The sequence below is a fragment of the Chryseobacterium pennae genome, assembly GCF_003385515.1.
Lineage (GTDB): Bacteria > Bacteroidota > Bacteroidia > Flavobacteriales > Weeksellaceae > Chryseobacterium > Chryseobacterium pennae.
Genome location: NZ_QNVT01000016.1, coordinates 57,672 through 115,342 on the forward strand (window position 1 = coordinate 57,672; position 57,671 = coordinate 115,342).

A 57,671-nucleotide genomic window follows, 5' to 3' on the forward strand; every position below is an offset into this window, starting at 1 on the left:
GTCCATAGAGTATCGAGCCTTTGCTGAGCTTTTTGTTCCCCACAAAGATGTCTTCCAGTAGCCTAAGCCGAATCCGGCTTCCCAAATACCCCTTGTTATTTTCATCAATGACCGCTTTAATAAAGCTGTTTTCCTTTTCTTTGTAAAAAGCATTGAACTCGCTGTTGATACCTGATTTGCTGACATTGAAGGTTGAATTAAGGAAATCTTCCATTTTTTCTTTGTTAGCCTTCAATTTTTCCTCTGCTGCCAGTTTACTTTGATACTCCGGGTCTCTTGCTTTTTCCAAAGAATCCATTACCAACATCTGCTGTTTCAGGTATTTGATCGGATCAGGGTTTTGCTCTCTATTTTGAGGGTTTACTTTTGGATTCTCAGAGGTATAGTTACTTTCCGGTTTGCCGTAGGATTTATCGTTCAGCATCCGGATAATTTCTGAAGACCTTTTGTAATCCCTATCGTCATTCTGGTCTTTTTTCGGGTTATAGTAAGAAGATAAATTTCCTTTCGGATGATACCCGTTTTGTCTTCCGGATAGAGCCTTGAGTGAATCTATTTTTCTCTTCTGAGCTAATGACAGCTGGTCTTCGTAGCTCAACAAACTGTCCTTTTCTTTGCCCAGCCCTTCGAGCATCGTCCTGTTATCCTCTTTTTTGAAAAATGCATCATACGCATCATTTTTACTCATAATGGAATCATGCGACTCACCGAGGGAAAGCGAGAGTTCTTTGGGCTTCTCTTTAGGTTCTTCTTTTTTGGTGAACTGGGTTCCTACATATATAAAAAGCAGCAGAAACGGCAACGCCAAAAGGGGCAGGATATATTTCTTCTGTTTGAAATTAAGTTTTTTCATTGAGTTTTGATTTTTAGATAAATTGCTTCCGGTGCTAACGGGCATTTTTTAATTGCTGGTATTGGCTAAACAAATATTCAATCCTCAGACTGTCTTCTTTCTGTAATTGTTTCCGGTCTCTTTTCTCTTTTAAAGATTTGAGGTCTTCTACAATCTTTTCCATTTCTTTTTCGTTATTTACCGTAGGGTTTTGAGCCATCTGGCTTTTGGAATAAAGAACAGGTGGTTTAATCGTAAATACTGTTTCTGAGGGGAAGAATATTCCCTGGATCAGAGAACCTATGAATGACACTGACAAAAAAATCATTGAATAGGTGAAAAACTTTTTAGGATGACGAACAATCCATTGTATGCATTTCTGTCCGGTGTTTTTGAATGAAGTATTCATTGCTAGTATGAATTTTTGGTTTGATTGTTAATTTCTTCATTATCAAGAATGCGCCAGTTTTTGAGGATCACTCCATGCGGGTTATTGGGGCTTCGGATAATGTCCTCAAAGAACCCCTCAGTGATAAGCTTTCTGGTAATTACGGATGATTTTCTTGTGATCATTTGTTTCCCGAAAAAGGCGAATTTCTTTTGTTCCATATCAAGCTTAACCGAATCAGTATGAATGCTTACCATAGAACTGGACGCTATAATCTGGTTATAAAAGCCTTTTTCCCTCAGATTGGTGTATTCTTTCTTGCCGCTGTCATCGATGAGGTACAGTGATTTCTGAATATTATCCTTGATATAGGTATCGTCAGGAGCCAAGGTGAAAAATAATCGGTGGAAAAGTTCGATCTGGGCTTTGTATTCAACGGGTCGGTTAAGTAAAACATCGGTCTGTTTAGCCAAAACCGGAACTCCGTTATCCAGAATGTAAATGGATTTCCTGGAATCTTCAATCATTTTATAGGCGAAGAAAAAGCCACTGATAACAATAAAAACGGCAAAAGCAATAGCAGAAAGTGAAACCACCTTATTCACCTTGATTCTTTGTTCTATATTTTTGATAAGCATTTTATGGTACTATTTTTCGAGATTATTTTTTATTTTTCATGCCCTGCTGAACTCTTCCCGATGCAGAACCTGCCGCAGCGGATTTTGCAGCCGTAGCCACTACAGAAGCTCCACCAGTCTTAACCGCCAGAACCGCAATTTTAGCACTGCCCGCCATTTTGCCCACAGCACTTTTCATCTTGGTCATCGCTCCGGCCCCTCCCGCACTTACAATCGTGTCTGCAATCGTAGGGGTCATTAAAACCCCGATTCCGGTAACGATATAGGCAACACAGGTAAAAAGCTGGTTATAAATCATTCCCGAATTAGTTACATAGACCATTAGGGCATCTAAATTGGTCACCGTTCCATTCGTTAAAAGCGTGTCATATCTTTCTATTTCCATCATATAGCCTGAAGCAATGAGCTGCTGACCAATGTTGATAATGGTATACGCCACAAAAGTGTACAGATTGATATTGATGAATTTGGAAACCCAGCTGTAGAAAGAGTTTTCAAACCCGGGAACAAGAGCCATACCCACCGCAATCGGACCTAATATAATAAGGATGTACGCCCAGATCTTCTGAATAAAGAAAATCAGGTAGACACAAATTCTCAGAATGGAAAGGCAGATAAACTCAATGACTTCAGCAACTAATTTTTGCATCTGAAATTGCATCCTGATCTGCCACTCCTTAATGGGCTGGATAAGCTTATCTATCCCCTCGCTGATATCAAACCAGGAATCATCGGCATCTTTACCGGTATTCTCAATAACTTCCTGCTTGGCATCTTCATCCGCTTTCAGCTTGATGATGGCATCGAGCAATTGCTGCTGCTTTTTGAATCTCTCAACACGAAGGTCATTGACCTCAGATTCTATATCACTGAAAATGCTGACTCCCGGCTCTGCAATGGCTTCAAAGGGAGCCTGTATCAGATTGACGAAACCTGTCCAGTATATCAGGGTGAATCCAATCAGAATCGGTTTGAGCATGGGAGTAATTTCCCATTCCCTGTCTCCGGCGGCCATTTGCCATCCCATATACCCGAGGTACATCAAAGCCCCCAATCCGCCAATGGCTTTTCCAACCAATGCGGCATCGTTAGCATTGTCCTGAACACTGGCGTCCAGCTTGGTAAAGACCTCCATGAACCATTTCTCAAAAGCACCATCTCCCTTCAGGAACTGGAGTAAATTGCTGTAATCACCATCGGTCTGGGCAAAGCCCATTACCGGCAATAAAAGAGCCAGAAGACAACAGCGTAAGGTTACTATCTTATTCATCTTAATATCGGTGTTTGTATTGATTCATAATATTTTGAACGACCTGCTCGTCCGACGACGGACTCCAGGCTGTAGGCAATGCATATGGAGAATGATTTTTCAGGATATTTTTATAATCCAGAAGAAGGGTCGTCTTGTTATTATGTTTCCTTAACTCCTGAACAAATTTTCTCCAACGCAAAAGGGTTTCGTGGTACATCAGGAAGCGTTTTCCCCTTGGCATATCCATAGACCGGGACATCGAATATTTTTCTTTGATCATATCCAGTTCCTGCTGAAGCCTTTTTAATGTTCCTATACTATTAAGCATTTCGTAAGTCTCCTGGTCTTTCAGCCTCCATTCCACAAAATTCTGCGGGGTATCAGGAAATTCAGTAATGGGTTTTAACATGCGCTTGTAATACAATAGCCAAAGCGGATCGGCATCAACGGTAGTAGAAGTCCAATGGGCAAAGTCCTGGACACTCCTTTTATAAATGGTATCGGAAGCAGCTTTTATTTTTTTGGCTTCTTCTTCCTCATATTTCAATTGAGCGAATCGCTGATTCTGTACTCCCGTAGGTTTTAAGGGTCTTATGTCGTCTCCATCCTTATAATCCCTGTTGATTTTGGGAGCCCACATCCCCCATACCGTGGCATAGGCAAAATTGGTCTGAACTCCCAGGAAATATTTAGGGTATGGGCGCCAATCTCCCCAGCTTTCAAAAACCATCCGTTTGTGCTGGGCGACAATGGCAGGGTCATTGAGGCGTTTTACACTCAGTTGTGCGGAAACGACAGCAGCTACAAGCAAAAATTGCAGCCTGATTAATTTTATAAATAAATTTTCCATTGTTTTAGTTAAAAATGTATTTGTATTTCTGAATAATGTCTCCCACTATGGCTCTGTCGATATTGATGTAATTCCTAAGGACAGGGACCTGATAGAGATAGGGGATCTTCTTGGCATTCTGTAGCCGTAAAATGATATAGAGAATATTGCCGTTGATATTCCTGACCCTTGTCAGGACCTTTTCAATGAGCATTTCCCGATCCATAGCATCCATCAGAAAATCTTTGTTTTCATTCAGGATATCCTGAGTGACCTCCTGTTGGAGCTTTATGGCCTGCTGTCCTATAGCTGCATAATACTTTGAAACCAGTACGGCATATTCCGGATGTTGCATGGACAAATCCAGCATGGTTTGGGAGTTGCTTACGATTTTTCCTAAATACTGATAGAGGTAGATGAGCTTTTTACTTTGGGTAAGGGCTGAATTGACATTTTTAAGCTGCTGGTAGATATATTCCTGAATGGCAATAACCTGAGCCGTTTTATTTTTGATCTCATTATACAGCTCATTTTGCTTTTCATAAGAATCTAAAAAAGCTTGTTCACTCCCTAATCGAACGCCGTGATTGACGGTAATCTGGGACAGCAGCTTGTCATTGATCACGATCTGCTGGCTTTTTACGGAAACCATAGAAAACACTAGAATTCCGAGGGTTACTATCTTTTTCATTTTTTATTAAAAGGATTTAATGTTCTTCATAATGTTTTCCACCACTTGTTTATCCCTGTTGACGTAATACTGGAAAGCCCTTTTATTGCGCAGTACTTTAGCTTTAATATCCCGTATCTTGAGCAGCATATGGGTGGAATTTCTGCTTAGGGTTTTGACTTCACCCAGTGCATAATCCAATAAAATTTTACGTTCCGATTTTTCCATTTGGTTGATGGCTCCGTAAGAGAGGATAATTCCGGCGATTAAGCGTGTTACCATTTGTAAATCATCTACATACTGTACTCCGGAAGGCAAGACAGCTGCAATAGAGTAAGGTGCGGTACTGATTTCGTCAATAATGGCAGCCTGGTTCTGGGTGATCTTATCCACCTCTCTGCTCATCACTACTCCTGTTGGAATCGCCTGCAGGGCAAATGATACGATACGTAATCGATCCTGAATCTTGGTAACTTTGTCTTTGAAGTCGTTCCACTGGCTTCTGTTGGCGGTCTCAATACCTGCATTCAGCGTCTGGTTTTGCCGCATTTCCTTTTGCCTGTTATGCTCCTTCATCGTGGCATTGATTTCCAAATCCATCATTGGAAAGGAAACATTTTCTTTTTGCCAGGCGGGTGTGGATCCTCCTCCGGAAGAAATTAATACAACATAAACTACCGGAATCAACAAGCCTAGAAACATTTTCTTTTTGCCTCCATTAGGTCGGCAAATCTCGTCCCTCGATTTCATCTTAAAAAAATTTAAAAATTGCGTTTGTACCGGTTCATAATATCTTCAACAATGGCTTTATCCGTATTGATATAGCCCGCAAAGGGATTAATGGAGTTCCAGAATCCCAGTCTGTTGGCTTTTTCCAATCGCAGCTTGATGGCCAACAGCCACAGCTTTAAATTCTTTACGTTTCCGGAAATGTTATGCAGGATCTTATAGCGGTCGCCTGCCGTAGCGAGGTTCAGCTCTCCTGAAGCCAGGATGTCCGATACATCCGTTACGATTTTTAGGCTTTGCTCATAGGTTTTTTGCGAAGCTTTAACCCCGAAAATGGCGTATTGGGGATGTGCTGATGCCAGTTGAACGACGTCAGAAGAATACCCGTAGCATTTATTGAGCTCCGTATAAATTTCCTTTACCTGAATTCCGTTTTGCAGGGTTCCGGAAACTTCTTTTAAGCCTTTGAGTATTTTATTCTGAATATCATTGGCGGCTACCATCTGGGTTCCTACCCAGGTTTGGGCATCTTTTAGCTTGGAAGTTTCTTCTATGACGTCATTCTGTTTGGCTTTCAGGTTTTCTGAATACAGGATCATCGCTGCCGTTACGGTAGGATCTATGTACGTGTTTTGCGCATATAGTACACTTCCAAATCCTAAAAAAAATAAGCTAAACTTTTTCATATTCATGCAGTTGTTTATTGATTAATTCCGAAAGACTGATGTTATGATCTTCTAATTCCTGTGTGATGATTTTGAAGATATTCTTACCAAGATTCGCCTTCCGGTTCTTAAACCCGTGGTAGAGCGCCAGAACTTTTTTATCCAAAGGCTTTTGATAGAGGTTCACTAAGGAGACCATGCTTCCCATATCATCCCCGAAACTTTTCACCTGCTCTACAAAGATTTCTAAGGCTTTATCATAATTCCCGTACTGCTCAACGTAGTATTCAACAGCCGACTTCTCGGGCTTTTCCGTAGTGTAGGTCAAATATTGCTCAAGGGCCACTTCGTTGCCGTATACTTCTCCTTTAGAACCTCTTTTGAGATAAAATTCCTTGAAGCGGCTTCGTCCGAACTTATTATTTAAGTTGTTGATCGTGAAAATCTTGTTCTGCTCTACTTTATTCAGAGATAATAGAGACGCTATTCGGTCAAAATTGTCTTTGAATTTAGTCTGATCCAAAAGAATAAACGTATCGGAGTTGTTGATGATGCTGTCTTTTACGACAGCATTTCCGATGATATCATCCAGTTCCTGGGTAACTACCACCGTCTCGCCCCAGAATTTCCTTACGGTTTTGTAGAGGTAGAGGATGTACCCACCCATTAATTTTGAGGCAATAGCCTTCCACGCTTCTTCGATGATCAGGGCTTTGCGACGATCTTTCCTCAGTCTCATCTTCTGAATGAAAGTGTCCATAATGATGAGCGTTACAATGGGGAAAAGTTTGGGATTATCCTTGACATTATCGATTTCGAATACGATGAAAGGCTCATTAAAGAGACTATTGTCTCCTTCATTATTTAGGGTCGTCCCGTAACGTCCGCCTTTGTAAAAATCCTTCAACACGAACAGGAATGTTCTTAGGTTAAATTCCCTTTCCGTGATTTTATGTTTTTTATTATTAAGGTAAAGGGGCAGGAATTTGTCGCAGTACTCATAGAACCCGTTGAAGGAAAGTTCCTTTATAATGAGCTTTTCTTCCAGCTCTTTAATTTTTTTAATAAGGGCTTTTCTAAAGGATTCATTCCAATCTTCAGTATCCTTGGGCTGTTGTATGATTTCATTTGCCTGAATGAGTATCAGCTGGGTTTCATTATAGGCTTTACGTTTTTCCCGATCGCTCAAAGTTTCATAGGCCTCATAGATTGTATAGAATTTCTCGCTGTCATAATCAGGATTATTCAGATTTTTATCGGGATGGTATTCAATGGCGAGTTTTCTAAAGGCTTCCTTCACTTCATCAAAGCCGGCATCAAAGGCAATTCCCAGAATATCATAATACGTATGCTGTCCCCTGAACTGCTCTTCATATACTGCATAAACATCTTCTTCATGAATATTATATTTACTTAAATACAGAATGAGCTCTTCCGTAGTTTTATTTTCGTACCACTTCGTTCCCGAATGAAAAAAACTGTGATAGTATGACATCAGGACATTATCCAATATGGATTTCTGTGCGGATGACATTGTCGCATCAGGCCCCTGCCAGATCAAAAAGATCAGGTTAGTCAAAAACTCTATTTTTTCAATATTAAATTCTTTTTGATCCATCAGGAAAGGATTCATCGTAATGGGTTTTTCTTCCGTGTACTGGATATATCTTCCACCTTTATATCGGCAGGTTCCCGAATAGGAATCTCCGGTATCCACGATCACGACATCGTAATTGTAGGTAAGGTATTGCTCCACAATGTTATTCATTAAAAAGCTCTTGCCTGAACCACTGGGTCCCAATACAAATTTGTTACGGTTGTTGATTCTTCCGATTTTCATCGGCAAGTCCGAAGGATCTACTTTTAGGGGAACGCCCTGCCGGTCGGTAAATCTGAGGTAGAAGCCACTTTCTTCGTTCACAGGATAGCTTTCTTTAAAAAAAAAACAAAGCGCTGCTTCGCTCGTCGTCATAAACAGATCATACTCCCTGATTTCTGTGGCGTTACCCGGTATGGCTGCCCGGAAAAGCTCCAACTGGTTATAGGCATTTCTTGAAACTATGATCCCTTTGGTAAACAGCTTATTTTCAATCAGGGACTGTGTCCCTTCCATTTCTTCCAGAGTGTTTGTTGAAAATAGTAGGGAAAAATGAGCATTCACGATGAGTTGGCCGTCTATGGCTATATGATGAAGAAGACTCTGGATTTCTTCGGCAATAATGGCATTGGAAGGGGAATTATTCGCTGCTCCTTCGTGCTTTTTCTTCTTCTTGTCCAATTCCCTTTGCTGCTGTGCCTGCGGCGGAATGGTAATGACCTGATTGTAGATAATCGTTTCGTAATCTTCCAGCTCATTAATGAAGGTAAAATTGTCCACTGCCGTTTCGGCGGCAACTCCGTTTCCTCCCAGTGTGGAATAAGGTTCTATTTCAGAAGGCAGATCAATATTTTCAACATCGACATAAGAGATGTTTTTAACAAAGCGGTTGCCTATTTGCAAATATTCATTAGTACTTCTGATATTGTCAAAAACCGGGGTACCCGAAAACTGCATTGATAAAGTTCCGGAAATATAATACTCAAAATCTTTCTCGAATAAGAACTCCGCTTCACAGTCACTTTGTTTCAAAAGCATAAACACCTTCTGACATTTGTCCCTAAGTTCTTTATAGGTCTTTGCAGAGAAATTGTAGGATTTATTTTTCTTTTTCAGCTTATCATCAATAATATCTGTAAACAGTAATACCGTTTCAATGGTTTTAAAAAGCCTTCCGTCAAAATGCTCAGAATATTTCTGTTGTAGGAATTCCTTGGAAAGCTCGGCTGAGTATTTCTTTTTTGAGAAAATATCAAGCTTCTGAACAATTCTCCCCTCCCCGATGATGGACACGACCTGATTCAAAACCGTATGAAAATGGAGATAATAATCCGGGTCTGCTGAATACTGTTCCACGATATTTCTGATTCTGATACCAATGATGGGATTTCCATACTGCCCGAAAAGGACATCAAAATCCCAATGCTGATCTTTTCCATAATCATAGCCGATGAAAGGAATACTAAATGCTTGTTTTTTTGTTGTTGCCATGCTTTAAAAATCTTTTGCTATTCAACCTTTTAGGGAAAATGAAAATCTGATCGAAATTCTTAGTCTTGTCATACAGACCATGGGTGTCCTGTTTTTTGAAAATGAGATATACACCGCATCCGGTGACTGCAAGCCCTAGTAAAGAACCTAATAATCCGAACCTGGATAATATGAGTGCTGCAATGACTCCGCCTCCGATAACACCCACGGCATAAAAAATATATTTTCCCTTGAGTCCGAAGAATACAAGGGGTTTTTTGAGCCCCTTGTAGAGATAGAATCCCATAACTTAAGCAAAGAAAGCCGTTACGAATTCCGGAACGACAATCAGAAAGATCATGGCTCCCCCATAACCAAGGATTTCTTTGTTGACATCCTGATCACCATTAGTCCATTTGTTATACACTCTAAGACCTCCGATGAAACCGACCAGTCCACCCACTGCTTTCAAAATCAGTTTGATGGGATCCCAATAGTCCTTAATGTCACTTGCCGCATTGGAGATGGCTGTTGCTCCGCCCTGGGCAAATGCGGGGGTGATAGCGAGGAGAATCATACAAGCGGTCAATATCTTTTTTACAGCCTGACGGCTTTTAAAATTGTGGTTCATAATGATTAATATTTATGGTTAGAATTAAATTTTTGTGCTTAGAAATTGGCATAAGGGGTATGCTATCCGTATCAATTGATAGGATGAGATGGGGTAATTTTGAAGTGTTTATTACTGTTTAAATGATGGAATGGTAAACCTTTTGCCCATCGTAGTTAGCGACCATTTGAACGGTGGTCTCCGATAAATTCAGGAGCTCCTTCCAATGGGATTTTTTAGGCTCAGTCTTTTCACTTTTGGAATGCTCTTCTGCTTTGCCGGGCATATCCTGAAGATGACTTGTGTTATCGGACTGGCTCTCTTCTATTGTTGCTGATTTGGTATCATTCACTGGTGCTGACATATCATCAATATCCTGCTCAGCTTCAAATCGTTTTCTTAGCTCTTCCAAATCCGGCTTTTCGTCGGTAGCTGATTGTTTTTGGGAATCAAGTTCTTTTTTCAAGAAGGATTTGGGAGTATTGACGTTTTCAACGTCTTCAATACCGATGGTAGAAGGAGGTTTACCCTCTCTTTGAGCAAAATCGCCTAGTGAAAATTCTTCGGTCAAATCGACGTGAATGATCTTTTCTTTTTTTAAGAAAAGGTCGTACAGGATATTTCCGGCATAATACAGGAAATAAGCTGCTAACAGGATGAGTGAATACTTTATCATATTTCATTTTTATTTTGTTTTTCTTTGGAATAAGCCTTACAAGGCAATTTGTAATGCTTCACTTATTTGTTCAATAATTTCATTGAATGACTTTTTTATCGCATATCGCTGTTCGTAGGTAAGCTTCCTCGTATTAATGCTCTGCAAGCAATTTCTTTTGTATACAGGGCTTTCAATCAGGGTTCCGTATTTTGAGATCTCGATATCCATCTCCTTTTGGTTAAGATATTTATAACCTTTGTCATATTTGGATCGGATAAAGATCCGCTCTGCCTCACTTTCGAGTAAACCCAGCAGGTTTTTGAATACCAGGGTTGATTTTACCGATACATCGGAGTATTCAAAAGGAATGATGATAAAATCACTGTAAATCAATAGATCACTGTATTTCTGGTCGAGTGTACCCGCCAAATCAAACAGGTATATTGCTTCACTTTCCTTAAGACCTATAATTTTTTCCAAATCTGCAAAAGGCTGTTCTTCTTCATCGTCTCCGACGAGTTCCACTTCATAAAGCTTTGGCAGCTCTGAATATTCGTCCTCTTTCCATTTGTTGAAAAAAGACTTCTGAAAGTCAAAGTCATACGCCTTAATTTTCCTTTGGGAAACCTCGCAAAGGTAATTGGCAAAGGCAATGGCAAGAGTGGTTTTCCCCGCTCCGCCCTTTTGGGTGGCAAAGGTGATAATCATATTTTTATATCGCTAATTTTTAATGGGAAGCAGAACTTCGATACTTTGGCTTACCGGTTTTTCTTTTTACGCCTTTTCTTACGCTCCTCTTCTCCGGGGTCTTTTCCTGATCCTCCTGAGGATTTACTGAATTGAAAAATCAAATAATTGATACTTGCATTCAGTTCTTTTGAAAGTTTTTCATTTTGGGTTACTGAAACCTGCTGCTGGTTTTCAGCCGGATTCAGGAACTTTTGATAATCTTTTTCGCCTATCAGCTGTTCCAGCTCTCCTACATAGTGTAATTTTGAGTGGACAGCATAATATTTACCCTCTTCGGACCTTATAATGTGAATGTCTTTTGGGTTCTGTGTTTTGAGATATTGCTTTACTTCGCTCCTGACTGGGCCAAATATTTCTTTATTCTTCCTTTTTTTAGTTTCAAAAAGCATAAAATATTTTGGCACATTGTCAGGGGTTTCACGTTTTAAATAGTCTATTAGGATTTGTTTTGAAGCTTCATCTGCTATATTGTAATCCTTTAGCCCTTCAAAAAGCTTTTTGTCTATGGTATCGGAAGTGAACTCAAACAACTCGTTTATTTTCATAATCTCGCTTCCTTTATACACCGATCCTGTCTTATGGTCAATCAAGGTATATCCGAAAGGGCGGGCGGTGGCAGTGCCACTTCCGGTTTTCTTATTGCTATCCTCTATTAGAGGTGGCTCGCTTTCTTTGCAATGAAATACCACATCCAACCCGAAAACATCCCGCAACTTTTTCTGAAGCTCACTCTCGAATTCAATTTTCGGTTTCCAATTCTCGTTTTGCTTTTCTTCTGGCAACACACCTTCCTGTGCCCTGCGGTCTTCAACCCTGAACACCTTGCACGAGTACAGTTCTTTGTATTTTGAGACAATCGCTTTAAGCTGCCACGCTCTGGAATCTTTTTTAGGACTGCTGAAGCCCAGCCGGGTTGTATTAATGGTTTTTTCCCAGGCTCCGTTTTTCAGGATATCCAAAGCGCCCTCATTATTCTTATTTTGAGAAAGCCGGAATCCGTTTCTTTCCAGAAGCAGTTCCAGTTGCTTTAGGGAGCTGTATCGGTAGCGCAGTAATTTTTCTATTTGCTCCTGTGTACTTAATCCATACAGCTTTTCCATGACAAGGCTTAATGCTTTCTGTGCCTTAAGCTTTTCATAACTGTCACCTATTTTCTTTCCTGTCTGTTTATTGACACGGGTAGAAACAATATGGACATGGTTGTTTTCTGTATCATTATGGAATATCACTATAAAAGGCTGCTTTCCATACCCCAGCTCATCCATAAAATTTTCTGCAATTGTTGTGAGCTCTTCTTTGGTATGTTCCCGAAACTTTGTGGAAATGGCAGCGTGGAACTGAGGCTTTTTTACCCTTTCATTCTTTGATATGGATTTTAAATAATCCCGAACTTCTTGCTGACTGCTATTTTCGTTAATGAAGGAAGGGAAATTTTTCATTAGCATCAGTTCACCGCCCCCTTTCTCTACTTTCTTATCATTATACTCAATTCCGGGAAAGCCGGAACCCGCAGGTTCCATGATCTTGACAATCATTTTCCAAGCATTGAATAAATCCTGGAGAAAATCATGTTCTGTTCTCTCTTCAGTTTTTCGATCTCGGAAAGTTTACCCAGGAAATCCTTCAATTCTTGTTTGGAAATAAACTTTTGACCATTGACTATCCTTGCAAGCTGGTTGATGTTGGTTTCTATCTTGACAAAGATGTTGTCCTGCTTTTCAATGAAAGCCAGTACTTTTCGCCTTTCATCATCCAGAATCCTTTTCTCTACCGAATGGATAATCAAACTGGACAAAGAGATCTGCTTTTCTGAGCAGATTTTTTTCCAGTTTTCTTTCCTGGATTTTTGAATTCTTATGTAAACCCGTACCTCCTTTTCCATACTTTATCATTTTCAATTTTTCCTATGGTAAATAACTCAGTGAAGCTCTATCCGATTAAAATAGCTCAGCGCTTCTTGGTAAGTAAGGCTTGATATTATCCCTTTGATGAATGGCAGAAAAATAAATCTGTATTTTCATTTTGTTTTTGGTTAAAATTTCTTTTGCAAAATTGGGACATAAAAATCGTGAAAGCAATAGTATTCATCGGGCTTGGGCTAAATAAGAACAAGCTGGACTCATCTGGAATATGTGGAGATTAAAAAAGAATATACTGGGCTAATTTGGAATATTGCTCCTTATTTTCCCCGAAACAAAAAAACAAGTTCCGCCGTTTTTTCTCCTTTTTGCAAAAAAAGGCAAGATCGTCTTTGGAAGTACAACTTGAAAAGTTTGTACGTACAAAGACACATCTTGCTATTAAGGCACGATTATTTTTTTAGAACTCTGAAAAAACCAAACTTAAACAATTTAACATTCTGATAATCAGTAGTTTAAATTCACTTAGACTATTTTTGATTTTGAAAGAAAAAATAAGACAATCTTCATTTCATTAGTCAAGAAAATGCCTACGTACTATTTTACGCATGTTTAATCGTAGGTTGTATTCATTTTACGTATGCTCGTAGGCAAATTGTTTTTTTACTCCTATAAGGTCAAAACCTGCGGTTATTTTACTCAAATTTTAAAAATTCAAGGGTTTATTTTACCTCGTTATGAACATGTGATATTAACGGATTTTTGGGAAAAAACACGCATAATTATTTAAAGATAAAATATAACTAGGTACCATTTTATGCATGTTCACCCCCAAGTTGTATTCATTTTACGCATATTAATGAGCTAACAGTCTTGCTTTTTACTCATGCAAGGTAACAACCTGCGGCTATTTTACCTAAGTTTTAAAAATACTGCGGTTTATTTTACATCGTTATGAACATGTGATATTAAAAGATTTTGGGGAAAAAGCATGCATAATTATTTAAAGATAAAATATTACTAGGTACCATTTTACGCATGTTCACCCCCAAGTTGTATTCATTTTACGTATACCATGAGCTAACAGTCTTGCTTTTTACTCATGCAAGGTAACAACCCGCGGCTATTTTACCTAAGTTTTAAAAATATTGCGGTTTATTTTACATCGTTATGGACATGTGATATTAACGGATTTTTGAAAAGAAAAGCATGCATAATTATTTAAAGATAAAATATAACTATGTATTATTTTACACATATTAATCACTTAATTGTATTCATTTTACACATGCTCTCGAGCAAACTGTTGTTTTTTACTCATGCAGGAGAGATACCCTATAATACCTATTAATTTAAAAAACATAGAGACCTAAAATCTCAAGAAAACATAAGGCTCTCATTGAATGAGCCAACCTTTATCACATTTAGGATTATTTTTTTTGAAAATCTTTTGTAATCTTTGAAGATTGTTTTAATGTAGGAAAACCCACCGCTTTACGGTTGTGGTCTATTCTAGCCGAATCGGCAGCGTCGAAATTCGTATCATAATGCAAGAATATGCCATAAATAGGTTCCAGATAATGAATGTACTGATACTTGTCAACCATTTCTATATAATCCCTTGGTGGACATTCACCGGACTTCACATATTCCAGTAGCTTTGTCTTGAAGAACTCATAATGCTCTGTGCCTGCCATATGATTGAGAAGGATGCCCATAGGTATGAACTGTTCATTATTTCCGTAAAGTCCTATTTTTTGCCTTGATGGAAAACCATAATTTTTGATTGTCCAGATCAAAAGCTCAGCATTTTTTTTGTCGTCTTTTACTACGGTTGAAACTACGCGGGCATTATATTGGTCCCGCGCGGATGCAATACTGAAAGAATCTATCAGTACTTTATTTAAACTTTTTTTCCAGTGAAGAACTTTTCTTTCAACAGCAATGCTGTCAATGCCATATTTTTTATAAAGCCTGAAAAAATCCTGATCTTCTCTTTTGTATTTCCAGTTAGGTGCAGACTGTGCTATAAGTTTATTAAGGCTTTTTTCTCCACCGAAATTTTTATGAAACTTGTCAGCATACCTGATATAAGTTTCATACTCTTCCATCCTTTCATTCTGAGCAGGAGGATATTTCCTGAATAACTTTTTATATTGCCTGATGATTGTTAAAGTATCTTTACCAGTCCTAAGTGCACTATCAATAGCATATACCTTATGGTAATAATCAATATAATTCAGTTTTTTGCTTTTACAGGAAAAGGAAATTAGTATGATCAGTATTAAAAAAGTGATTTTTTTATAGTTCATAGGTATTATAGCTAATATTATACTAAAATATGGTTTAGATACAAAACATGACGCAAATGTAGAAGAGCAGAATAAGTATAATGATAAACGGGGCAGCTGATGAAAAAGAAAATAAATAATGGTTAAAATTACCTTTGAAAATTAATTAAATTTTTAAATAAACATTTTGTCTTATATTTATTTTTTTCGTAATTCTTCTTTTCTTTCAGCTTCCATGACATCAGCCATAATTTGTGCCTGACCTCTGCAGTCGTTATATTCTTTTTGCAGACTGTCAATTGTAGCATTCTTTGCTTTTATAATTTTTTTGGGATCTCTACTTTGTGGTTTACCGCATCCAATTAAAATAAAGGACAGGACAAAAAAATAGTTTTTCATTATTGTGCCTAAATAAAATTTAACTGAAAAGATAGAAATAATATTTTAAAAGGTCAATTATAAATTATAAAGACTATGCAATAAATAGCCAATACAAAATCTGCAATCTTTTTTAAAAACATAAGGCAACAGCTTTTGAATTGTTTTTAAATGGGATTGCTCCGATTTCCACAAAAAATGCGTTTCCGACCCAAGGGCGGAAGTGCATTTTTGCCACCTGATTTTTCCATAACTAAATTTCAGGTTATCTTTAATTAGGTTTTTATTATTTTTCACTAAATTGGGACATTATTAATTTAAGAAAAGTTTTGACTATGAAAGATTTACTTACTGATTTCAAAACATCATCCGAATCTGTAAATTATGAAGCAAGAGTCCATTGGATTTCCTATGTTATTCCTGTTTTCTTTACAATAATTGGTTCTATGGGAGTACTCTATTTTCTATTGCTCGGATACAAATTTATGTTGGGGTTTATGGGCATTATTTCCCTGTTTCTTATTTTTCTTTTCATCAAAGGGATCATCGCTGTAATCCGGAATAAGAATACCAAAATCTACGTTACGGATAGTCATCTTTCGTTTACTACGGGGATATTAGGAAAAACACGTTCCGATCTTTCATTGAATAAGCTTGAAGGGATGCATTTACAACAAAGCTTTTTAGGGAAAACATTAAATTTTGGAACCTTAGTTGTTACTACTGGGGGAATGACTCATTCATATTTCATTGAAAATCCGATGGAACTAAGGAATGTTTTACTTCATTCTCAAAAACGGTCTGATTAAAAAATAATTTCTTAATTTGAAATTAATTGCTATAAACCAATTCCGCAACCTTTTTTCAAAAACATCCCCTGCTAAAATGTGGCAATGTTTTAGAAATGGGGTTGCTCCGCTTTCCGCAAAAATACGTTTCCGACCAAAGGGAGGAAATGCATTTTTGCCGCCCGTTTTTTTTTTCAGACAGCAGAAATTATGTAACTTTTATGGGTTGGGAATGAAAGCATTTCAGATTAAGAAAAAATCCCCTGTTTTCGGTTAATCCGTTTCGGAACAAGCTCCACAACAATGAGCTTCCCATCTGTGCCAATGTTGAATTGATAAACAAGTCCTGCTTTTCCAGTGCTTCCGCCAATGAACAGCTTGGTGTATTACCAGTCTTTTCCGATTGCTTTAGCAAATCTCCGAACTCATCGGTGATAAAAGGTAAATGATCCACCGTATTATATTTTTCAGAATTGGGCTGTTTGATCGTTCCTATGGTAGATAAAATTACCTGTCCTGAATTTTGACTATTCCCAAAATCCAAAGAATATATCGGACGTTCTGCGTAATACCTGCCATTATTCAGGCTTTTTAATATATCAGTAATTTCAAATCTTGCACTCACACTGTCAACACATGAGATGTAAATATTTGCAAGAATATTTTGTGGAAATTTTTCAGATTCATTTTTCTTAAATTTTTGTGTTTCTGCTTTCCAGTTTGTTCCCATCCAACGGTTAGCTCGATTGATTAAGCCAACAGACTTGTATAATCCTATTTCCGATTCTGCAAAACGCTGTCTCCCTAAATTAGCATCGGTAATGAGATCATCATCCCACAACCGCACTTGTAACCCTGCATGTCCCAATTGAATCAGGCTGTGATTCATTTCCATTAATGCTGTCAATACTTTTGAGCCTGTTCCCCCTGCACCGATCAGGTTGATGGTTACAGGATTGGTAGGATGAATCAGGTAATTGTCCGTAAAATGAACTTTCGTTTTTTCGCTTGTCATGGCAGTATATTTTTAAGGATTTTATCGGTATTTTTCAACATTTCTTTTGGAAAAGGTTTATCTGTATCAATCAGTTCTTTCCATATGTTTACACAGTTGCCATTGGTAGGATTGTGATTGTTTAAATGGCTGAACTTACTGTTAAAAAAATAGTGTTCCCAAGCGCGAATAAATTCTTCAACCGAAGTCGAGTTTTTAATATCAACATTAACTGTTCCCATGCAGACACTTCCGTTTTCATAAACATTAAAAAAGGGAGCATGGTACAAAATTGTTTTTTCCGTGGGTCTTTTGTCGGAAGTGAGGGCAAATACGGTAAGGTTTTGCTTGGTAGCTATCCACAGCATAGCGGAAACATACGTTACACCATTAGGAATTTCTAGGGATTCCGTAAAGAAAAGTTGTGTTTTCTTGGCTTTGGTAAACCATATCACTGAACCCTTTTCGGTCGGATTGATGTATAAAACATTGGTGGGCAGAATACTTTCAGGTTTCAGAAATGCTTTGCTTTTTTCTTTGTGCGTATTAAGGGACTTTGCCAATATTTTGGCTTCTCTTTCGCTCAAAGGATGGGCATTAATGGGATTTCCGTTTTTATCCATATCAAAATGCTCCACATAAGTCTCCCTATTATCATCAGCATTAGACTGATAAATGACCAGTGCTGAAATGGGATGATAGAGTGTTCCGAAATGATGGGTTATTTCTTTCATGATGTTATATTTAAATGCTGTTTAAAATGTCAATTAATCTTTCAATCAGGGGAAAAATGCAATTTTCAAAATCAAGGTTATCATTGCTGATACTTACTCCGTCAAATCTTTTTTCGATGGATGGTTCTTCCACTTCTATACTTTCCTGAAATTCTGCATTAACAGAATCAAATAAAGTCTGAAATAACATTCCTTTATCCTCTGCACAGAATGAAACATATTTATCCATTGTTATGGTTCTTTCATGATAGTCCTCATCATAATCGTCATGAGTTGTATTTGTTTCGCTTCGTTGAATATTTCTGTAAATAGTAGCATCAGGAAACATTTCATAGAGGGTAAGGGCATTACAGGCTAATAAAAGACAATCGGTTTCAAATGAATCTCTATTTCCAAAACGATTGATTCGTTCTTTAAATCGGGCTAAATTATTCGGGTTGTATATTTTTTGCTCCATAAAGTCACCAATCCATTCACTTTGTTTTATTTCACGTAAATATTCAGGGGTATCTTCAGTTTCATCATCAATGAGCCACTCCGAGATCATTTCATACATCCAACACAGGTAGCTTTCCTGTTGTCTGTAATAGGGAACATCTGCAATGTGATACAAATATGAGCAGACGGATTGCAAAAGCTGTGTAGCCCGTTTATAATTAGGATTTTTAGATAATCGGTACAGTGGAATTATTGGAATATAATATAAAATAGCCCCTGTATTATATCTTTCTTCACTCAACAAATACGTTTTCTTTTTATCCTGTACCAAGCGAATTTTCTCCCAACTCTTTACCTTAATTTTTAACTGCTTTTTAAGATCTTCTAAGCCAAAAGCAATATTGTAAGGAAAACCTAAATGTTTTGACGGTGCAGGTGTGATTCCGTAATGTTCAGCCAATTCGGAAAGAGCTTGGTAAAAGTCCCTTTCCATTTTGCCTGCTTTCGTCCCATCCTGTAGGGATAGTGTGTCTTTCAGCTTAGGCAGAAACGAACATTTTAGAAAAGCATGGGCAGCATGGCTATCGGTACTGCTTTCATTTTGTCTTTCTGTATTTCGCCTGCATCCTTTGGTCTTTGTAACCAGTGGGCGAACTCTCCCAACTGTTTGTGCAGTTGCTTTTGTCTTTGCTGTTCGGGAAGCTGTATTTTCCCCGATATAATGTTTCGTTGCATACATCATAATTTAGTGATTTATATTGGGTAAATAGTGGTTGGATTTAAAGCTGATCTCTGAAAACCCAACCACAATAGTGTATCAGCCTTTCGTTCCCATTACACTTTCAAAACGGTATTCTACCGTATCATTCCTGATTTGTGGTGCAGATACTTTTGCAGTGGTTAAAATCGGATATGTATTGGCATAAAAATTCATGACCGCTTCAATGCTCCATTTAGGTTGGGGATCTGTTAATTTTATTTCCTGTCCGCTATCTTTCAGGATAAAAACTCTTTCTAATTGGGTTGCAAGTAACATAATTGTTGATTTTCTGATTTGACGTATTTTATTTTACTATTTTTCTGCCCTTCATCTTTAGTCTGATAATGGCTCTCGTTGGGCAATTTTCCATTGCCATTATCTGTTGTATAACTCTCTGTTTTCCTCTCATAGAAATTACCTGAAGTCTTATTCTACCTTTATCGTGCTGTAAGGTTGCTATAGGTTTCTATAATCATCATGGCTGTTGATTGATGGTTGTAGCGGGCGTTTCTTCCTGGCTGAAAAGATTATGCGCGAAGTGCTTTTCATATTCGTCCTGTTTTTTGCGGATAGTTTCAGCATAATCAGGATATTTCGAAGCCTTTGGAAGTGCTGACCATGCACCTTTGTAATTTCCTTCTTTTTCAAGCTCTTCGGCTTTTTGAAAAGCATCTTTGTACTTTTTCTCTTTGGCTTCCTTTTCTTTTTTCTCCTTATCAGATTTTTCTTTTTCCATCGCAGACTGCTTTTGAGCTGCTTCCAACTGCTTCATAAAGCTTTCCATATTGACCATTAATCCCGAAGCTTTCTGCAATGGCACTGAAACATTCTCAAAAAATCCGTTGTCTAATTCTTCTGCTGTTCCGCTTAGATTTAACGGCAGAATTAGGTTTTTCGCTTTATCCCCACACTGTTCGTTATTAAGCAGTACGGAAAGGACTAAGCTATTTTCATCTGCCTGTCGGAGTATTAATTGTAAGTCTCCGACAAGGTTTAATTTTGTGAGTTGTCTGAAAAAATTGGTTTGCATAATTTGTTAATTTGTAAGGTTGGTGTTGTTTTTTATAAGTTTTTCTAAGGGAAATTTTGCCGTCCAAAACTCTTCACTTGTATGTTTTCCTACCGCCTGATAATAGCCGAAACCGTTTGTTAAAACGTGAAATACCTGATAAGTAATCCTGTTTTCAGGTACGGATAGTTTTCCCCGTGTTTCTTCGTTCAGTTCCACAAAAGACCATATCCTATCCTCTAATAAATCTGTGGAATCGGGGCATATCTCATTATCATCTTTGAAAAAAGTAATAGATTGGTCACAGTACATCATTGAAATAAGCATATAATCATCCGAAAAGGGTTTGATGTTCTCCAACCTTTTTTGTTGTTCCTTTTTCCAGTCCTCCGAAATAAAAATGATAGCAAAGTCACAACAATCCCATTCACTATTGGTAATGGCTTTTATCATTAAATAAGGTGTTGGTATATCAGATCGTTTCATTTTTTTGATTTTTATGTTATGAATTATTCTTTTCGGAGATAAAGACTCCATTGATATAGTAGCCGATAAGTCTTTCCCAAAGACGTATGAGGCTGTTGGTATCTATATAATACTTTTCCGATCGGTTACAGTAAATTATGTATATAGGTACATCTGCGTACTCTTTATTATGGCTGTAGGCTTTTGCCAGTTTCTTGGCTTCGGTTTTTGATTTTGTTTTCATAGTCAGGGATTTTCATAGATGTATGTACCACTTGTTTTGAAAGGGTCTGCACCCTCAGTCAACCGGATTTCCTTGTTAAATTTCAGTGACAAGCTTCTTGCATAGTGTATCGCTGTTGTCCTGTCACAATGGATTTTGAGGTATATTGCAACCTGCTCCCATTCTGTTTTGTCGCTTCGGGATTTCATTTGAAAATTATATTGTGATTCCATAAGTTTTTTTTAAGATAATCTTGGGTTAATTATTAAAATGGCAAATCATCATCCGCATCCCCTGCAAAAGGGTTATTTATTTTCTCCTTTACATTTTGTTTCGGTTCGCTTTCAGAGTTTTTTCCGCCATCATGAAGCTTAATATCTGAAGTATGGAAGTTCAGCCCTGAACGGATTTCCCCATCCTTTCCTATCCATGCACTTGAGCTTATTCTTCCCGATAATTCTACCAGAGAACCTTTGGTAAGGATTTTGGCAACATTCGGGCTTATCCAGTACGAACAGTTACAATAGGTGGTCAGCTCTCTGCGTTCTCCCTGCTTGGTCTTGTAGCTGTCATTGATCGCTACTGAAAAGTTCACGACCTGTCTGTCGTTTTTCAATGTGTTGATTTCTGCATTTTTGGTAATTCTACCGATAATTGTGTTCATAATATTTTGTTTTAATTGTTAATGATTACTTTTTTCCAGCTGTAAAATTTCGAGTGATTTGATTCGGTATCGAGGACACTCGGCTTATTTCTTTTTACCTTTTCCAATGGGAAAAACAGTATTTATTTTTTTGTTTGATTATTCTTAATGTTAAAGAGCGACTGTTTGATTCGTATAACTGAGGTTCCGACTTTTTCTTTGCTAAATGACCATAGTACAGGTTCAGGCACTTAAAACCGAAATGGAAAGCATTGAAATAGAGGCTCCGAAATCTTTTTGTCCGAAGGATTCAGGAGTGTCTGGAAAAATTGTCGGAGCGAAGCGGAAAGAATTTTTGTAGAAACCCAAAAAGATTTTTTTAAGTGAATGATCCGTACTACATTTGCTACAGTAAAAAGTGAAAAACCACAGTTATATATAGGAATTGAATAGGTGATATTTAACCATAGAGTGATCTAAACCAATAATGAATAATTGGATTTTTCCTTGTGCTGATGTGATTTTGAAATCTATTTTCTTAAGGCAGTCATCAACATCCAGAACCGAAATTCTAAAAATTAACAGGCTTTATTAAAGGTTTTATATTTTTGTTAGTTGAAGAACCTGAAAAAGTTAAGTATATTAATCTAAAATTTTTTTCAACTCATGAAATTACCTCCTGAAATAGAAGACCATTATGTAAAAGAAGTTCTTTACAATAGATCTTTAGAAGATCTTCCGGGTGAAGAATGGAAATTGATTGAAGATTTTGAAGATTATATGATTTCTAATTATGGACGAGTGAAAAGCCTCGAACGGTGGTCCGTGTCAATGTTCGGAAGAGAACGTCTGCTTCCGGAGATGGTAATGAAGCCAGGGGTAACAAAACACTTTAATAAATACCTTGGTCAATATTTTTATAATATTCATTGCAGCATATCAAAGGGCGGCAAGAAAACCAGTAAGCCCTTAACCCGTTTAGTATATTATCATTTTATTGAAAAATTTGATATGCATGACCAACATATTTACATTGAGACTAAAGATCATAACAGGCTTCATATACACAGCAGTAATTTAAAGAAAGTTTCAGCCAGTGAAAGAAGTTTGAAAACCTTCCGTATGGATAGGGCTAAAAACAGGCATATTCTCTATCTTCAGCCTGTCAGTCAATATACGACCGAAGGAGATCATGTAGCTGATTTTGAAAGTTTCTATGCCGCAGAAAAAGCCTTTGGAATTGACGTTGAAGCCATTTATCATGCAATTATTCAGCAGACTTTAATTGCCGGGGCATACCGATGGTTTTTGCAAAGCGAACCACCCCAAAAACAAGACTTCATCATGACAGATACTTCAGGGAAATGGTTTAATGAAAAGCTGTGGGAAAGGCTGGGCAAACCTTCCATTAATAAAAGGAATCCACCTGCCTGCCTGAATCTTTCGACCGATGATATTCCAGACGAACAATGGATACCGGTACCGGGTTTTGAAGGACGATTTAGCATTTCTGATAAAGGAAGAATAAAAAGATGGGGCAGCTGGAATACTTTTGGGAAAAAAATTTTTCAAAAAGAGCGGATTCTCCCCCAGATTGTAGAATTTAAAACGGATACAATATATTCAATGAATGTTGTATTAGATGATCTACATGACAGTAAGAAGAAAACGCATATGGAAATTGCAAGGCTGCTTTATTATTGTTTCATCAAAAAATTTGATCTGAATGACAAAAAATCTGTTGTAATCAATAACAATAAGCCACAGTGGAAAATAGATCTTTCAAAGCTAATATTGCACTCTAATAAAGAAGTTCCAGAAGAAAATAAAATAAAATCAGTACGAATAGTACTAAATACAAAAAAAATATTTAATAATAACCTTTGGAAAAAACTGGATAAACCTAAAATTGATAAAAAGATTCCACCAGCGATTATGAACTTATCTCTAAAAGACCTTCCGAATGAACGCTGGGAACCACTCCCTGGTTATGAAGGAAAATATACTGTTTCCAGTAAAGGAAGAGTAAAAAGATTAAGCGGCTGGAAATTTGGAATTCATTTTTTTGCAGAAGAACAGATCCTGAATATTAATATAACGAAGGTTAAAGATACCCGATATCTTTGTTTTCGGTTACATGAGCAGGTTCGAAGAAGCTCACTGCAGCTTACCCGCATTCTTTATTATTGTTTCGTAGAAGAATTTGATTTGAATGACAAAAAACTGATTGTTATCAATCAAAATGAACCATTATGGGATATTAATACTTCTAAACTAAAATTAGTTTCCCTAAATTCGGTATTTAAGCCCATTAGAAACTAAATATTTTAGATCTTATGTTGCTTACCCATTTTGTTGCACTATTTTTAAGGCAGTTTACTTAAGCTATAATTGCAGATTTTTATACGGCAATTCTATTGTTCTTTTTTGTTTAATAATTGGGGATGCTTTATATTTGGAGGAAGCTGTAATGAAAGCTGATTACCATTCCCTATGTCTTTCATAAAAGGTAATGCACTTTTTAATGAAGATTTCCAATTGGTAATAGGTCGGTCTGAATTATTTTTCCAACCATTATTTACCCAGGTTTCATATTTTTCCTTTATATTAAAGTCTAATTGGGAGGTATAAGTTTCTAATGTCCGGGCATACTCTAAAAATTCTTCTACGCTAGGAATGTTTCTATTGTCAACAATGATAGGTAATACTTGTGGAAGCTGATTATTTGTTAGGCTTTCACCAGTATCCTGAATCGATAAAATAGACTCCGGCTGAATTTCCAAACCTTCCGGCTTTACAACGATGGATTTCATTTCCGCTTTTTTTTCATGAAAATTTTCACCATGAGTTATTACCAAAGGGTAATTTAATATCAGCCTGTAATGACACGGAGATTTACTTTTAGTTTTGTATTGAATCAAACCAAAGCTTCGGAGTTTTTCTTTTGTAGATTTTACCGTTTTCCGTGTTAACCGCAGGTTTTTACCAATAATAATGTCCGAAATCCTGAAATCATAACGATCTTTTTCATACCCTGTTTTCAGCAAATATAAATACATTGAAATTGCTGTTGAGCCAATAGACTTTCCTTGGTTAAATTCCCAAAATCGTTGTATGAGTTCCAGATAATACATCGCTTATTTTTTTCCGAAAAGTGCTAATGCTTTTTCCTTATCAATAATGATAATGTTACCGTTCTGAATGATAGCTTCATTTAGTATTCCCGAAGATTTTACCTCTGAAGCTTTTGAAACTGAACATCCAAGTATCTTTGCAAGACCTTTGAGTCCGTATTCATATCTTTTTTCAGCATTCAAGCCTCTTGAAATTTCCAGAAATTCTTCAATAGTGAGCTGCCAGATCGGGGTTTGGGGATCTATTTTTTTCATGGGTTATCTTGATTGAGTTTTATTTGCTTTAGAAATCCAATTTCTGGCAGCAGCCTGCCAGCATTTCATCGGTTTATTGCCAGATAATTTCCAATTCTTACAGTGATAGAAAGAATAAAACTGAGCTGCTTCCATATCAGAGATATCACGCTCCCTAAAGTATAATTCAATTTCATAATACATAGGTGGAGAAAAACAATCATGTTCCTCCGGCAATGATTTCTGTTTTTGAGCTGATCTGTTTTTAGTTATCTTATGATTTTCAAGATCAATCATTTCGATTAGGCTTCCTATATATGGATTATAGCTGGGCAAATAATTAATAAATCCTACAGTATTGAGTTTTCTTATACATTTATGATAAGTTCCCGTCGATTTGATCATACTTAGCTTCATGACTTCCTCCCGGTAAATACGAAAAGGGTTCTTAAACCCACTTCTGCCCCAAAGCTGGAAAAGGGCAACATACATACTGATATGAGAGGGATGTAACCTACTGTCTCCAATGACATGCTCAAAAAAATTGATGATATCTTTAGTCTTTTTCATGATTGCAGATTTACCGTTACTTTTTAATATCTGTCAGTAGTTTCTCGATGTCTTTGTAATTGTAATACAGCATCCCTCCTATTTTCCTGCAAGACAGGGTTCCGTTAATTCTCAGATTCTGCAGGGTTCCTGAAGAGATATTAAGCAGCTTTCTGACCTCAGAGGTGCGAAGCCATAGTTTCTGTTCTGTCGTTCTTGCCTGAAGCAGGTCTTTAATGCCTTCCAGCAGCTCGATTTTGAACTGCTGAAGGTCTTCTTTGGTGATAATGGATATTGCCATAATTTTATATTTTGTTTTATTTGGCAAATTTTGTTCATCACACACAATATTTTTCGGTAGCTTTTCGGTACTACCGAACGATTCTTCTAAAAAGCCTATGAATAAAGAATTCTCAAATTAATGGATTCCTGTTGTTATGTACAGTTTTGTAGAAATATGGAAAATAACTTCTATTCACCATTGTCAAGAGATAGTTTATTGAGAGTATTGTCAATAATTGTAGAAATTTGATTTTTAATATCTGACTTTTTAATAATTTCGTAAAAATTACTTAAGTTAAATTCAAATAGCTTTTCAATTCTATTGGAATCAATATAATCAGATCGTAAAGATATTATACCATAGTTTCTCAGAGAAAAGGCTACTTGCCTTCCTCTTTAAACTAGAAAAGAAACCGTAGAAAATGGTAAGATTATTTCGTGAAATATTTTTTTTGACTCTGGAATTTGAAGAAAGTATAAAAAAATAACATTAAAATAATTGTGAAAATTGGCAGAGAAAACAGAAAAATATTGTTTAAAATAAGATAATAGAGACTATTGACAGCAATTATTCTGTAGTTCAATTAAGAGAATCTTTGCCATTAAATACGGATTGCTTCTCTACTAGACATTAATTATTACTATTCTATTAAAAAAAACCTACAGCTTACGCACACTCTTCATTAATCATATTAGCAGGATTTAAAGAAAGAAACCACCTCAAAATGAGATGGTTTCAAAAAATATATTATAAAAATGTCTATTTAACAATCACTTTATAGGTAACTCCGTCGAGCAGTACAAAATAAACTCCTTTATAAGTATTTTCCAATACTATTACATTGGTATATTTAAAAGGATCTACAATTTTTTTAACGATACGTCCCATATTATCATAGACAACAGCATTATTAGTATTGGATAACTGATTTCCAATAAACTTAATTTCATTATTATTGATCGGATTTTCAACTAGTCTAATTTCTTTTTTAGGAAGATCCGAAACACTAGCCATCAGAGTTGGCATTGGATTGATAATTCCTAAATTACTACAGTCATCTTTGGTAATTACATCCCATTCACTGCTAACATAATTAATATTTCCTATCGTTGTATTTCTTCTTAACGTTTTGTCTAAAGCGAAGTTAGCACTGTTATTAAAAACACCAATAATATCTACGAGTTCAGAACCTTTAAATAAGCCTATAGGATCATTACCATTAAAGTTCAACACTGATGAAGTTGTGGATAAATTAGTGCTGGTTGGAGTACAAGGCGCTGCAATGTTACTGTTTACAATTACATATACCGAATTATTATTCAGTATACCCGATAAAGGCAGCCCCGTAGTCCAGGCTCCGGCTCCGTTTGTCTGCAATTTTAAGGTATAGTCGACCAGATTAACGCTTGTTCCTGTAGTATTGGCAATTTCAAGAGCTTTATTGAAACTCGAACCTTCAACATATTCCGAGAAGTGCAGTACATTCGGATTTCCCGGGGTAACGTCAAATGTTGTGAAAGTGAATACACCGGATTCTAGAGATTTGTTTCTGAAGGCATCTTCAGCTATTATTTTTACATTATAGGTAGTATTCGGGGTTAATCCCGCAAAATAGTAATTGTTAAGAGTTGTTACTCCATGTTTTACTCCATTGAGATAAACTGTATAGCCCACAACTCCCACATTATCGGTTGAAGCCGTCCATTCAATATTTGCCGAATGGGTTGCTATATTTGTCGTATGGATATTAATAACCTGAGTTGGTGCTACTGTGTCTATAGTAAGAGTAGAGGTCCAGATTTGATTAATGAATTCGGGATGATCTATAAAAGGGTTTCTGTTTCCCTGGTAGGTATATGATGCATTATTCCTATTAATTTCTCTCTGGGAAACCGGGTCCTTGCTATTCCAATATAAAAGCATATTAAGATACCATTCTTTGAATCCTCTGTCCGTTGAACCGTCTAACGGGCTTCCTGAGGTAGAATTGAAACCCGGCAGCTGGTTTTCATATCTTGTTACAAAGTATAACAGCATTCTCGCAATATCTCCTTTAAATTCATCTAACGGCTCAAATACTTTATCTGAATAACCCGGAAATGTATTATCCCCTCTTTTTGATCCATTTAATGAAATTTTTAAAGGATCAAAAACTTCACCATAGGGTAGATCAGAATGCATGGTGTTTACCCACCCGTCTGTCGGTACAATGAAATGAATATCATTTTTCATCGGACTCGCGGAATAGAAAAAACTTTGAGGCAGTAAATGTTCTCTGTTATAACAATCCCCTTCTACCTGAAAACCTCCGGAACCGCATTGACTTGTACTGTATTGAAATGTATAAGGATCTGTTCCACTAGGGTTTTCAGAATAAAAATCCAGGATCGTATTATCATTTTCATAAGTATCATCCCTGTCTGTGGTCCCGTATGCTGTCCACAGTTGGTTATATCCCTTGTCGAGATGACCTCCGGTAATAATCTGGCTCAGTTTTGTTTTTAATGGGTATCCTGTTAATCCTGCCGTTCCGTCATAATATCCAAGAGGAATCTGTGCAAAAGCTTCTATGCAGGAAAAGCATAAGAACGCAAATAATAGTTTTTTTATCATATGTGTGAATTTTCGTCAAAGATAATATATTTTAGAATTGAGTTGGGGATTAATGTATGTCAATTAAATCCAGCTCAATAAGGATAAAAACCTATCAACACTACCTTTCTCTTCAATTTTTACACGTTTATGAACACGTATTCTGAACAGGTATTATTTTATTTCTGAACCTAACAAAGACAATATATTACCTTAAGAATATGCCCATTCAATAATCTGTTTAAGTGCTTTTTTAACTTTCTGCTGATCACTTTTCTTCTTAACATCAATCCCATGAAAGGCCGATTCACTTGTGTGGGCATGTACGGTAAGATAATTAATACCACCCATCAAAATAGCCTCTATAGCCTTGATGTTTTTGTCTTTATCTTTGGAATGTTTATCTTCAATTTTGTCGAATAACTGATTTCTAGCTTTCTCACGCTTTTGTGCAAGTTCTTGTAATGATTGTAAGTTTTTACCATTTATTTCCCATGCTGTAACTCCACGCATTTCTCCGCTTTTTAGAAGACTGTCAAATTGTTTCTCCAGCAGTTGATACCTTATATCTTTTCCTAAATTCAGTTTGTGTTTTTTTGTAATGTTATCAAGCTCTTCCTCACTAGCATCCCAAAAATCCCTGGTATTAAGATATTCCTGTATCAGCTCATCTACCCCTCCGAAATATTCATAAATCAACTTTTTGTCCCGCTTTGCATATCTGGCAATATTTACAATTGTAATCTGCGAAAACCCTTCTTTTTCTATAATTTCACCAATGGAATTGATCAGTTCCTTTTTTGTAAGTGCCTTATTTCTAATAGGACCTTCGGTAATTTTTCTTGTCATCATGTTTTATTTATGTCCACATTAGATGCAATTTTTATACCCTCCTAGTTCTCATTCACAATAATTCGTGATGTTTTCTCCCAAATATGGAAACAATGATTTGAAAAAATAGAATTACTTGAAGAAAACAATAAGTTCTATTAGGACAAACAAAAAGCCAGGAATAAACTCCTGGCAAAAAAATTATCAAAATTTGAAAAAATAGGAATGATTATGAATGAAAAAATTTATATCCAAATATATAGAATTATTACTGACAGAAAAAGCGTAATAGGACATTGCTGTATAACAGTAACTAAATACAAGTAAACACTAAATAATATCCATATAAATTTTAATTATGATGGATACTTAAGCAACAAAATATAACTTCAATTTTTAAAACCTAGAATAGGACTTGTTAATTATTCTCATTTTTGTTAATTTAATAGATATGTTTATGTTTTTAAAAGTTCATTCATGCTATTTGAATAGCAAGCTTTCTTATTTCAAGTCTTGTCCAGCCTTCTTCTAGCTTATAAGTAGATGACCGTTCATTATTTTCTAAAAAACATTCTAAATTCACCACAATTCCCCCAACCTATTTTCCTTTTCCAGCTCCTTATATGTTTTTGCCATTTCATTAATTGTAACAACTTATAAATATAAGGTTTCCTATATAGTTAGATTAGCTAGGTTCAATAACGAAAAGGAATATAATGCCACTATTATATAAATAAACCTTTTCCGGAAGAATTCGAAGCTGTAACCAGCCACAGCTTTCATCAGGACATTTAGCTATCTTTTCTATAATCATTAAATGAGCAGCTTACTAGTTTGGGTAAAGAAGTTCAAGGATCTATCTTGCTTTATAAAAAAAGACATCCTATCTATGCATCACTGTCAAGAAACAGCTGGTTTAAATTATCATTCAATAATTGCAGAAATTTTGTTCTCCCGTTTTTTCGGCTTTTGATCTCTCCTATTGTTTTGTAAGAATTGCCTAAATCAAGTTCAAACAGTTTTTCAGTTGCTTTAACGATCTCACTGAATTCAATATTTCCTCCGTTGAAGCATTGTGTCTGATGAAGCGCATACAGCAGTTCTATGAGTGAAACTTTTGATGCCGACCAGACCAGTGGGAATTTGGAAGAATAATTCCCTGCAGAAAGCTGACCGATTGTATTGATTATGTTTAATATATATACTTCCAAATCTTCATTAGCCATGATCTGTGCAATTTTAAGGTCATGGGAGCTCGTGAAGTTTTCATCAAAGTTATAGAGATCGGATGAGAGTTCCATTTTAAGGTCATAAGACCTGCGGACAAAATATTTATGGTCAAGATAAGTAGCATTCCGGCGGTAATAGGTGTAAAAATCCCTGTTTTCTGAATAATAGTTTTTTAGTTTTGAAAGCTCATTCTCATAATATTTCCTAAGCTCTTTCTGCCCTGCATTGGGTCTTGATGTTTCTATACTCAGTATTTTTGAGTAGTAAATAAACTTTGAAATAAATAATGGTTTTAGATTTTTAAAGAAATATGCTTCCTCTGCAACACTTTCAAAAACCACCTCAGTCATTGAAATCTTGATCTCACGAATGGTTTCATCAATTTTAATAAGTGATTTTTCGGCTGTTTCAACAATAGATAACTGCTCTTTTGAAATGATGTCAAGTTCCCGGTTTAAGCTTATCCCCAGTTTTTCGATTTTTCTAAAAAATGTTTTTGTAATCATATCTTTTTTTAGAAAATTTACAAAAATCCCATTAATCAACTGAATTTCAACCACTCCCAACCTCTTCCTTCCTTTTTCGAATAAAATCTTTGGGTCTGATTCCGTTAATCTCAAAAAACAGATCTGAAAAACTCTGGCGGGTAGAAATACCGCATTCTTCAGCTAGTGCCTCAATATTATAGTTAAGATATTTCTGGTTCGAATATAAGAGCTCTGTAATATAGTTGATCCTCAGCTCTCCAATATAATGATTAAAATTCATTCCCTTAGTTTCATTAATGAATGTCGAAATATAGTAGGTGTTGGTTTTTAGCATTGAGGCTAATTTATTCTGTGTCAAACCTTTTTGGGTGAACTCATGATTCTTTTCAAATGAACTTAATTTCTCAAAGAGTTCATTACTAATTTCAGGGGTAAGAATCATTTTCTTAGGCTCAATACTATGAATAAAACTTTCTGTCTGAGCCTTGTTTACCCAACCTGCAGAATCAAATTTATCTTGCAGCGCTTTGTATTTGATCAGAATATTCTGCTCTTTACGGTAATGCAGAATAAATAGAAGCAAAAAAATAAAAGCCAAAATGCAAAATATAATCGTTAATACCGTCCTGTTAAAATTAGTCTGCTCCAGGTATTCTTTTTCATCCAACAAGGACTGCCGGTCATATTCTTTATGTATTTTAGAAGACAAATACGTAAAATCTTTAGAAATTAAACTGTCTGCTTTTAATAATTGCTTCGTATAATACAGTTCTTTATCAATATTCTTTTTTTTCTTGTAATAATTGATAAGAAATTCATAATTACTTCTTATTCGCGGTACTACAAAATGATGCTTATTAAAGATCGAATCTACTTTCTGAAAGCTTTTGATCGCTTTTTCCTGATCATTTTTCATTTGGCTTCTTCCAAGGTAGAAATAAATAATAGAAACCCATTCAAAATCTCCAACCTTAATTATTGCCGGCAGTGATTGGTTGAGGTATAAAATAGCACCATCATAATTATCATGATAAAAGTTTAAAATCCCCTTGGACTTTAAGAAATAGCTTTTTTCCAACAAAAAGTCATTACTTTCATTAGCTTTTGATAGACCAATGTTAACAATACTGTCTGATCTGCTGTACTGTTCATCATTTTTATAACATACGCTAATCTGATGCAGACTGTTCAGATATCCTCTTTTGTTATTATATATTTCATTAGGGTGAAGCGGATCCTTAGTTTTTTGTTCAAAAAAAGCGATGCAGTCATTAAAATGCTCTATCGCCTCCCTATAGTATCCTAAATAATTTTTCACAACTCCCAGATGATAAAGTATCTTATGTTTGAGATATTCGTCTTTTGTATTTTTTGCATACTGATATGCTTTTACATATTCATCTAATGCCGGTTTAAATTTTATAAAATTGAAATAATAAATAATTCCTTTGCCTAAATAAGCAATACTGATCAGGTCATTATCCCCGGAACGTAAAGCAGCATATATAGTACTGTCAGCATAAACCAGTTTCTTTTGTTCTGAAGGGGTAAAAAGCACCGCATCCCTGTATCCCTGTACAAGCTTAGCGAAATTAGCCTCATTCTTAGCTTTTCTAATATACTGATTAACATAGGGAAGAGCTCGGATATCATTCTTCTCTAAGTCTTCATAATGCTTTCTTATATCCGCATAATCCGGTTTTTCAGATGCCAGTAAGCAGGTGAATGGGAACAAAATTAAAAAAACAAAGGACATATTTCTGAGGATTGTCATAATTATCTCTTTAAAAAACCGAATTCTATCAAAATTAAACAAATTATGTTAAAAATTATTGATTAAAAATTAACAATTCACTAATAAGAGATAAAAAATTATGAATCCCCATGAATAAACATTTATCTCATGATAATATATGTCAAAATTTTTAAATTTTGACGTCGGGATTTTTAAATCACACCCACAAACTTTTTTTTCAGGCTCTTTTGCTCTATACCTTTGACCCAGGAATTCCAATAAAAACTCGGCCGGGATAAATTTAAAAATCTAATTATCATGAAAAAGTTTATCTCAATAACAACAATTTTATTATGTCTTCTATGTATTTATTCTTGCAGAGAATCAGAAGACGCAGTGATCTATCCTGATATTCAAAGTTTGAATAAAAAGCAGAAAACAGAAAGCACTGCATTTAAAAATAAAGATTCTTTAAATGTTCCGGATAATGAAAAAGATCCACCTATAAAAGATGGACACGACTGGAAAGTGAAATCTGACGCCATACAATAATAATGATGATTCCGTCATGGCAACCTGCACAAAATTACTCACCCAGATCTCAGGTTCATCCTGCCCTGTCAGTGGAATTTGGGAAAGTATAGGACATTTTAAAACAACATGCCTTATTGCAAAAGGATATCAGATGCCGGATTATTGCGGTAAAAAAATCAAATGGAAACTGATTCAGATATGCTGAGAACAAAACAAAATTATTATCATGAAAAATTTCATCAAAAAGATTCCCGATATTGCTGCTTATTTCTTTATTCTCTTATTCTGCTATGCAGCTATTAGCAAACTAACTGATTTTGAAAATTTTCAGGTACAGATTGCCCAGTCCCCCCTACTCACTGCTTTTGCAGGATTTACCTCATACGGTGTCATTATTTTGGAAATCATCATCGTTTTCTTATTACTGATTCCAAGACTTAAACTCATTGGGTTATATGCTTCACTGGGCTTAATGACAGCCTTTACGATCTATATTTATCTTATTCTGAATTACAGTGATTTTGTTCCGTGCTCCTGTGGGGGTATTCTGGAGAAAATGGGCTGGACAGAACATCTTTTTTTTAATATAGGATGTGTGCTTATGGCTGGCTTTTCAATTTGGCTTATGAAGTACTATTTACATGATGAACAAAATGAAAAGGACAGAAACCGCCGAAGCGTATTTTTACAGAATGCAGGTATGATATTACTTGTTTGCAGTGTAAGTTCCGCAGTTGTCATTGCTTTGTTTTTCTCCTCTGAACATATCATTAAAAAAGAAAATAATTTTACAAGACGCTTTCAACCCCATCCTGTATACAATGAAAAAGCCATTGATCTAGGGTCCAATACATTCTACTTTGCAGGAAATAGTACTGATAGCATTTTTCTGGGAAACCGGGAAGCTCCGTTGATTATGGCTACTATCCTTCCTGATTTTAAAGTTCCGGATATTGATACCTTAACACTTAACGACTACCGTTATCCATTCAAAAATGTGGAACTGAATATAATATACCCTTATTACAGTCTGGCAGACGGAACGGTGCCTATATTGTATGAAGGCGTATTCCCTAATAAAAGGGCTAATAAAACCGACATTGGGTCACTTTACTTTTCTAAAATAAAAATGACAGGTCCCCATCATTACATCATTAAAACAACCTTAGCGGCCAACCGTGAAGGAGCTCTCGGAGTTTTAAACAGTATAACCGGCGTATCACAACTCAATACATCCATTTTAGAAAAACAGATTGATGGACTCTTTGATACTGATGGGGATTTCAGGGTAGAAACTGCCAGAAAGAGAATGATCTATACCTATTATTACCGTAATGAATATATCACGACCGATTTACAGTTAAAAAGTAAGACAACAGGGCATACTATAGACACTATTCGTAAAGCCCAAATCCATTTAAAAGATATGGCTGCAGGAAGCCGAAAAATGACTGCACCACCCCTTGAGGTTAATCAAATGCAGGCTGTACATTCTTCTACCCTATTTAATATCTCAAAACTTCGCGGGCGCTATGAATCAAAAAACAGATGGAAAGAAGCTGAGGTTATTGATGTTTATGATTATGAATCTAAAACATACCAATTCAGCTTTTATATCTATCACCATGATAATCAAAAAATAAGGGATATGCTTCTTACTAAAAGTCATCTCTATATATTGAGTGGTAATCAACTGATACGCTATCAACGTCGATAAAATCCTTAGGCCAACAGGAACAGGGGATACCGAAAACCTGAATAACAGAGTAGGTACAATTTTACAAAATCTTATTTTATGAAAAAATTCATTTTACCTGTCTTCGTGATGCTGATCGGAGCAGGGGCTGCCTTCGCAGGCCAACATGCGAAGAAGAATGAAAGTACTTTAGTGAACAGACAGGGGTACATCTTTAATCAGAATACCAACCGCTGTGATCCGGTGAAAATGTGCTCCACTGATCCCGGACCAATCTGTACCGTTAACGGATTACCAACCGGACAGCAGGTTTTCGGAACTTCCGGCCCTGATGTAGAACATCCACTGACATGTGAGGTTACCCTTCGCAGAATTCAGTAATATTAAAAAGAGCTCCCTTTATTTCAAGGGAGCTTTCGTTTTAACAGGCTGTATCCATTCTGGTGCAGGCTTTCCTTTTAAAAAGTGCTCCATCCACTGCCACGTCCTTATATTCAGATCCCGGCTCGACCCGGAACCGATCATGCTATGCCCCTCCATCGGGTATTCTAATAAGACAGCTTCTTTCCCAAGTCTTTTCAGTCCAAGAAAATAAGCTCTTGTCTGCGCCGGCGATACATTATCATCTTTCAAACCACTCCACAGCATAATGGGGGATACTGATTCCTTCAGATAATAAAGTGGAGATTGCTTGATATATTGGTCCCACTTTTCGAAAGGACTCCCATTGAGTGCAAACTGCTCATTTTCGATCCTGGCATAGTTGGGCTGACGTAACACGTCTGAATTGCTAAAAGTCATGGAAACCAGATCGGCAATCATCACCCCAACACTCCCCGTTTTAAAGAGTTTAGTCTTTGATAGAGCCAAAGCCGTTTCATAGCCCCCAAAAGACATTCCCAGTACGGCTATATTCGTATAATCAATAGAAGCTTTACCAAGAGCCGCCTTAACACTTGCCTCTAAAGAACTAAGCATTGCTTCCGGTACATTGCCTTTTTGGTACTGCAGATCCGGCAACAAGACGAAATAGCCGTGGGTGACATAATGCCGGAAATTAAAACCATCTTCTGCTCTTAGATCAGGAACGCTGTAATACAGGATATCCTTCGATTTATTTTCATAAATATTAACGAGCATTGGATAGGATTTTGAGGCATCATAGCCGACAGGATACAGAAGAACAGCGTTACTGGTTCCTAAAGCCGTTGTATACTGAAACAGCTCCATTTTAACATCAGGCACCTTATCTTTTATAAACATCTTGTTATCAAAAATTATCCGGTTCGCATTTTCAGCAAGCCTGATCACCTGAAGAGGCCGCTGATAGGACTCGGAAACAGCAAATAAGTTATGATCTGTTTTAATGAGTTCTGTGAAGTTGGAATCGTTGTACACCCATGTTTTTAGTTTTTTGTTCAATAAGGCAAAGCCTGAATGATAATCTTTCTCACCAAACATTTTGAGAAGTATCCCTTTTTTGAGATCAACAGGCCCGGCAACATGATTTTGATTAATACTTTGACCTTCAGGATGAATAGCGCTGTACTTAATGTGATTTTTTTCACCATCAGTCAGTCTTTCTGAATGATGTTTTTTAAGGTCAACCAGGAAAAGGTCATAGGCTCCTGAAACAATAATTTTTGAGGGCTGAGCCGTCGGGATTATTTCAGCAATGGGGGTATCGGTCTGCCCCAAATACCGATCACTGCCCCACTTCTGTCCTTTACTCTCTAAAAGCTGATGCTTCTGAAGGGTTTTTACATGATAGCACCACCATTCCGCATTTTGAAAAAAGATCAATACCTGTTCTGGCTCATCCCAGTAATAATTTCCTTTGGCAATACGAAGCTTCCCAAGATCATTAATACTCTCACCATAACTGCGTACCATCTGTATGTTCAGTAGTGGATTACTCTGATTTTCTATGATATCTTCATCATTGTCATAGATTAAAAAGTCTCCCTTCTCTCCAAGCATGATCTGGGCGATATTTCCGGACTCCCCGGGCTTCCATGTCCATATCCGTTCTTTCAGATCATACATACCCAAAACCGGCAGTTGATAAGCAGCCCTGCCACTCTTTAGGGTGTATGAAATAATAACATCCGCTTTTCCACGTTCTTTTTCGGGCTGCTTTTTTGAAAGCGGAACAAAAAGGTACCGGTGATCATTCACTTTCATTTCATTCCATGAATGCCCAGCTGCTATAAATCCCTGAGGCATTTCCACAGGTATTTCCTGAAGGACTAAACCCTTTTTCGAGGATACATACAGCTTCCCTCCTTCCCCATGGGCGGCGTAGGCATAGAGGGTATCTCCATAGGCTCTAAGCCATGAAATACTTCCGCTCACTGAAAATGGGCGGAAATACTCCCTGCCTGTATCAAGGTCTGTTATGCTTATCTGATTACCTGAACTATACATCGCAAAAGACTGGTCTTTACTGATTTCAAACATTTCTACACCGCTGCGCGACCATTTCATCACTCCCTTTTCGGTGTAACATGAGAGGGTTTTCATGGCTGTACTGTATAAAAGGACGGAAATCTTATTTTTTGTCTTTAGGATTTTAACTTCCCCATTTCCCTGTATCTCCTTTACTGCTTTCGTTTGCACATTCATAAAAGACACCTTCCCAAGACTTTGAATGAGCATATCTTTTTCAGTCAGAAAAATATACTCATTCCCTTTTATAATGCTGTCTGTCTTTTTTGAGGCCGTATGATACAGCTTATAATCATTTTTCCCGTACTGATTGGAATCATTCAGTACAATATATTCACCCAAAGGGTTGATGGCCATGACAGCCGTTGTAAACAACGTTGCATAATACTCCTCAGTCTTTTTCACTTCTGTACTATCCTGTCCATTGCCCATCAGGGAACAAAAGCACATAATCATCACTAACCATCTAATAGCCATCATTCTGAGGTTTAAGGTTAGGGTTTCTTAAGAGTTCCTGCTCGGGAATTGGTAAAAATTGATAATAGCTTTTCCACGAAGGTTTTTGTGCCTGCATGGTCTGATCGAGTACCCCAAAATGGCTGAGATCATACAACCGGTGTCCGAATTCTGTAAAGAGCTCATATTTTCTTTCTCTTACAATAGCGGCAAGAAGCTCAGCCTGCCCCAAGTTGGACAGCACCGGAAGACCAGCACGACCCCGGATTTTGTTGAGATCACTCAATCCCATATTCAATTCATTTTTACGGGTATAGGCCTCGGAGCGTATGAGGCAGAGTTCTTCTACCCTGAGGATAACCGAATATTCTGCTGAAGAGGAGGTAATGGAAGATTGTTTGTATTTAAAAGGATAATAGTAGGTTGTATTCTGCGAATCTTGGACTTCTCCCACCCATTGAGTTCTTCGCTGATCACCACTTTCAAAACCATTTACAAATACAGGAGAGAGTGCTACCCTTGCCGGAGGGGCCGTTTGTAAGATAAAGAAGTTCCCTTCATTGGTAGGATAGGTCGAATCATAAGGCATCAGCTGCCAGATGGCACTGGAACTGCTCATTAAAAATGTTTTGTCCAGGTCTGTTTCGGGTGCATAATCGCTGCGGGACAGCACCAGGCTGCTGTACTCAAGGGCCGCATTCCAGTCTTTTTGATAATAGGCCAACCGTGCAAGCAGGGCATACGCTGCCATTTTTGTTGGCCTGACCCTGCTCCCTTTCGGTAATGCATTGGGAAGCTCTTCTACAGCCTGCAACAGATCTTCTCTGACTTTAGCATAGACCGCTGCCTGGGATTCACGGCTGACATGACTGTTGATTTCATAATCGGTTACTTTGATGTAAGGAACCCCACCATAGGTATTGGTAAGATAAAGATGCAGTATGGCCCTCAAAAAAAGAGCCTCCCCGCTTAACCTGGCTTTTACGGAAGCACTGATATTGGGAGAATGCTCGAGTCCCTCGATCACAGAATTGATATAATACACCTGTTTATAAGTGACCGTCCACAGGTTACCCACTGTTTGTGTTAAAGCATTGTGGGTAAGGGTATAGAACTGGGAGGTGTCGCTTCCTGCCGGGGCATACGACGACAGTTCATCGGTATAGCAGCTTACATAGCTTTGTGCTCCACCGGATGATCCGGAGAGAAAACCGGATTCTTCCAGGGAGCGGTAAATTCCGGCCATGGCCGCCTGGGCCAGTGCTTCATCTTTAAAGACCATATCCCGTGTGATCTGGTCCTCCGGCAGATCAACCTCGGTAAACCGGGAACATGCAGAGAACAGAACGGCCATCCCGAGTATAATACCTATACTTATATTTTTATGTTTCATTTTTTTTATTTTTTATTTTTTATTTTCATTTTTTATTCTCTTATTCTTTTATTCTTTACAGGTTAATAGGTCATACTGATCCCCAGTGAGATCACCCGTAGTGGGCTGACATAGCCTGCCAGGTTGAATTCGGGATTAATGCCTTTGTAATTGGATAGGGTGAGTATGTTCTGACCTTGTAAGAAGATTGTTGTATTAAGTCTTTTATTGGATTCATTAGGTACGCTATAGCTTAGGGATATATTCTTAAGGCGCAGGGTAAAGGTATCGGATACGGTAGCGTCACTTTCCATAAAAAGGGAATTGGCGGTCAAGGCCTCATGATCATATCCGGCGGAAGGTTTCTGAAACTGGGCACCGGGATTCTCAGGAGTCCAGTAATCGAGATAGGCCAGTGATTTATTGCCCATCAGCCCTACATAGCCTTCACTGGCATATATATTGGAAATGTTCTGACGGGAGAGCTGGATCAGCATATTAAAAGACCAGTTTTTATACTGCAGGTTATTTTGGATTCCGCCGTACCAATACTGCTTAAGCTCTTTGGTGATTTGTTTGTCATCGGAGTTGATGACTCCGTCTTTGTTAAAATCTTCAAAGGTATATAGACCTGTCACCGGATCGATCCCGTTATAGCGGTACAGCTTACGCAGGGATGTTGACCTGCCGATTTCAAAGTAGTTCTTATAGGAGGAGTTTTCAAGATCGGGAAAGCTCAGCAGGCGGTCCTTGGGAAAGGTGATATTGAAACCTAAAGACCATTTCCAGTTCTCTGTGTTGAGGAGGCCGGCCTGTACGACCACTTCTGTTCCGGTATTGAGGATGGTGGCATCCATATTCCCCAGCACGGAAGGAAAGCCGGTGGTGGCGGGAAGTGTAATTCCCAGTAATTGGTTGCCTCCGGTATTTCGGTACCATGCAGCACTTACAAACAGGCGGTCTTTAAATAATGACCACTCGAGGGCAGTTTCGAGTTTTCGGGTCACTTCCCATCCGAAATCTTTATTGTAGAGCCTGTTAGGAAGCATTCCGGTATAACCGTTATAAGTACCGCCGGTGGAAGAATAGGTATCAAAGAATTGGTAATCCCCGATCTGATCGTTTCCGGTCACTCCATAACTTGCTCTTAATTTCCCCAGCGTTAGCCAGCTTCTGTCTTTCAGGAAGTTTTCTTTGGAAAAAAGCCAGGCCACCCCTACGGCTCCGAAATTGGCAAAGCGCCTGTCGGGTCCAAAGCGGCTGGACCCATCCCTTCTTCCGGAAAGGTTGATAAAATAACGGTCTTTGAGTCCGTAATTCAGCCGGGCATAGACGGCCTGATACCTATAGGTGAACTGATAGGCATTTTCAACGGTAACGCTGGCTGCGGAAGAGAGGTTATAGATCAGTTCATCGGAGGGAAAATTCCTGCCCATGAGGGTCAGGTTTTCAGACCTTTGGTCCTGAAAGGTAGCGCCAACCAGAGCGGTCCAGTGGTGGGCACCTGTCTTTTTATCGTAGTTAAGCTGAGGCTCCACGATCCAGCTTTTATTGAGCATGGAGGCTTTTCGAAGGACAGAACGCTCACTGCCGATGTGATAGGCAGGATCATAGTAGGTCTTGGGATAGATCTGCTGCTCTTTGGTTTCGTTATGGACATAGCCTGTATTAAGGTTGATGCTGAGCCCTGAGCCCAGTTTATAGTTTAAAACGACATTGGCACTGAGGTTTTCATTTTTTGAGGTATAGGTCCTGGTGGCAGCAGCCATGGGATTTTGGAAGGTGCTGTTTTCCCAATTCAGAACACCATCTCTATACAGGTCGGGAGCATTGGGGCTCAGTGAGGCATAGACCTGGTTAAAGTCGCGTGGCGGAAGTACGTTATCCTGCGTGGCATAATAAGCGGTGAAGGTCAGTTTAAATTTACGGTCGGTACTGGTGTGCTCCATATTGGCATTGAAGCCGTTTTTCTTATAACGGTAGTCCCCGGGAAAAACGGTGGTTTCTTCATTATGGGAACCTGCCAGTGAAAAGCTGGTATGCTCTCCGCCTCCGGATACACCGAGCTGAACATTGGAATACTCTGCTCTGTTTCCGACAAAGTATTTCTGCCAGTTGGTGGATGTATTAGGATCCCAGATCCCATTGATATCATATTCGTAAGAGGGATAGTCTGAGATCCCGTCATTGCTGAAGGCAAGTTTTCTCATCCTGATATACTCCTCTGCGGACATCATTTTGGGAAGGTGGGCAAACTGCCCGATTCCCCAGGAACTACTCAGCTTAGCGGTGGTTTTGCCTTTACTTCCTTTCTTGGTGGTAACCAGGATGACTCCATTAGCACCTCTTGATCCATAAATGGAGGTTGCATCAGCATCTTTCAAGACTTCAATGGAGGCAATATCGTCGGGATTGATGAAATTAAGGGGATTGGTATCGCCATAGGGAAGAACGCCATCAGAAAGTCCTGATTTGTATTCATTCAGGGAGGGAACGGGAACACCATCGATCACATACAATGGGCTGTTGCCGTCAAGCCCCGTGGTCTGGTAGGTCCGTAAGCTGTTCCTGCCCCGGATCCTGACATCAAACCCGCCACCTGGTGTTCCTGTATTCTGAACAATATCCACTCCTGCCATTCTGCCTGCAATAGCCGACAGCACATTATTTACAGGCTGGTTTTTGATGTCTTTGGCAGTGACCCTGGCAATACTCCCGGTACTCTCCCGCTCTTTGACTTTATAATAGCCGGCATTGAGCACTACTTCACCAACACTGGTGGTTTTACCAGCTAAAGACAAGGAGACATTAAGAATTGATTTTTCTTTAACGGAAATCCTCTGCTCCTCATAGTCCGGACGACGGAAAATGAGAACTGGATTGTCTCCCGTGGTTTGAAGCTGATAATGGCCGTTTGTCGTCGTAGTGATAGTTTGATCACTACCCTCCTGTGAGACTAAGACCCCTTTAAGAGGCTTCTCTCCGTATGTTACCCTGCCCGAGAGGGTTCTGGTTTGCGCATGTGTATAAGAACACACCACACTCAGCATAAAGGCAGAACAAATGCCTCCTATGCCGGTATAGGATTTTTTCATAACTTTGAAAAGGTTTAATTCGTTAAACTTCTTTGCTCTTTCCCTCCTAAGCAGTCAACTTATGGGAAGGAGCTTTTTTATGGAATAAAATGGAGTGGGTATGTTCTAGGAGGAGTCGTAATAAAGGTTTAATGATTTCATGATGTCGGTTTTATAGTTAATTTGTGTTTTGTAAAAATCCCGGATGCCCTCTAAGCGTCGGTACTTAGAAGGCACCGGGAAAATTAACATGAATGTAAAAAGGCTATCCCTAAAAGCATTTCTGCCGCAATGGCTGCGCAACCAATGTACCGTGTCGTGCGTACTTTATATTTTGGAAGATTTAGCTTAGAATGTTGAGAATACCGAAAATAAAACGGCGTGGGAACTCTACATTATCTGACTTGAGGCACTGGTATACCCATCCCAAGATAAGAGAGACCCACGCCTAGGTCGTGAGCCGCTTACTTATCATCTCAGGGATCTAAAAATTACCAGTTTTCAAGCCGAGACTCTAAGCAATAGCTTCTATTTTTCGTTGAAGTATCGCAAAATTACATTTTTCTAATGTAATATTTAACAAATATAGTAAAATTTACAATACATCCAAATATGGATGTGTGTAAATAACTGAAATTATTTTAATTGCTTAAAAGAAATGATAATGTCTGAAGGCAAGATAGTAGAATTAATTATATCAGAAATAGATCTTTTCATAATTGATCGGGTTCGAGAATTAAGAGGTCGTATGTACCCATACATATCACAAGTTGAACTTTCTCAAAGAATGGGTTTTGCTGATGGATATGTGGGAAAAGTTGAAAATTTCAGTTCTAATGCAAGATACAATATACGAAAATTACATTTATTAGCATTTGCACTCGATAAAAGTTCTTATGAGGATTTTTTACCAGACACAATATTAAGTACAGATTTACTCTACCTGAAAATAGAAGTAAATAGACAAAAAAATGATAAAGTTCAATTTGACAAAGAAAATAATATCATTAAGAATTATAAAATTTTAGATAAGCGTCCTTTAAATGAAGTTGAAATCAAAGCTTATAATAATAGAAGAAAAAAGACTCTCTAGTAAAAAACTTCTATCTTTATAATAAGTTTTTAAAGTATACAAATTCCCATAGCTTTGATTACTCAAAAATATAATACTCTTACCTGTTGTGCATTTAGAGGGTTAATTGTAAATCATTGATTTTCAATAATATTTTTAAAATCCTTTTAGGTATTATTTTTAGATTTAATATCTATTTTTAGGACAACAACAACTTTCAATAAAAAAGTACGATTTGCTAAATTCAACGCACATTGATTATCAGACGATTGAGTGAATTTCCTAAATGCACAACAGGTTATTCTAAGAACAATATACAATTTCAATCCTTAAAATTCATTAAGTATAATCGTTTTTAAAATAAACACTTTCTTAAATTTAATACTTCGCAAAAAAGTACGAGAACAGAAATTTTATATAATTTAAATAATTGATAATCAATGGTTTATGAATTTTTGAATTAATTCATATCTGATTGACTATCAGTGTATTAAAATATTTTAGCGAAGTAGTGAAAATTAAAAAAATATATTTATTTGGTTTTTGAGGGAAGATTACATTTTGAATTCTGGCAAGAACATCGAACAGAATAAATTATTCAAAATAAAAAACTTTTCATAATAAGAAGTTTAATCAAAAGCATTGTATAACCTATATTGAACTCCAAAAATAAATTATTCTCTTTTGAAAGTAATTATATCCTTGTGCACTATAATCAGTGTTATAAAAAACACTTGATTGGTTTGACTGCATTATTGATCGTGAAAAATCTTCTTTGTCCTCCTTCAGATGTGCCGGAATAGTTGTACACTTTGTTAATTGCACTATAACTTTCATCAATAAAGTAATTGAAGGAATTTATTGAAAAACTTTCTGAAATATTTGATCTGAGATTTATTCCGAAATCATGAGTATGAAAATCTATCAAATTAGGCAAGCTTTTTCTATTAAGAGACAGCAAAGCGTCTGAAAATTGATAATTACCATAAGCTTGAATAAATGTTTTTTACCTAACGATTTATTAATCATTAATCCCAAATTAGTCAAAGCAGCTGAAATTTGAATATTTTGAAAGTTAAAAGTTTTATTGGTTTCTATTTCTACAATCCCTGCACTTGAATTTGAATATGTAAGTGGTGGATTCGAAGCATATACATATTGTTTATCTATTATTTCAGTATTCAGAAGGGAAAAATTAGACAGTTGACCAATTATTATTTGTAATTGACGAGTAATTTATGTTCCTAAATTTGATGTTAAAGAGAAAAGTCTTATTTTTGTTTTTGATCAACAATTTTCACAAAAAACAAAGACACAATTATTATATTTTAAAATAGAAAATTAAATAATATAGGTATGAAAAAAATATCATTAATTCTAATAGGTATTCTATTAATAAGCTTATCATTCACCACAAAAGAAAAATATTCAATTTGGGGGCGTTTAGTAGACCACAATTACAATCCAATCGAAAAATTTAAGATTGAAATATATCAAGATAACAATCAGGAAATTATTCAAAAGTTAAGTATTATAAACGAAAATGGAGAGTTTTTGTTGAAAGATCTACCTCCTAGCACTTATGAAATTAGAATTACTGTAGAAAAGTACACAAGATATTCTACTGTAAAAAAGATAGTTAACAAAAATATTTCTGTAGGTGAAATCGCTTTACAAAATTCTTGGTAAAAACTAATTTATATAGATTATTAGACATCAATCTTTACATATTGGAAGAGAAAAATGATGAAGAATTAATGGTATAAAAATACGGTGGTTTAATACTCTTTCTAATTTAGATATAATAAACCATTATATAATGAACTATAAAAAGCTTAACGCTGTATAAAAAAGAAGGAAAAAAAATATCTAATCTAGTTCATTATTGGATTAGATATACGAATATCAAAGCATGGCAGAATTTATACATGCAAAGTAAAACTCAATGATTCAGTGTGAGAATTTTAACATCGTTAAAACTCAATTGCAAAAAGAGGATTTAGATTAGATTAACCAAAATCTTAGACGACTTATATTCTTGAAATTTATTATATTCACTACGAAACAATATTCAATACTTGATTTTCGCATACTACCACTTACATTACATCATTAATTATATTCTTCAATTATGAGATTAAATCATTTTTTTTGCTCCTTTTTCTTATTATTATCATTCTGTTGTTATGCTCAAAATATTAATCTCAATCTAGAACCTTATGATACTTTTTTTCCAGATTGGAAAGAAGTAAATAATAAAAGTATCAAGTACTATTTCTTTAACGTTCCAGAAAATTGGGAGAACCCCAAGAAAAAAATAAAATTAGCAGTTGCCAATATTTCATCATTAAAAAAATCAAATGAAAATATAGTTTTTATTTCAGGGGGGCCAGGAGGCTGGTCTATTGGTGCTATAAAAAAATGGCTTAACCATCCTTTAAGGGAAAAAGCTAATATTATTTTGGTTGATTTGAGAGGCACGGGTTTCTCCCAGCCCAGTCTTTGCCCAGACATTGGTCAAAAAATGCTAAACGTTTTCAGCCAAGATATATATGGGAATAAAGAGCTAAACTCTATTATAGATATTTCTAAAGAATGTAAGGAAGATCTTGAGAGACGAAAAATAGACCCCACTCAATACAACAGTTTTAATATTGCTCAGGATATACACGCACTGAAAATTGTTTTAAAAATTAATACATGGCATGTATACGGTATATCTTATGGAACACATATTGCACAGCTATATTCGAAGACATATACGGGTGACGTTAAAAGTTTAATTCTAGACTCTCCTATCTCAGATATATCTGAATACTATAGTAAAAATACGTCCAATTATGTACATAGTTTAAATCTTTTATTCAAAGAGTCTAAAAGTAAATTCCCCGATCTTGAAAAAAAATATCATTCCGTAATTGATAAACTGAATAAAAAAGGCTTCTCGGTAAACGTTAATAAAAAAATTATTCCTGAGGGACATTTTATATATAATGCAGATGACTTTAAAATTATCATCCAGCAATCTCTCTATAATAAACAGCTGATAGAGGTTATTCCATTAATAATAAATGCATTTGATAAAGAGGATGAGAATGTATTGTCTGATCTTGTGGAAGCCTTCTCCGATTCGTTAAAAAGAGACTTCGGAACATATTACTGTGTAACGTGTAGTGATGTATATAATAATCAGAGTATCTCTCTTTTTGATGAAAATTCCAAACACTATAATAAAAACGGAGAGCTTTTGTTCTATCGTTCGGATTTATTTGTCTGCCAAAACTGGGGACTTGCTAAAAATCCTACAAAGGATGACGACAGTCAACAAAACAACAGTATATATAAAACCTTGATTTTTGCCGGAAAATATGACCCCATTACACCTTTATCCAACGGGGAGCAGCTGGCAAAGCAATTAAAGAACAGTTATCTTGTAAAAATGCCTTATGGACATGGTACTAGCTTTTCTAAGGAAGGGACACAGATGCTGGCTCGTTTCATCAGTGGCTCGGATCTAGAAGCCGAAAAAAAAGCTCCTGAAGTTCAGTTTGTTGATAGCAATATATTCTATAATAAAGGCATATCCAAATTGGCGAAAAGCTTTAATAAACCTGACTGGTTGTTTTTATCCGCTCTGATTATTGCCTTATTAATGATCATAAGTTCTGTATTTATTTTCATCAATAAGTGTAAAGCTGCAAATAACCGCAGACTATCTTCTTTTATTTTATTTAATTCCTTATTGGCTATTGTTCTGTTTTCCTATTTAAGCTGGGGAATTGTTCAAACTTCTAATCAGAATATTTATATCCTGTTATTTGGCCTTATCAAGAAGTTTGAATTTGTCCTTTACATCACCTATTTATACATTGGAAGTACAATAGTCAGCTTTGTCTGGGTTCTCATTAAAAGAAACACTATCAAGAATATTGAGTTGATTTATGGCTTGATTTTTTCATATGTCCTATTGATTATATACTTAGGGTATTGGGGCATTATTTTATAATGAATATTCAATCTGCTGGATTTTTACTTGAGTATCATTGAAATTTTCTTTTGATGCCATGTTGCATACATAGTCTTCATCAATAAAAATCTTTTTAAAAAACAATAAATCATTTTCAATTATTGTATGTGTTCCTTTTATGATCTCAAAAGACTTTAGTGGAATCGATAATCCTTTCCCCACATATTTTATAGCCGATTCCTTCTGAGTCCAATATTCATAAAAAGCTTCTATTTTGTGGGGTACAGAATGAACACTATCCCATTCTTTCTGTGTCATTTGAGTCTTAAAGTCTTCTATCTGGATGTCTTCCTTTTTTTCTATATCTATTCCTAATTGAACATTACCATAAGCAATTAAAACAACATTTCTCGAATGAGATATATTAAAGAAAAATTCTCCTGGAATTGAAGGTTTTCCATATTCATTGAATTGAATATCCCTAAGCCTGTCAAAATCTCCGTCCAAAACAGCAGAAGTCAATAGACATTTCCCTAATAAACTTGCCTGAGCGTCTTGCCACTTGCGATACTTTAATATTTTTTTCCGAAACGGAATCGGCATTTTTGACATGTAAAAATCAAACAATTTTTCCTGAAAAAATTCCGTTACCATGGTATAATTAATTTCTATAAAATTCCTGCTGTCTTTCACGTTCTGGAATTGCTACATTTTTAATAAAGTTTAATACAAATTTTTCAAACTCAACATTAAGCTTGAATCCATTTTTAGCTGCCACTATTCCTGCATATTCTTGATAAAGCTCTGCCGTCTGTATCAAAGCATTTTGCATAGAAATTATATCCTCCTTCAATAATGTATCATAGAGTTTTCTATATACATCTATTCCTTCCCATTGTCTAATTTTCTGGCCATTATAATAAACATCTTTTTCCTTATCTTCAAACAGGCATTTTTGTTCAATCATCCATATTAATTCCTTCTTCAAATAATAGTCATAAACAAGCAGTGTATAATAAAACTCTTCTCTAATTAATTTCACAGAAGCAGTATAACAGGATTGCCAAAAAAAATTGTATCCGTTCAAAAATTGTCTTTCAGTCAGTGTAACTGCTTTCGTTTTTGAAAAATTAATGGCATCAATAAGAATTTTTTCCAAATTAATTTTATCCCTATGTACCTTATATCCCCTTTGTATTGTACTATAAAATTTAATAATATTTCCTTCTAAAAATCTTCTTAAAAATCTAGGTAATATGCGGATCAACTTGTATTTTTTCAACATGAAATAGTATTTAATCATATTGAATCGTGATAAGTCTACGATCGTTATGTCATACATTAATCCATTATCCAAGATTATTTTATTTTTATCAATACCTTCGCCAAAATCTCTAAAAACCCTCCTTGAAATGATATTGCCCAAGTGGGAAATCCAACTATCATTCATATGATTCATATATTTTTTTGGTATTGTAGTAAATACATACATATCTATGTCTGAAAACTGATCCATATGTCCCTGCGAGAAACTACCAACTGATATAAGGGCTTTGATATCTTGATTGTGATTAAGTACTTTTTCTATTCCTTGATTAATTTGTTCTATTCTTTCTGTAAGCATTATTCTTTCGTTTAATCTAATCTGTTTTTGATCTCTTCTGAAGAAACTTCTCTTTTTCTTTGTTTACTAATTTTTGAGTTTCCAAAATTATAAGTATAGGTTAATCTAATGATTCTTGGTTCATAGCTATATTTTACAAAAGAACTGCTGTAAGCTTCCAAAGATTCAAAGCTGTAGTTCTGATCGAATATATTATTAAAACTTAGTTGTACGGTGCTATTCCATTTTTTTATTTTCTTATCTATACTAAGATTCACTCTCTGATATTCTTTAATTTTACTTACACCTGACAAACGGTCGGAATTATATGCTGCAAAAATCTGAATTGAAAAATCTTTGGGCAAACTGAATGTCTGTGTAGTCCGTATTATAAAAAAAGTATCATTATTTTTCTGGGCATTAATTTTCTGATTAATGTATGAGACCTGAAAGGAGTTCTGCATCTCCCACCATTTATTGATTTTTATAGGAGTATTTATTGAAAAGGTTAAAGTATTTAAATAATCAAGATTAAGTGATGTTAAAAGTTGTTGAGAAGACTCAGGTAAGAAAACTGTTTGAGATCTTGCAATTGAGTTCTTTTCATGAGTATATTCTACGCTTACTAGATATTTTTGGAATTTATAGTTTAGGGAGAAAATATTACTAATTGAAGGTTTTAATTTAATATTCCCAAAATAAAAAGTATTAGGGTCTAAAAATAATACATAGGGAGCCAGATCAAAATAAGTCGGTCTTGATACTCTTCTTCCATAAGATGCTTGCAAACTAGATTTTTTCCCAATCTCTCTTGAAAAAAACAATGACGGGAAAAATTCGCTTAGCTTTGTGTCTAACGCATTTCCGGTACTTAGTAAATCGAGCTGTTGCATAGAGTGTTCATAACGCAACCCGATTTTAACATCCGTTTTCTCATTAGCCTCCCAATCTACTGACAAATATGTAGCTGATATATTTTCAATTAAGTTTGATTTTTCACTTAAGTTATTATTTTGAACATACTGCCCATCAATAAGGCTATTAACTAATACAGTATTACTTAGTTTTGAATAGGTATACTTACCACCAACATCTAATTTAACTTTTTTACTAAGTATCCTTGAGTAATCTATTTTTCCCACTCCCACATCTACTGGAGTGTTCTTTGTAACAGAAAATATTTCATTCCTTTCCAGAGCTCCGTTTTCATCAAAATAATGATTGTTATAATTATTAGGTGCTTTGTTGTTGTAGTTCAAATAGTCCATATCAAAATTTATTGTTTGCAGGGAATCTATTTTATAATTCAGGTTTAAATTGGAAGTAAATAAATTTCTGTCACTATCTTCATCATTATACAAGTTTGTGTAGGAATTTTTATTCAGGCTGTTTCTTAGATTAAACCCGTTGGCATCCTGCTTAAAATTACTGAAATTACCATTCACCAACACTCCAAACGTCAGCTTCTCATTGATGTAATAATCTAACCCAAATCTTCCTGAATATCCTGTAATAACGGGATCTCTGTATGTTTCGGTAAAATTGGTGATGACAGACTGATTAGAGAAGGTCGTGCCGGAATTGGTAAAGGCTCTAGGGGTATTATTCCTGTCGTAATTCATATCCCCATAAAAATTTATTTTATTGCTCCGCGCATTCCAGTTGACTCCAAATTTCTCTTTATCTTTTTTTCCATATCCTACCCCTGCAAGAATATTTCCGTTCATACCATCGGTGTTTTTTTTAATTTGCTTGATGTTGATTAGCCCTCCCGTAAATTCTGCATCGTATTTTGCCGGCGGGTTGGAGATAAGCTCTATTTTTTCGATATCTTTTGCATTGGTACTGCTTAAAATCTGAATTAGAGAAGACATGGGAATTCTTGTTAATTTATCATTCATCAATACTCCTACTTCCGATTTTCCATTGAGTGTAATGGAACCGCCATTAGAGCTTATCTCTACTCCTGGCAATCTTTGAAGTACTTCTAAAGCCGTTCCTGAAATTCCTATCGGAGTTCCTTCAACATTCACTACCAGACGGTCTATTTTCTGTTCTATCTGCTGCTTTTTCTTCCCGGTTATGAAGATATCCTGTATGCTTTTTTCTTTTACTTCCTCTATATATGTAATGCCCAAATTCAAATCTTTATCTATAACCGTAACACTTTTCTTAATTTCTTTGGATAACAGTATATGGATTGTAATTTCATAATCTGAAGCCGAAAGATTATTTATTGTATAAACCCCGTCTTTATCTGTAATTGAAACTTTGGTGACAGTGGTATTGTTAACTTTTACCTCAACAAAAGGCAGAGGTTTGTTATTTTTATCAAGAATTTTTCCTGTTATTTTGTACTGCGCATATATGCAGTTACAAAATAATGATAAGAAACCTATTAAAAAAAATTTCATTTAACTCAGATTTAAAAAATTAATATTTATTCGATAGTGCGGGTATATCTTTTATACCTCTTTTTATAATAGCATTATACTTAAGTATTCCTTCCTATTTACATTAGACTTTGTTTTATGCTAAATCTTACAATGAATATTTTATGATAAAATTTTCTCTAATATATTTTCGTTGGAATACTTAAGGAAAATTATTTTATGGAATTAAATATTTACTATTGCTACATCGTCTTCTTTTTTCACAGTAATATCCTGTATGATTTTACCGTACTCAAACTTCAGAATTCTATCAGCATGCTTAAAATATTTGTCATCATGAGTAACCGCAACAATTGTTTTCCCCTCCTTCCGAAGGACAGGAATAAGATTTTCATAAAAGTACTTTCTAAAATGCGGATCCTGATCCGCTGCCCATTCATCCAATATCAACAAGGGCTTTTCCTCTAGCAGGGAAAGAATCATGGATACCCTTTTACTCTGCCCTTTGGAAAATTTTCTCCTTACTGAAGAGTCATCATCATTTTTTATGATACTATCCATTTTCATCATTTTAAGATACTCAATATATTTAGTGTTCTTTTCAAGCTTGTAATTATCATAATTCTGAGAGAAAATATAATTATCCGTAAATATGGCAGATAACAAATTCTGATAACGTTCTATATTATTCAGGATATTTTTCCCGTTCAGATCAACCTTTCCCTCTGAAGGAGCGTATAAACCAGTAAGCAAATTAATGAATGTACTTTTTCCACTGCCGTTTCCACCTATAATAAATATTACTTCTCCTTTTTTGATATTGAGATTAACCGGTCCTAGTGTAAATGAGTTATGATGAAATACACAGTCTACAAATTCCAAAGTATTGAATGAATCAGTGGAAGAAACAATATTTTCTTTCTCTGATGTGATACTGATATCCACTTCTTTTAAAAACTTCTTTATCCTCTTTTGAGAAACCCCTATTCTCATATAAAGATTCTGCATGGTGATAATTCTGTTGATAGGACCCGACATAAATAGTAAAATCACAATAAATGAAACAACCTTCTCTATTGAAACTATTCCAATGAAAGGCAATACAAAAAGAATTACTCCAAAAATAAAATAGAGACCATATTGACTAAGAACATTAATGGCACTGAAACTGTTGCTTATAAATATATCTGTTTCTTTGGCAGCATTTCTATTAGGAATAATAAAATTGTATGATAAATTATACCGTCTTGCAGCACTTATTTTCAATTCTTTAAATCCTTGTAATATATCCTCTGTAAATTTGTTAAAGTCATCATTGCTGTTTCTGAGACCTAGTAATTGAGCCGATAATTTTTTACTCATTGAAAAATACATATACGCAATTATTGCAATCATTACAATAATAATAAGTGCCCCCATCACTGAAAGGCTAAAAAGATATCCAATACACAAAAGTATCAACAGCACCGAATTGAATGTATTGGTAATAACACCGGGAAGAAATATAAATACTCTTATATCTTCTAATATTCCATGTATACGTTCTGTTCCCAAAGAATTCAAGCGACTTAAAGATATAGCTTTTAGATTATTGGTAATATTTATTTCGTTGTCGTAAACAAAATCATATGAAATTCTGATAATTTTTTTCTGAAAAAAAATATTCAGCAAATATGAAAATATTATAAATGAAAAAAATGGTATGGCAAGATCGCTATGGATAAAATTTTTATTAGCTACAATTTTGTTAATGATATATAAAATTCCTAACGTCAAAAATGTATTTGCCAGTGAGTATATTACAAGAAAGAAAAAATAAGTTTTCTTAATTTTTATCATAATGTATTTATAAAATAATATTTCCTGATCTAAAAATCAAAATCAATGTCCACGGAACGGCTTATCTGTATTTCTTTATGAGTAAACAGATTTACCGTTTCTATAACCGTTTCTGTATTCTCAGTTACCCAGTCAATCATAAGCATCATTTTTTCCCAGATTATCTCCAATATGGTCTCATCAATGTTCTCACTGTATTCCACCTCACATTTCAATCCGTTTGATTCAAAAAAATTGAACACAACCGGAAATCGTGATAATGTAAAATGTATCTTTTTCTTTTTCAATGTAAATGTTCCAAAGCCGATGCTTTCTTTTGACAGTACATCAGAATGCTGATAAACAACTAAAAAGTCGGTCATTGCATTAAGGTTACTGATGAAAGGCTGCATACTATTCTCTTCCAAAAGCAGTAAGGTATCCCGGGTTTTTTCTGCCAATGCTTTAAAAGTAAGCTTCTCCTCTATGGAAAGTCTGAAAGGAAGGGTTTTTATAAACATTCCTATTGCTTCTTCCAGCTGAGCATAATTCCTTCCGTTAAAGACGTTTCCTAAACAGATTGAATTCTGCTGATATATTTTATTTAGGACTACGCTTAATATGGTAAGAACAGAGGAAAATACGGTTGTTCTGTTATTATTTGAAATTTTTCTCAGTTCACTGTACTGGTCTGGGGATAAATGAAAGATTTTACTTTTTACCATTCCCGGAATCTGGCTATCAGAAAAAACTTTCGTCTGTATGCTATTTTCTGAGTAAAGCTTCTGAATATTTGAGCCAGCCTGAAAATTGCTTTGCCTATGCTGCCATTCCGAATAATCTTTAAACTGAATGCCACTTGTCACATTTACAGCTTTCCCTTTATAAATCTCGATAAGTCTGTTAAGTATGATTTCCAAAGAGATTCCATCAACAATGATATGATGGGTAAGAAATATAAAATATTTTTTATCATAACAATTAATGACTGCTGCCTTGAGGAGTGTATCTGTTTCTAAATTAAAGCTTTGGAAAATATAGTTTTTAACTGATGTCAAAAAATCCTCTTCTTTTATATCAATAGTATCTATTTTAAAACTGATTTCTTTTCTGATTGTCTGAAATATACCTCCATCTTTTTCTATGAAATTTGTTCTTAATATCTCATTTTCTTGAATGATTGTATTAATAGATTTTCCCAGTAATAGCTTATCAAAATCTCCTTCTATTTCAAAAACAGAGTGCATATTATACGCATTAGAAAATCCTTCTTTTTGAGAAGCCAGCCAAATATTCATTTGATCAGATGTTAAAACATAAAGCTCCTTTTCTTCTGCTTTATGAATTATTATTTTTTCTTTAGAATTATCTACAAGAACTTTTACTAAACTTTCAATAGTTTGATTCTGAAAAATATTTTTTAATGATACTTCTTCATTCAGTTTTTTGGAAATACTATTTACTATTTTTCCAGCCACCAAACTATGCCCTCCGAGTTCAAAAAAATTATCCGTAATGCCTACTTTTTCTATTCCGAGAGTTTGTTGCCATATTTCAGCCAGCTTTTGCTCGGTCTCATTCCTGGGAGCTACATATTCTTTCTTGATTAAATCCTCTCCTGTAACATTTGGCAATGCTTTGCGGTCAATCTTGCCATTGGGGGTTAATGGAATAGCATCCAGCTCTACAAAGCACCCTGGAACCATGTATTCCGGAAGTTTGCTTTGAAGGTATTCTCTTAATTCGGTTTTGTCTATGCTCGTCTCACCATCCTTAGTATAATATGCTACCAGTACTTTTTCTCCGTTGGCTTGCTTAGTATCGGCTACTACTTGTTTAATATTTGCATATTGCTGTAGTTTGGTTTCTATTTCTCCTAATTCTATCCTAAAGCCTCTGACTTTGACCTGAAAATCATTCCTGCCTAAAAACTCTATTTCTCCCTCTTTATTCCATTTTCCTAAATCTCCCGTTTCATACATTTTGAAATTATTGTTTTCCGTTGTTGAAAAAGGATTGTCAATGAATTTTTCTTGGGTAAGCTCTTCGTTTTTATAATACCCCTTTGCCAATCCATCTCCTGCAATGAAGATTCTTCCAACTGTATTTTGTGGTAAAAGATTATAGTGTTTATCAACAATATAAATTTGGGTATTGTTAATTGGTTTTCCTATATTGGAGGCATCAGAAGGTTTTTCTATTTTCTTTGTACTTGACCAAATGGTAGTCTCTGTTGGTCCGTACATATTCCAAACTTCTTTGGAGTGATTTAAGAGTTTTTCTGCTAATAATTCATTCAGGCTGTCTCCTCCGCATAGTATTTTTATATCTTTATTTCCATTCCATCCTGCATTGAACAACATTTGGTAAAAACTTGGGGTTGCTTGGATAATAGTTGGTGCAATATGCTCTAACTCTTCTTTTAATTTTCCTGCATCATTTAATTTCTCTTTACTAGCAATGAATACTTTTGCGCCGCATATCAATGGTGCGAAAAATTCTAAAACAGAAATATCAAAAGAATAGGTGGTAACCGAGTACAGAATATCATGAGCCTGAACTTCCGGTTTGCTTTGAATACTGGTCAGGAAGTTCGTTAGCGCCCGATGTCCCACTTCTACTCCTTTAGGATTTCCTGTAGAGCCTGAAGTATAGATAATATAGGCCGTATCATCAGAATTAGCTTTATGATTTAATTGCGCTACCTGTGTATGATCGAATTGGAACAGTTCTTCTTTGTTAATAAAATGTATTTGTTTATTATGATCTGATATTCCTACGGAATCAAATTCTTTAAGCAATTCTTCTTCAATAATGATGAGTGAAGCTTGGCTATGATCAATAATATATTCAACTCTTTCTTTAGGCAGCATTGGGTCAATAGGGATATAACACTTTCCTGCTTTAAGAATTCCTAAAAGAAGTATAATGAGTTCTGCAGAGCGTTCAGCCAACACCCCAATAGGTTCATTATTTTCTCCAAAACCTGAAACCAGGTATCTTGCTATTTTGTCTGATCTTTCTTCCAGCTCTTTATAGGTTAAACTTATTCTGTTATCCCATACCGCTAAATTATCCGGTACTTTTTCCGCCTGCTCAGCAAATAATTGAATGACTGTCCCATTATCAGAATAGTCTCTCCCGGTGTCATTGAACTCTACTAAAAGCCGGTGACATTCATGCTCCGTGAGGAAATTCAAGTTCTTTATTTTTTGACCGGAATCATTCAAAACTTCTTCCATAAGGGTCTGGAAGTGTTCCGTAACATTATCAATATCGTCCTTCGTAAAGTAATTAAGATTATAATCGAAATCTATTTTCACATTCTCCGTTTCGTCAAATTCTCTTATGTATAGTGCCAAAGCTACTCTTTCCGATTCGTGGCTGAGAGGAACTACTTTAGTAACTGTTTTATTAAAATGAGATGAATAATCCTGTTTTTCATAAGACAATGTAACATTGAATATCCTTTCCTTCTGATTAAATACCCCCAATTCATTCACCAATTGCCCCAAAGGAAAACGCTGATGACGATAGTCTTGTTTTAGTTGAATTTTGATTTTTTCGACTAACTCAATAAAAGTTTCTTCCTTATCAATTGAAAGTAATAAAGGATTTATTCCCATAAATAAGCCCACAGTCTTTTTGAATTTAGCCCCGGAACGGTTTAAAACAGGCAACCCTATTGAAATAGATTCATTTTGAGATATCTTTCCAAAATAAGTATATAAAATTGCTAGAATAATATGAAATGTACTTGACTTTGTTTCCAAAGCCAGATTTGTTAATCCGTCATAAATAGCTCTTTTTATTATAAATTCTTTTCTGGAACTGGTATTGATTGTTACCGAAGATTTTAGCTTTTGAAATAAATTTTCAGGAAGCTTTTTGAATTTTCCTGTCCAATATTCTTTATCACTTTCAAACTCCCGAGAATTGAAATACTTCTGATCTTCAACAACAAAACTTTCGTAAGAATATGGATATTCGGTAACTATGGTTCCATATTCTAGAATTTCGTTATAGTTTTTCACCAAACGTGTAAACATCAAAGATGTCCCCCATCCATCGGTAATCAGATGATGGTAAACAGAAAACAGATAATGATAATTAACATCTACTTTTATTAGAACAAAACGGTATAAAAATATATCCTTCTCAATATTAAAAGGCTTTTTAAACTCTTTTTGCATGAAATCCAGCACATCTCTTTCTTTATTTCTTTCAAACGAAAAATCTATAACTTCAAGTTGACGGATTTTGTTTGTGACCAGCATCTCAGCATTATCATAGTTTTCTCCTAAATAACATCTGTAGGCATCATGCTGTTGTATCAAAGCAATATATGCTTGTTCTAATATTTCTTTGTTTAAATAACCCTCTATAGAAATTCTGGCACCTATATTATATATAGGTTCATTCGGAAATAAAAGTTGTTCAAAATAAATATCTTGTTGAGAAAGTGTGTATTTCATGATTTATACTTTATCAA

Annotated in this window: 51 protein-coding genes (1 of these 51 only partly in view); 10 read left to right on the forward strand and 41 right to left on the reverse strand. The window is 35.8% G+C overall.

The window, feature by feature from the left end; all coding sequences use genetic code 11:
• The 16 genes from traM to DRF65_RS16430 all read right to left on the reverse strand — a co-directional run.
• On the reverse strand, positions 1-853 hold the 5' portion of the coding sequence (traM, locus tag DRF65_RS16350; protein ID WP_115971896.1) for a conjugative transposon protein TraM. The gene continues 362 nt to the left of window position 1, outside the view; the window shows 853 of its 1,215 coding nt (coding positions 1-853); the start codon lies at positions 851-853; its stop codon lies beyond the left edge, outside the window.
• Between the two features lie 34 nt (positions 854-887).
• Positions 888-1,241 carry a hypothetical protein gene (locus DRF65_RS16355; RefSeq protein WP_115971837.1) on the reverse strand — a complete coding sequence of 118 codons (354 nt, stop codon included), beginning with the start codon at positions 1,239-1,241 and terminating at the stop codon, positions 888-890.
• A gap of 2 nt (positions 1,242-1,243) precedes the next feature.
• Positions 1,244-1,858, reverse strand: coding sequence for a conjugative transposon protein TraK (gene traK, locus DRF65_RS16360; RefSeq protein ID WP_115971838.1), 615 nt, complete (start codon positions 1,856-1,858; stop codon positions 1,244-1,246).
• Positions 1,859-1,880: 22 nt separating this feature from the next.
• On the reverse strand, positions 1,881-3,128 hold the full coding sequence (locus DRF65_RS16365) for a type IV secretion system protein (RefSeq protein ID WP_115971839.1): 1,248 nt from the start codon (positions 3,126-3,128) through the stop codon (positions 1,881-1,883).
• A gap of 1 nt (position 3,129) precedes the next feature.
• The gene (locus DRF65_RS16370) at positions 3,130-3,960 is read right to left on the reverse strand and encodes a hypothetical protein (protein WP_115971840.1); all 831 of its coding nucleotides are present in this window, start codon (positions 3,958-3,960) and stop codon (positions 3,130-3,132) included.
• A gap of 4 nt (positions 3,961-3,964) precedes the next feature.
• Positions 3,965-4,630: a hypothetical protein gene (locus tag DRF65_RS16375; RefSeq protein ID WP_115971841.1), complete on the reverse strand. Its 666-nt coding sequence runs from the start codon at positions 4,628-4,630 to the stop codon at positions 3,965-3,967.
• 6 nt (positions 4,631-4,636) lie between these two features.
• Positions 4,637-5,359 (reverse strand): hypothetical protein, encoded by a 723-nt coding sequence (locus tag DRF65_RS16380; RefSeq protein WP_228438752.1) that lies wholly within the window; start codon positions 5,357-5,359, stop codon positions 4,637-4,639.
• Positions 5,360-5,370: 11 nt separating this feature from the next.
• Positions 5,371-6,024, reverse strand: coding sequence for a hypothetical protein (locus tag DRF65_RS16385; RefSeq protein WP_115971897.1), 654 nt, complete (start codon positions 6,022-6,024; stop codon positions 5,371-5,373).
• Positions 6,011-9,091, reverse strand: coding sequence for a TraG family conjugative transposon ATPase (locus tag DRF65_RS16390; protein WP_115971843.1), 3,081 nt, complete (start codon positions 9,089-9,091; stop codon positions 6,011-6,013). The genes DRF65_RS16385 and DRF65_RS16390 overlap by 14 nt, the downstream gene beginning before the upstream one ends.
• Before the next feature lie 289 nt (positions 9,092-9,380).
• The gene (locus tag DRF65_RS16400) at positions 9,381-9,701 is read right to left on the reverse strand and encodes a DUF4134 domain-containing protein (RefSeq protein ID WP_115971845.1); all 321 of its coding nucleotides are present in this window, start codon (positions 9,699-9,701) and stop codon (positions 9,381-9,383) included.
• A 118-nt stretch (positions 9,702-9,819) separates the two neighbouring features.
• Complete coding sequence (locus DRF65_RS16405) at positions 9,820-10,356, reverse strand: hypothetical protein (protein WP_115971846.1); 537 nt, start codon at positions 10,354-10,356, stop codon at positions 9,820-9,822.
• Between the two features lie 36 nt (positions 10,357-10,392).
• Positions 10,393-11,046, reverse strand: a complete 654-nt coding sequence (locus DRF65_RS16410) for a ParA family protein (RefSeq protein WP_115971847.1) — start codon at positions 11,044-11,046, stop codon at positions 10,393-10,395.
• Between the two features lie 50 nt (positions 11,047-11,096).
• Complete coding sequence (locus DRF65_RS16415; RefSeq protein WP_115971848.1) at positions 11,097-12,623, reverse strand: relaxase/mobilization nuclease domain-containing protein; 1,527 nt, start codon at positions 12,621-12,623, stop codon at positions 11,097-11,099.
• Positions 12,620-12,970 (reverse strand): hypothetical protein, encoded by a 351-nt coding sequence (locus DRF65_RS16420; RefSeq protein WP_115971849.1) that lies wholly within the window; start codon positions 12,968-12,970, stop codon positions 12,620-12,622. The genes DRF65_RS16415 and DRF65_RS16420 overlap by 4 nt, the downstream gene beginning before the upstream one ends.
• Positions 12,971-14,377: 1,407 nt before the next feature.
• A complete protein-coding gene (locus tag DRF65_RS16425; RefSeq protein WP_115971850.1) occupies positions 14,378-15,259 on the reverse strand; it encodes a hypothetical protein in 882 nt (293 codons plus the stop codon).
• Positions 15,260-15,436: 177 nt separating this feature from the next.
• A complete protein-coding gene (locus DRF65_RS16430; RefSeq protein ID WP_115971851.1) occupies positions 15,437-15,637 on the reverse strand; it encodes a hypothetical protein in 201 nt (66 codons plus the stop codon).
• A 314-nt stretch (positions 15,638-15,951) separates the two neighbouring features.
• On the opposite strand from DRF65_RS16430, the gene DRF65_RS16435 reads away from it, so the two are divergent.
• Positions 15,952-16,425, forward strand: a complete 474-nt coding sequence (locus tag DRF65_RS16435; RefSeq protein WP_115971852.1) for a PH domain-containing protein — start codon at positions 15,952-15,954, stop codon at positions 16,423-16,425.
• A 187-nt stretch (positions 16,426-16,612) separates the two neighbouring features.
• Here the strand turns inward: DRF65_RS16435 and DRF65_RS16440 are convergent, their stop codons facing one another.
• The 9 genes from DRF65_RS16440 to DRF65_RS16480 all read right to left on the reverse strand — a co-directional run bounded on the left by DRF65_RS16440 (position 16,613) and on the right by DRF65_RS16480 (position 21,691).
• Positions 16,613-17,419, reverse strand: a complete 807-nt coding sequence (locus DRF65_RS16440) for a PRTRC system ThiF family protein (protein WP_115971853.1) — start codon at positions 17,417-17,419, stop codon at positions 16,613-16,615.
• Entirely contained in the window at positions 17,416-18,132 is a 717-nt protein-coding gene (locus DRF65_RS16445) for a PRTRC system protein B (protein WP_115971854.1), read from the reverse strand. The genes DRF65_RS16440 and DRF65_RS16445 overlap by 4 nt, the downstream gene beginning before the upstream one ends.
• Positions 18,133-18,142: 10 nt before the next feature.
• Entirely contained in the window at positions 18,143-19,312 is a 1,170-nt protein-coding gene (locus DRF65_RS16450) for a hypothetical protein (protein ID WP_115971855.1), read from the reverse strand.
• 75 nt (positions 19,313-19,387) lie between these two features.
• Positions 19,388-19,606 (reverse strand): PRTRC system protein C, encoded by a 219-nt coding sequence (locus tag DRF65_RS16455; RefSeq protein WP_115971856.1) that lies wholly within the window; start codon positions 19,604-19,606, stop codon positions 19,388-19,390.
• 199 nt (positions 19,607-19,805) lie between these two features.
• Positions 19,806-20,360 (reverse strand): PRTRC system protein E, encoded by a 555-nt coding sequence (locus DRF65_RS16460; protein ID WP_115971857.1) that lies wholly within the window; start codon positions 20,358-20,360, stop codon positions 19,806-19,808.
• A 6-nt stretch (positions 20,361-20,366) separates the two neighbouring features.
• Complete coding sequence (locus DRF65_RS16465) at positions 20,367-20,825, reverse strand: hypothetical protein (protein WP_115971898.1); 459 nt, start codon at positions 20,823-20,825, stop codon at positions 20,367-20,369.
• A gap of 16 nt (positions 20,826-20,841) precedes the next feature.
• Positions 20,842-21,048 carry a DNA-binding protein gene (locus DRF65_RS16470; RefSeq protein WP_115971858.1) on the reverse strand — a complete coding sequence of 69 codons (207 nt, stop codon included), beginning with the start codon at positions 21,046-21,048 and terminating at the stop codon, positions 20,842-20,844.
• A 2-nt stretch (positions 21,049-21,050) separates the two neighbouring features.
• Positions 21,051-21,260: a hypothetical protein gene (locus tag DRF65_RS16475; protein WP_115971859.1), complete on the reverse strand. Its 210-nt coding sequence runs from the start codon at positions 21,258-21,260 to the stop codon at positions 21,051-21,053.
• 32 nt (positions 21,261-21,292) lie between these two features.
• Positions 21,293-21,691, reverse strand: a complete 399-nt coding sequence (locus DRF65_RS16480) for a single-stranded DNA-binding protein (RefSeq protein ID WP_115971860.1) — start codon at positions 21,689-21,691, stop codon at positions 21,293-21,295.
• 645 nt (positions 21,692-22,336) lie between these two features.
• Between DRF65_RS16480 and DRF65_RS16485 the strand changes: the two genes are divergently transcribed.
• Complete coding sequence (locus DRF65_RS16485; RefSeq protein WP_115971861.1) at positions 22,337-23,992, forward strand: NUMOD4 domain-containing protein; 1,656 nt, start codon at positions 22,337-22,339, stop codon at positions 23,990-23,992.
• Positions 23,993-24,084: 92 nt separating this feature from the next.
• On the opposite strand, the gene DRF65_RS16490 is transcribed toward DRF65_RS16485, so the two are convergent.
• The 4 genes from DRF65_RS16490 to DRF65_RS16505 form a co-directional block, all read right to left on the reverse strand.
• On the reverse strand, positions 24,085-24,729 hold the full coding sequence (locus DRF65_RS16490; RefSeq protein ID WP_228438754.1) for a hypothetical protein: 645 nt from the start codon (positions 24,727-24,729) through the stop codon (positions 24,085-24,087).
• 78 nt (positions 24,730-24,807) lie between these two features.
• On the reverse strand, positions 24,808-25,059 hold the full coding sequence (locus tag DRF65_RS16495; protein ID WP_115971863.1) for a DUF3853 family protein: 252 nt from the start codon (positions 25,057-25,059) through the stop codon (positions 24,808-24,810).
• Between the two features lie 3 nt (positions 25,060-25,062).
• Positions 25,063-25,608, reverse strand: a complete 546-nt coding sequence (locus tag DRF65_RS16500; RefSeq protein ID WP_115971864.1) for a hypothetical protein — start codon at positions 25,606-25,608, stop codon at positions 25,063-25,065.
• A gap of 16 nt (positions 25,609-25,624) precedes the next feature.
• Positions 25,625-25,888: a helix-turn-helix domain-containing protein gene (locus tag DRF65_RS16505; protein WP_115971865.1), complete on the reverse strand. Its 264-nt coding sequence runs from the start codon at positions 25,886-25,888 to the stop codon at positions 25,625-25,627.
• Between the two features lie 286 nt (positions 25,889-26,174).
• On the opposite strand from DRF65_RS16505, the gene DRF65_RS29275 reads away from it, so the two are divergent.
• Positions 26,175-26,288, forward strand: a complete 114-nt coding sequence (locus tag DRF65_RS29275) for a plasmid mobilization protein (protein ID WP_394337820.1) — start codon at positions 26,175-26,177, stop codon at positions 26,286-26,288.
• Between the two features lie 341 nt (positions 26,289-26,629).
• Here the strand turns inward: DRF65_RS29275 and DRF65_RS16510 are convergent, their stop codons facing one another.
• The 4 genes from DRF65_RS16510 to DRF65_RS16525 form a co-directional block, all read right to left on the reverse strand.
• Positions 26,630-28,483, reverse strand: coding sequence for an endonuclease (locus DRF65_RS16510; RefSeq protein ID WP_115971866.1), 1,854 nt, complete (start codon positions 28,481-28,483; stop codon positions 26,630-26,632).
• A 192-nt stretch (positions 28,484-28,675) separates the two neighbouring features.
• Positions 28,676-29,314, reverse strand: coding sequence for a TetR/AcrR family transcriptional regulator (locus tag DRF65_RS16515; protein ID WP_123947369.1), 639 nt, complete (start codon positions 29,312-29,314; stop codon positions 28,676-28,678).
• A gap of 866 nt (positions 29,315-30,180) precedes the next feature.
• On the reverse strand, positions 30,181-31,029 hold the full coding sequence (locus DRF65_RS16520) for an RteC domain-containing protein (protein ID WP_115971899.1): 849 nt from the start codon (positions 31,027-31,029) through the stop codon (positions 30,181-30,183).
• 46 nt (positions 31,030-31,075) lie between these two features.
• Positions 31,076-32,785 (reverse strand): helix-turn-helix domain-containing protein, encoded by a 1,710-nt coding sequence (locus DRF65_RS16525; RefSeq protein ID WP_115971868.1) that lies wholly within the window; start codon positions 32,783-32,785, stop codon positions 31,076-31,078.
• Between the two features lie 279 nt (positions 32,786-33,064).
• Between DRF65_RS16525 and DRF65_RS16530 the strand changes: the two genes are divergently transcribed.
• The 4 genes from DRF65_RS16530 to DRF65_RS16540 all read left to right on the forward strand — a co-directional run bounded on the left by DRF65_RS16530 (position 33,065) and on the right by DRF65_RS16540 (position 35,357).
• Entirely contained in the window at positions 33,065-33,298 is a 234-nt protein-coding gene (locus DRF65_RS16530) for a hypothetical protein (RefSeq protein WP_115971869.1), read from the forward strand.
• 16 nt (positions 33,299-33,314) lie between these two features.
• Positions 33,315-33,485, forward strand: a complete 171-nt coding sequence (locus tag DRF65_RS28495) for a hypothetical protein (RefSeq protein WP_165852246.1) — start codon at positions 33,315-33,317, stop codon at positions 33,483-33,485.
• Between the two features lie 21 nt (positions 33,486-33,506).
• A complete protein-coding gene (locus tag DRF65_RS16535) occupies positions 33,507-34,997 on the forward strand; it encodes a MauE/DoxX family redox-associated membrane protein (RefSeq protein WP_115971870.1) in 1,491 nt (496 codons plus the stop codon).
• Between the two features lie 78 nt (positions 34,998-35,075).
• Entirely contained in the window at positions 35,076-35,357 is a 282-nt protein-coding gene (locus DRF65_RS16540) for a DUF6520 family protein (protein WP_115971871.1), read from the forward strand.
• Positions 35,358-35,375: 18 nt separating this feature from the next.
• Here the strand turns inward: DRF65_RS16540 and DRF65_RS16545 are convergent, their stop codons facing one another.
• The 3 genes from DRF65_RS16545 to DRF65_RS16555 form a co-directional block, all read right to left on the reverse strand.
• A complete protein-coding gene (locus DRF65_RS16545; RefSeq protein WP_115971872.1) occupies positions 35,376-37,904 on the reverse strand; it encodes an alpha/beta hydrolase family protein in 2,529 nt (842 codons plus the stop codon).
• A complete protein-coding gene (locus tag DRF65_RS16550; protein WP_115971873.1) occupies positions 37,891-39,273 on the reverse strand; it encodes a RagB/SusD family nutrient uptake outer membrane protein in 1,383 nt (460 codons plus the stop codon). The genes DRF65_RS16545 and DRF65_RS16550 overlap by 14 nt, the downstream gene beginning before the upstream one ends.
• A gap of 62 nt (positions 39,274-39,335) precedes the next feature.
• Positions 39,336-42,347 (reverse strand): SusC/RagA family TonB-linked outer membrane protein, encoded by a 3,012-nt coding sequence (locus tag DRF65_RS16555; protein WP_115971874.1) that lies wholly within the window; start codon positions 42,345-42,347, stop codon positions 39,336-39,338.
• A 643-nt stretch (positions 42,348-42,990) separates the two neighbouring features.
• Between DRF65_RS16555 and DRF65_RS16560 the strand changes: the two genes are divergently transcribed.
• The 3 genes from DRF65_RS16560 to DRF65_RS16575 all read left to right on the forward strand — a co-directional run bounded on the left by DRF65_RS16560 (position 42,991) and on the right by DRF65_RS16575 (position 47,404).
• A complete protein-coding gene (locus DRF65_RS16560; protein WP_115971875.1) occupies positions 42,991-43,419 on the forward strand; it encodes a transcriptional regulator in 429 nt (142 codons plus the stop codon).
• 1,335 nt (positions 43,420-44,754) lie between these two features.
• Positions 44,755-45,087: a carboxypeptidase-like regulatory domain-containing protein gene (locus DRF65_RS16570; RefSeq protein ID WP_115971877.1), complete on the forward strand. Its 333-nt coding sequence runs from the start codon at positions 44,755-44,757 to the stop codon at positions 45,085-45,087.
• A gap of 442 nt (positions 45,088-45,529) precedes the next feature.
• Positions 45,530-47,404, forward strand: a complete 1,875-nt coding sequence (locus tag DRF65_RS16575) for an alpha/beta fold hydrolase (RefSeq protein ID WP_115971878.1) — start codon at positions 45,530-45,532, stop codon at positions 47,402-47,404.
• Here DRF65_RS16575 and DRF65_RS16580 read toward each other — a convergent pair.
• The 5 genes from DRF65_RS16580 to DRF65_RS16600 all read right to left on the reverse strand — a co-directional run bounded on the left by DRF65_RS16580 (position 47,399) and on the right by DRF65_RS16600 (position 57,654).
• Positions 47,399-47,968 carry a 4'-phosphopantetheinyl transferase family protein gene (locus DRF65_RS16580; RefSeq protein ID WP_228438756.1) on the reverse strand — a complete coding sequence of 190 codons (570 nt, stop codon included), beginning with the start codon at positions 47,966-47,968 and terminating at the stop codon, positions 47,399-47,401. The genes DRF65_RS16575 and DRF65_RS16580 overlap by 6 nt on opposite strands.
• A 58-nt stretch (positions 47,969-48,026) precedes the next feature.
• Entirely contained in the window at positions 48,027-48,989 is a 963-nt protein-coding gene (locus DRF65_RS16585) for an aminoglycoside 6-adenylyltransferase (protein WP_115971880.1), read from the reverse strand.
• Between the two features lie 11 nt (positions 48,990-49,000).
• The gene (locus DRF65_RS16590) at positions 49,001-51,382 is read right to left on the reverse strand and encodes an outer membrane beta-barrel family protein (RefSeq protein ID WP_115971881.1); all 2,382 of its coding nucleotides are present in this window, start codon (positions 51,380-51,382) and stop codon (positions 49,001-49,003) included.
• Positions 51,383-51,586: 204 nt separating this feature from the next.
• Positions 51,587-53,032 (reverse strand): ATP-binding cassette domain-containing protein, encoded by a 1,446-nt coding sequence (locus DRF65_RS16595; protein WP_228438758.1) that lies wholly within the window; start codon positions 53,030-53,032, stop codon positions 51,587-51,589.
• A 197-nt stretch (positions 53,033-53,229) separates the two neighbouring features.
• Positions 53,230-57,654 carry a non-ribosomal peptide synthetase gene (locus tag DRF65_RS16600; protein ID WP_115971883.1) on the reverse strand — a complete coding sequence of 1,475 codons (4,425 nt, stop codon included), beginning with the start codon at positions 57,652-57,654 and terminating at the stop codon, positions 53,230-53,232.
• Between the last annotated feature and the right edge of the window lie 17 nt (positions 57,655-57,671).

Bases quoted from the DNA above. Each gene is read 5' to 3' on its own strand.
- DRF65_RS16405 (WP_115971846.1), bottom strand. From the start codon at position 10,356: ATGATAAAGTATTCACTCATCCTGTTAGCAGCTTATTTCCTGTATTAT.
- DRF65_RS28495 (WP_165852246.1), top strand. From the start codon at position 33,315: ATGGCAACCTGCACAAAATTACTCACCCAGATCTCAGGTTCATCCTGC.
- DRF65_RS16425 (WP_115971850.1), bottom strand. From the start codon at position 15,259: ATGAACTATAAAAAAATCACTTTTTTAATACTGATCATACTAATTTCC.
- DRF65_RS16420 (WP_115971849.1), bottom strand. From the start codon at position 12,970: ATGGAAAAGGAGGTACGGGTTTACATAAGAATTCAAAAATCCAGGAAA.
- DRF65_RS16515 (WP_123947369.1), bottom strand. From the start codon at position 29,314: ATGATGACAAGAAAAATTACCGAAGGTCCTATTAGAAATAAGGCACTT.
- DRF65_RS16485 (WP_115971861.1), top strand. From the start codon at position 22,337: ATGAAATTACCTCCTGAAATAGAAGACCATTATGTAAAAGAAGTTCTT.
- DRF65_RS16385 (WP_115971897.1), bottom strand. From the start codon at position 6,024: ATGAAAAAGTTTAGCTTATTTTTTTTAGGATTTGGAAGTGTACTATAT.
- DRF65_RS16375 (WP_115971841.1), bottom strand. From the start codon at position 4,630: ATGAAAAAGATAGTAACCCTCGGAATTCTAGTGTTTTCTATGGTTTCC.
- DRF65_RS16440 (WP_115971853.1), bottom strand. From the start codon at position 17,419: ATGACAAGCGAAAAAACGAAAGTTCATTTTACGGACAATTACCTGATT.
- DRF65_RS16540 (WP_115971871.1), top strand. From the start codon at position 35,076: ATGAAAAAATTCATTTTACCTGTCTTCGTGATGCTGATCGGAGCAGGG.
- DRF65_RS16470 (WP_115971858.1), bottom strand. From the start codon at position 21,048: ATGAAAACAAAATCAAAAACCGAAGCCAAGAAACTGGCAAAAGCCTAC.
- DRF65_RS16495 (WP_115971863.1), bottom strand. From the start codon at position 25,059: ATGAAAAAAATAGATCCCCAAACCCCGATCTGGCAGCTCACTATTGAA.
- DRF65_RS16510 (WP_115971866.1), bottom strand. From the start codon at position 28,483: ATGATAAAAAAACTATTATTTGCGTTCTTATGCTTTTCCTGCATAGAA.
- DRF65_RS16555 (WP_115971874.1), bottom strand. From the start codon at position 42,347: ATGAAAAAATCCTATACCGGCATAGGAGGCATTTGTTCTGCCTTTATG.
- DRF65_RS16500 (WP_115971864.1), bottom strand. From the start codon at position 25,608: ATGAAAAAGACTAAAGATATCATCAATTTTTTTGAGCATGTCATTGGA.
- DRF65_RS16600 (WP_115971883.1), bottom strand. From the start codon at position 57,654: ATGAAATACACACTTTCTCAACAAGATATTTATTTTGAACAACTTTTA.
- DRF65_RS16490 (WP_228438754.1), bottom strand. From the start codon at position 24,729: ATGTATTTATATTTGCTGAAAACAGGGTATGAAAAAGATCGTTATGAT.
- DRF65_RS16585 (WP_115971880.1), bottom strand. From the start codon at position 48,989: ATGCTTACAGAAAGAATAGAACAAATTAATCAAGGAATAGAAAAAGTA.
- traK (WP_115971838.1), bottom strand. From the start codon at position 1,858: ATGCTTATCAAAAATATAGAACAAAGAATCAAGGTGAATAAGGTGGTT.
- DRF65_RS16580 (WP_228438756.1), bottom strand. From the start codon at position 47,968: ATGCCGATTCCGTTTCGGAAAAAAATATTAAAGTATCGCAAGTGGCAA.
- DRF65_RS16465 (WP_115971898.1), bottom strand. From the start codon at position 20,825: ATGAAACGATCTGATATACCAACACCTTATTTAATGATAAAAGCCATT.
- DRF65_RS16365 (WP_115971839.1), bottom strand. From the start codon at position 3,128: ATGAATAAGATAGTAACCTTACGCTGTTGTCTTCTGGCTCTTTTATTG.
- DRF65_RS16480 (WP_115971860.1), bottom strand. From the start codon at position 21,691: ATGAACACAATTATCGGTAGAATTACCAAAAATGCAGAAATCAACACA.
- DRF65_RS16450 (WP_115971855.1), bottom strand. From the start codon at position 19,312: ATGATGTATGCAACGAAACATTATATCGGGGAAAATACAGCTTCCCGA.
- DRF65_RS16355 (WP_115971837.1), bottom strand. From the start codon at position 1,241: ATGAATACTTCATTCAAAAACACCGGACAGAAATGCATACAATGGATT.
- DRF65_RS16570 (WP_115971877.1), top strand. From the start codon at position 44,755: ATGAAAAAAATATCATTAATTCTAATAGGTATTCTATTAATAAGCTTA.
- DRF65_RS16415 (WP_115971848.1), bottom strand. From the start codon at position 12,623: ATGATTGTCAAGATCATGGAACCTGCGGGTTCCGGCTTTCCCGGAATT.
- DRF65_RS16390 (WP_115971843.1), bottom strand. From the start codon at position 9,091: ATGGCAACAACAAAAAAACAAGCATTTAGTATTCCTTTCATCGGCTAT.
- DRF65_RS16370 (WP_115971840.1), bottom strand. From the start codon at position 3,960: ATGGAAAATTTATTTATAAAATTAATCAGGCTGCAATTTTTGCTTGTA.
- DRF65_RS16590 (WP_115971881.1), bottom strand. From the start codon at position 51,382: ATGAAATTTTTTTTAATAGGTTTCTTATCATTATTTTGTAACTGCATA.
- DRF65_RS16455 (WP_115971856.1), bottom strand. From the start codon at position 19,606: ATGTTACTTGCAACCCAATTAGAAAGAGTTTTTATCCTGAAAGATAGC.
- DRF65_RS16435 (WP_115971852.1), top strand. From the start codon at position 15,952: ATGAAAGATTTACTTACTGATTTCAAAACATCATCCGAATCTGTAAAT.
- DRF65_RS16475 (WP_115971859.1), bottom strand. From the start codon at position 21,260: ATGGAATCACAATATAATTTTCAAATGAAATCCCGAAGCGACAAAACA.
- DRF65_RS16525 (WP_115971868.1), bottom strand. From the start codon at position 32,785: ATGACAATCCTCAGAAATATGTCCTTTGTTTTTTTAATTTTGTTCCCA.
- DRF65_RS16535 (WP_115971870.1), top strand. From the start codon at position 33,507: ATGAAAAATTTCATCAAAAAGATTCCCGATATTGCTGCTTATTTCTTT.
- DRF65_RS16410 (WP_115971847.1), bottom strand. From the start codon at position 11,046: ATGATTATCACCTTTGCCACCCAAAAGGGCGGAGCGGGGAAAACCACT.
- DRF65_RS16445 (WP_115971854.1), bottom strand. From the start codon at position 18,132: ATGAAAGAAATAACCCATCATTTCGGAACACTCTATCATCCCATTTCA.
- DRF65_RS16575 (WP_115971878.1), top strand. From the start codon at position 45,530: ATGAGATTAAATCATTTTTTTTGCTCCTTTTTCTTATTATTATCATTC.
- DRF65_RS16530 (WP_115971869.1), top strand. From the start codon at position 33,065: ATGAAAAAGTTTATCTCAATAACAACAATTTTATTATGTCTTCTATGT.
- DRF65_RS16520 (WP_115971899.1), bottom strand. From the start codon at position 31,029: ATGATTACAAAAACATTTTTTAGAAAAATCGAAAAACTGGGGATAAGC.
- DRF65_RS16550 (WP_115971873.1), bottom strand. From the start codon at position 39,273: ATGAAACATAAAAATATAAGTATAGGTATTATACTCGGGATGGCCGTT.
- DRF65_RS16460 (WP_115971857.1), bottom strand. From the start codon at position 20,360: ATGCAAACCAATTTTTTCAGACAACTCACAAAATTAAACCTTGTCGGA.
- DRF65_RS16560 (WP_115971875.1), top strand. From the start codon at position 42,991: ATGTCTGAAGGCAAGATAGTAGAATTAATTATATCAGAAATAGATCTT.
- DRF65_RS16430 (WP_115971851.1), bottom strand. From the start codon at position 15,637: ATGAAAAACTATTTTTTTGTCCTGTCCTTTATTTTAATTGGATGCGGT.
- DRF65_RS16380 (WP_228438752.1), bottom strand. From the start codon at position 5,359: ATGAAATCGAGGGACGAGATTTGCCGACCTAATGGAGGCAAAAAGAAA.
- DRF65_RS16400 (WP_115971845.1), bottom strand. From the start codon at position 9,701: ATGAACCACAATTTTAAAAGCCGTCAGGCTGTAAAAAAGATATTGACC.
- DRF65_RS16545 (WP_115971872.1), bottom strand. From the start codon at position 37,904: ATGATGGCTATTAGATGGTTAGTGATGATTATGTGCTTTTGTTCCCTG.
- DRF65_RS16505 (WP_115971865.1), bottom strand. From the start codon at position 25,888: ATGGCAATATCCATTATCACCAAAGAAGACCTTCAGCAGTTCAAAATC.